General features: G+C 42.3%; 48 protein-coding genes, 1 tRNA gene and 5 pseudogenes (1 of these 54 cut by a window edge). 17 read left to right on the forward strand and 37 right to left on the reverse strand.

Translation table 11 applies throughout. From position 1 onward, the window contains the following. The 5 genes from tnpB (CZ367_RS05905) to CZ367_RS05925 form a co-directional block, all read right to left on the reverse strand. Window positions 1-284, reverse strand: a 284-nt coding sequence (gene tnpB / locus CZ367_RS05905) for an IS66 family insertion sequence element accessory protein TnpB (RefSeq protein WP_077197379.1), incomplete at its 3' end; no start/stop codon positions are given. Window positions 285-441: 157 nt separating this feature from the next. Continuing rightward, the gene (gene rny, locus CZ367_RS05910) at window positions 442-1,983 is read right to left on the reverse strand and encodes a ribonuclease Y (protein ID WP_077196028.1); all 1,542 of its coding nucleotides are present in this window, start codon (window positions 1,981-1,983) and stop codon (window positions 442-444) included. A 32-nt stretch (window positions 1,984-2,015) separates the two neighbouring features. Further along, on the reverse strand, window positions 2,016-2,309 hold the full coding sequence (locus tag CZ367_RS05915; RefSeq protein ID WP_077196029.1) for a cell division protein ZapA: 294 nt from the start codon (window positions 2,307-2,309) through the stop codon (window positions 2,016-2,018). A gap of 12 nt (window positions 2,310-2,321) precedes the next feature. Then, entirely contained in the window at window positions 2,322-2,615 is a 294-nt protein-coding gene (locus CZ367_RS05920; protein WP_077196030.1) for a hypothetical protein, read from the reverse strand. A 97-nt stretch (window positions 2,616-2,712) separates the two neighbouring features. Beyond that, window positions 2,713-3,345: a hypothetical protein gene (locus CZ367_RS05925; RefSeq protein WP_077196031.1), complete on the reverse strand. Its 633-nt coding sequence runs from the start codon at window positions 3,343-3,345 to the stop codon at window positions 2,713-2,715. A gap of 302 nt (window positions 3,346-3,647) precedes the next feature. Here CZ367_RS05925 and rfbA point away from each other — a divergent pair, with 302 nt between their 5' ends. The 3 genes from rfbA (at window position 3,648) to CZ367_RS05940 (ending at window position 7,563) form a co-directional block, all read left to right on the forward strand. Continuing rightward, entirely contained in the window at window positions 3,648-4,523 is an 876-nt protein-coding gene (gene rfbA, locus CZ367_RS05930) for a glucose-1-phosphate thymidylyltransferase RfbA (protein ID WP_077196032.1), read from the forward strand. A 25-nt stretch (window positions 4,524-4,548) separates the two neighbouring features. Beyond that, window positions 4,549-7,050, forward strand: a complete 2,502-nt coding sequence (locus tag CZ367_RS05935) for a GumC family protein (protein ID WP_077196033.1) — start codon at window positions 4,549-4,551, stop codon at window positions 7,048-7,050. Window positions 7,051-7,140: 90 nt separating this feature from the next. Further along, entirely contained in the window at window positions 7,141-7,563 is a 423-nt protein-coding gene (locus CZ367_RS05940) for a BT0820 family HAD-type phosphatase (protein ID WP_077196034.1), read from the forward strand. Window positions 7,564-7,878: 315 nt separating this feature from the next. On the opposite strand, the gene CZ367_RS05945 is transcribed toward CZ367_RS05940, so the two are convergent. The 12 genes from CZ367_RS05945 to CZ367_RS06005 all read right to left on the reverse strand — a co-directional run bounded on the left by CZ367_RS05945 (window position 7,879) and on the right by CZ367_RS06005 (window position 21,346). Next, complete coding sequence (locus CZ367_RS05945) at window positions 7,879-8,895, reverse strand: hypothetical protein (protein ID WP_077196035.1); 1,017 nt, start codon at window positions 8,893-8,895, stop codon at window positions 7,879-7,881. Between the two features lie 17 nt (window positions 8,896-8,912). After that, the gene (locus CZ367_RS05950; RefSeq protein WP_077196036.1) at window positions 8,913-10,028 is read right to left on the reverse strand and encodes a YncE family protein; all 1,116 of its coding nucleotides are present in this window, start codon (window positions 10,026-10,028) and stop codon (window positions 8,913-8,915) included. 8 nt (window positions 10,029-10,036) lie between these two features. Further along, complete coding sequence (locus tag CZ367_RS05955; protein ID WP_077196037.1) at window positions 10,037-12,073, reverse strand: TonB-dependent receptor plug domain-containing protein; 2,037 nt, start codon at window positions 12,071-12,073, stop codon at window positions 10,037-10,039. 101 nt (window positions 12,074-12,174) lie between these two features. After that, entirely contained in the window at window positions 12,175-12,756 is a 582-nt protein-coding gene (locus CZ367_RS05960; RefSeq protein ID WP_077196038.1) for a GNAT family N-acetyltransferase, read from the reverse strand. An 82-nt stretch (window positions 12,757-12,838) separates the two neighbouring features. Continuing rightward, window positions 12,839-14,326: a phosphohexomutase domain-containing protein gene (locus CZ367_RS05965; protein ID WP_077196039.1), complete on the reverse strand. Its 1,488-nt coding sequence runs from the start codon at window positions 14,324-14,326 to the stop codon at window positions 12,839-12,841. Window positions 14,327-14,412: 86 nt separating this feature from the next. Continuing rightward, window positions 14,413-15,159 carry a polyprenol monophosphomannose synthase gene (locus tag CZ367_RS05970; RefSeq protein ID WP_077196040.1) on the reverse strand — a complete coding sequence of 249 codons (747 nt, stop codon included), beginning with the start codon at window positions 15,157-15,159 and terminating at the stop codon, window positions 14,413-14,415. Between the two features lie 827 nt (window positions 15,160-15,986). Continuing rightward, a complete protein-coding gene (locus CZ367_RS05980; protein WP_144005943.1) occupies window positions 15,987-16,577 on the reverse strand; it encodes a hypothetical protein in 591 nt (196 codons plus the stop codon). 369 nt (window positions 16,578-16,946) lie between these two features. Then, window positions 16,947-18,140: a metallophosphoesterase gene (locus CZ367_RS05985; protein ID WP_077196043.1), complete on the reverse strand. Its 1,194-nt coding sequence runs from the start codon at window positions 18,138-18,140 to the stop codon at window positions 16,947-16,949. A 52-nt stretch (window positions 18,141-18,192) separates the two neighbouring features. Continuing rightward, complete coding sequence (locus CZ367_RS05990) at window positions 18,193-19,530, reverse strand: dihydroorotase (RefSeq protein ID WP_077196044.1); 1,338 nt, start codon at window positions 19,528-19,530, stop codon at window positions 18,193-18,195. A 102-nt stretch (window positions 19,531-19,632) separates the two neighbouring features. After that, window positions 19,633-20,487 carry a DUF4369 domain-containing protein gene (locus CZ367_RS05995; protein ID WP_077196045.1) on the reverse strand — a complete coding sequence of 285 codons (855 nt, stop codon included), beginning with the start codon at window positions 20,485-20,487 and terminating at the stop codon, window positions 19,633-19,635. A 105-nt stretch (window positions 20,488-20,592) separates the two neighbouring features. After that, window positions 20,593-21,018, reverse strand: coding sequence for a hypothetical protein (locus CZ367_RS06000; protein WP_077196046.1), 426 nt, complete (start codon window positions 21,016-21,018; stop codon window positions 20,593-20,595). Then, on the reverse strand, window positions 21,002-21,346 hold the full coding sequence (locus CZ367_RS06005) for an FtsB family cell division protein (protein ID WP_077196047.1): 345 nt from the start codon (window positions 21,344-21,346) through the stop codon (window positions 21,002-21,004). Before CZ367_RS06005 ends, CZ367_RS06000 begins: the two co-directional genes overlap by 17 nt. Before the next feature lie 220 nt (window positions 21,347-21,566). Here CZ367_RS06005 and CZ367_RS06010 point away from each other — a divergent pair, with 220 nt between their 5' ends. Continuing rightward, window positions 21,567-23,354 (forward strand): DNA polymerase III subunit gamma/tau, encoded by a 1,788-nt coding sequence (locus CZ367_RS06010; RefSeq protein WP_077196048.1) that lies wholly within the window; start codon window positions 21,567-21,569, stop codon window positions 23,352-23,354. Between the two features lie 48 nt (window positions 23,355-23,402). Continuing rightward, window positions 23,403-23,476, forward strand: a tRNA-Arg gene (locus tag CZ367_RS06015). A gap of 372 nt (window positions 23,477-23,848) precedes the next feature. Here CZ367_RS06015 and CZ367_RS06020 read toward each other — a convergent pair. Further along, window positions 23,849-25,768: a heavy metal translocating P-type ATPase gene (locus CZ367_RS06020; RefSeq protein ID WP_077196049.1), complete on the reverse strand. Its 1,920-nt coding sequence runs from the start codon at window positions 25,766-25,768 to the stop codon at window positions 23,849-23,851. A gap of 151 nt (window positions 25,769-25,919) precedes the next feature. Here CZ367_RS06020 and CZ367_RS06030 point away from each other — a divergent pair. From CZ367_RS06030 to CZ367_RS06040, 3 genes and pseudogenes are all read left to right on the forward strand, one after another. After that, window positions 25,920-27,181 (forward strand): annotated as a pseudogene (locus tag CZ367_RS06030) (IS1380 family transposase). A gap of 12 nt (window positions 27,182-27,193) precedes the next feature. Beyond that, a complete protein-coding gene (locus tag CZ367_RS06035; RefSeq protein WP_077196051.1) occupies window positions 27,194-28,423 on the forward strand; it encodes a site-specific integrase in 1,230 nt (409 codons plus the stop codon). Between the two features lie 28 nt (window positions 28,424-28,451). Further along, window positions 28,452-29,420, forward strand: a pseudogene (locus CZ367_RS06040) (phage integrase SAM-like domain-containing protein); the annotation flags it as partial. A gap of 290 nt (window positions 29,421-29,710) precedes the next feature. Here CZ367_RS06040 and CZ367_RS06045 read toward each other — a convergent pair. Beyond that, window positions 29,711-29,923 carry a heavy-metal-associated domain-containing protein gene (locus tag CZ367_RS06045; protein ID WP_077196052.1) on the reverse strand — a complete coding sequence of 71 codons (213 nt, stop codon included), beginning with the start codon at window positions 29,921-29,923 and terminating at the stop codon, window positions 29,711-29,713. A gap of 168 nt (window positions 29,924-30,091) precedes the next feature. Further along, window positions 30,092-31,456, reverse strand: coding sequence for an MATE family efflux transporter (locus tag CZ367_RS06050; RefSeq protein WP_077196053.1), 1,365 nt, complete (start codon window positions 31,454-31,456; stop codon window positions 30,092-30,094). Window positions 31,457-31,975: 519 nt separating this feature from the next. Here CZ367_RS06050 and CZ367_RS06055 point away from each other — a divergent pair. Both CZ367_RS06055 and CZ367_RS06060 read left to right on the forward strand, forming a co-directional pair. Beyond that, window positions 31,976-32,329 (forward strand): annotated as a pseudogene (locus CZ367_RS06055) (tyrosine-type recombinase/integrase); the annotation flags it as partial. Then, on the forward strand, window positions 32,326-32,748 hold the full coding sequence (locus CZ367_RS06060; RefSeq protein ID WP_019036709.1) for a hypothetical protein: 423 nt from the start codon (window positions 32,326-32,328) through the stop codon (window positions 32,746-32,748). The pseudogene CZ367_RS06055 and the gene CZ367_RS06060, both read left to right, overlap by 4 nt. Before the next feature lie 181 nt (window positions 32,749-32,929). Here the strand turns inward: CZ367_RS06060 and CZ367_RS06065 are convergent, their stop codons facing one another. From CZ367_RS06065 to CZ367_RS16215, 5 genes are all read right to left on the reverse strand, one after another. Then, the gene (locus CZ367_RS06065; RefSeq protein ID WP_077196054.1) at window positions 32,930-33,409 is read right to left on the reverse strand and encodes an HlyD family secretion protein; all 480 of its coding nucleotides are present in this window, start codon (window positions 33,407-33,409) and stop codon (window positions 32,930-32,932) included. A gap of 17 nt (window positions 33,410-33,426) precedes the next feature. Next, window positions 33,427-35,619 (reverse strand): peptidase domain-containing ABC transporter, encoded by a 2,193-nt coding sequence (locus CZ367_RS06070; RefSeq protein ID WP_077196055.1) that lies wholly within the window; start codon window positions 35,617-35,619, stop codon window positions 33,427-33,429. A gap of 24 nt (window positions 35,620-35,643) precedes the next feature. After that, the gene (locus tag CZ367_RS06075; RefSeq protein WP_237581557.1) at window positions 35,644-37,914 is read right to left on the reverse strand and encodes an outer membrane beta-barrel protein; all 2,271 of its coding nucleotides are present in this window, start codon (window positions 37,912-37,914) and stop codon (window positions 35,644-35,646) included. A gap of 208 nt (window positions 37,915-38,122) precedes the next feature. After that, a complete protein-coding gene (locus CZ367_RS15355; protein WP_154669293.1) occupies window positions 38,123-38,299 on the reverse strand; it encodes a hypothetical protein in 177 nt (58 codons plus the stop codon). Window positions 38,300-38,482: 183 nt separating this feature from the next. Beyond that, window positions 38,483-39,058 carry a hypothetical protein gene (locus tag CZ367_RS16215; protein ID WP_237581559.1) on the reverse strand — a complete coding sequence of 192 codons (576 nt, stop codon included), beginning with the start codon at window positions 39,056-39,058 and terminating at the stop codon, window positions 38,483-38,485. Window positions 39,059-39,112: 54 nt separating this feature from the next. On the opposite strand from CZ367_RS16215, the gene tnpB (CZ367_RS06085) reads away from it, so the two are divergent. The 3 genes from tnpB (CZ367_RS06085) (at window position 39,113) to CZ367_RS06095 (ending at window position 42,233) form a co-directional block, all read left to right on the forward strand. Beyond that, window positions 39,113-39,457 carry an IS66 family insertion sequence element accessory protein TnpB gene (tnpB, locus tag CZ367_RS06085; protein ID WP_077195909.1) on the forward strand — a complete coding sequence of 115 codons (345 nt, stop codon included), beginning with the start codon at window positions 39,113-39,115 and terminating at the stop codon, window positions 39,455-39,457. 84 nt (window positions 39,458-39,541) lie between these two features. Then, a complete protein-coding gene (tnpC, locus tag CZ367_RS06090; protein WP_237581561.1) occupies window positions 39,542-41,137 on the forward strand; it encodes an IS66 family transposase in 1,596 nt (531 codons plus the stop codon). Between the two features lie 340 nt (window positions 41,138-41,477). Then, window positions 41,478-42,233 (forward strand): helix-turn-helix domain-containing protein, encoded by a 756-nt coding sequence (locus CZ367_RS06095; RefSeq protein ID WP_077196059.1) that lies wholly within the window; start codon window positions 41,478-41,480, stop codon window positions 42,231-42,233. Window positions 42,234-42,243: 10 nt separating this feature from the next. On the opposite strand, the gene CZ367_RS06100 is transcribed toward CZ367_RS06095, so the two are convergent. The 3 genes from CZ367_RS06100 to CZ367_RS06110 form a co-directional block, all read right to left on the reverse strand. Next, entirely contained in the window at window positions 42,244-42,993 is a 750-nt protein-coding gene (locus tag CZ367_RS06100) for a ThiF family adenylyltransferase (protein ID WP_077196060.1), read from the reverse strand. Between the two features lie 127 nt (window positions 42,994-43,120). Next, window positions 43,121-43,411, reverse strand: coding sequence for a helix-turn-helix domain-containing protein (locus tag CZ367_RS06105; RefSeq protein WP_077196061.1), 291 nt, complete (start codon window positions 43,409-43,411; stop codon window positions 43,121-43,123). Window positions 43,412-43,418: 7 nt separating this feature from the next. After that, on the reverse strand, window positions 43,419-43,700 hold the full coding sequence (locus tag CZ367_RS06110) for a helix-turn-helix domain-containing protein (RefSeq protein ID WP_077197380.1): 282 nt from the start codon (window positions 43,698-43,700) through the stop codon (window positions 43,419-43,421). Window positions 43,701-43,788: 88 nt separating this feature from the next. On the opposite strand from CZ367_RS06110, the gene CZ367_RS15360 reads away from it, so the two are divergent. After that, window positions 43,789-43,956, forward strand: coding sequence for a hypothetical protein (locus tag CZ367_RS15360; protein WP_154669294.1), 168 nt, complete (start codon window positions 43,789-43,791; stop codon window positions 43,954-43,956). Window positions 43,957-44,330: 374 nt separating this feature from the next. Further along, window positions 44,331-45,605, forward strand: a pseudogene (locus CZ367_RS06115) (VapE domain-containing protein). Between the two features lie 133 nt (window positions 45,606-45,738). Here the strand turns inward: CZ367_RS06115 and CZ367_RS06120 are convergent. The 3 genes from CZ367_RS06120 to CZ367_RS06125 form a co-directional block, all read right to left on the reverse strand. Beyond that, the gene (locus tag CZ367_RS06120) at window positions 45,739-46,104 is read right to left on the reverse strand and encodes a hypothetical protein (RefSeq protein ID WP_077196062.1); all 366 of its coding nucleotides are present in this window, start codon (window positions 46,102-46,104) and stop codon (window positions 45,739-45,741) included. A gap of 34 nt (window positions 46,105-46,138) precedes the next feature. Next, complete coding sequence (locus CZ367_RS15835; RefSeq protein WP_202613115.1) at window positions 46,139-46,315, reverse strand: hypothetical protein; 177 nt, start codon at window positions 46,313-46,315, stop codon at window positions 46,139-46,141. A gap of 141 nt (window positions 46,316-46,456) precedes the next feature. After that, window positions 46,457-46,906: an HU family DNA-binding protein gene (locus CZ367_RS06125; protein WP_077196063.1), complete on the reverse strand. Its 450-nt coding sequence runs from the start codon at window positions 46,904-46,906 to the stop codon at window positions 46,457-46,459. A gap of 921 nt (window positions 46,907-47,827) precedes the next feature. Between CZ367_RS06125 and CZ367_RS06130 the strand changes: the two genes are divergently transcribed. Both CZ367_RS06130 and CZ367_RS06135 read left to right on the forward strand, forming a co-directional pair. Then, entirely contained in the window at window positions 47,828-48,259 is a 432-nt protein-coding gene (locus CZ367_RS06130) for a plasmid mobilization protein (protein ID WP_077196064.1), read from the forward strand. Next, a pseudogene (locus CZ367_RS06135) lies at window positions 48,243-48,953 on the forward strand (relaxase/mobilization nuclease domain-containing protein); the annotation flags it as partial. The gene CZ367_RS06130 and the pseudogene CZ367_RS06135, both read left to right, overlap by 17 nt. A gap of 137 nt (window positions 48,954-49,090) precedes the next feature. Here CZ367_RS06135 and CZ367_RS06140 read toward each other — a convergent pair. The 6 genes from CZ367_RS06140 to CZ367_RS06170 all read right to left on the reverse strand — a co-directional run. Then, window positions 49,091-51,325 (reverse strand): hypothetical protein, encoded by a 2,235-nt coding sequence (locus CZ367_RS06140; protein ID WP_077196065.1) that lies wholly within the window; start codon window positions 51,323-51,325, stop codon window positions 49,091-49,093. Between the two features lie 80 nt (window positions 51,326-51,405). Further along, window positions 51,406-51,684 (reverse strand): hypothetical protein, encoded by a 279-nt coding sequence (locus CZ367_RS15840; RefSeq protein WP_077196066.1) that lies wholly within the window; start codon window positions 51,682-51,684, stop codon window positions 51,406-51,408. 642 nt (window positions 51,685-52,326) lie between these two features. Beyond that, window positions 52,327-52,800 (reverse strand): Dps family protein, encoded by a 474-nt coding sequence (locus CZ367_RS06150; protein ID WP_077196067.1) that lies wholly within the window; start codon window positions 52,798-52,800, stop codon window positions 52,327-52,329. Window positions 52,801-53,092: 292 nt separating this feature from the next. After that, the gene (locus CZ367_RS06160; protein WP_077196069.1) at window positions 53,093-55,615 is read right to left on the reverse strand and encodes a hypothetical protein; all 2,523 of its coding nucleotides are present in this window, start codon (window positions 55,613-55,615) and stop codon (window positions 53,093-53,095) included. Further along, window positions 55,612-55,833 carry a hypothetical protein gene (locus tag CZ367_RS06165; protein ID WP_077196070.1) on the reverse strand — a complete coding sequence of 74 codons (222 nt, stop codon included), beginning with the start codon at window positions 55,831-55,833 and terminating at the stop codon, window positions 55,612-55,614. Before CZ367_RS06165 ends, CZ367_RS06160 begins: the two co-directional genes overlap by 4 nt. Window positions 55,834-56,064: 231 nt before the next feature. Next, window positions 56,065-57,671, reverse strand: partial view of a fimbrillin family protein gene (locus tag CZ367_RS06170; RefSeq protein ID WP_144005944.1) — the 3' portion only. The gene runs 40 nt beyond the window's last position; 1,607 of the gene's 1,647 nt are visible here — the last part of the coding sequence; its start codon lies off the right edge, out of view; the stop codon is at window positions 56,065-56,067.

Here is a 57,671-nt window from a genome sequence, read left to right on the forward strand (position 1 = left end):
ACCAATTCGTCCCAGCGAAGTTCATAAAATCCAGTTCTCGCCCGTATGATTTTAGGACTCAGGCAACCCTGTGCCATCTGTTTATGATACACGACAAAACCACAGCGTTCCCAGTGCAGCAATTTAATTCGGTTACGGGATCGATTGTAGAAAACGTAGACAACACCATCAGAAGGATTGAAGTCATTGCTGCGTACCAATTGGGACAGGCGAAGAATACCCTGACGCATGTCCACAGGAGTGCAACAAACCCGAAAAACATTTGTTTCGTTGAGTACAAACATAAGTTTTTCGGGCAAAGGTAGTAAAGCAAGAATGTTACACAAAGGCGGCTAATATTGGATGCTTACGATGCTTACGATAAAATAAGAGGATAGAAATAAAAAACGGCCAATAGAAGAGACTTCTATCAGCCGTTTGGTATAATGATAAATAAATATTTTACTTAGCGTAAGATACGCTTCGTGTTTCACGAATAACGGTAATCTTTACCTGTCCAGGGTAAGTCATCTCGTTTTGTATCTTCTCTGCAATCTCGGTACTGAGGTTTTCGGTCTGTGTATCGTCCATACGATCAGCACCCACAATTACACGAAGTTCGCGTCCTGCCTGAATAGCATAGGTCTTTGTTACACCAGGATAGCTCATTGCAATGGCTTCCAAATCGTTCAATCGCTTGATGTATGCTTCTACAATTTCACGGCGTGCACCTGGGCGAGCACCCGAAATAGCATCGCAAACCTGTACAATTGGTGCAATAAGGCTTGTCATTTCTACTTCATCGTGATGGGCTGCAATAGCGTTGCAAATTTCAGGTTTTTCCTTGAATTTTTCGGCTACACGACCACCATAGATAGCATGTGGAAGTTCGGTTTCTTCATCAGGCACCTTACCTATATCGTGCAACAAACCTGCACGCTTAGCCTTCTTAGGATTGAGTCCTAATTCGCTTGCCATAACACCACAAAGATTTGCAGTTTCGCGAGCGTGTTGGAGAAGATTTTGTCCGTATGATGAACGATACTTCATTTTACCTACAATGCGGATAAGTTCAGGATGGAGGCCGTGAATACCAAGGTCGATAGCGGTACGCTTTCCTGTTTCGATAATCTCATTATCCAATTGTTTTTTCACCTTAGCTACTACTTCTTCGATACGAGCTGGGTGGATACGACCATCGGCTACCAACTGATGGAGTGCCAAGCGACAAATCTCACGGCGCACAGGGTCGAAAGCTGAAATAACAATAGCTTCAGGGGTATCGTCTACAACAATTTCTACACCTGTAGCAGCCTCCAAAGCACGAATATTGCGACCTTCACGCCCAATAATTCGTCCCTTTACCTCATCGCTATCAATGTGGAAAACACTAACCGAGTTTTCAATAGCTGTTTCGGTTGCTACACGCTGAATAGTCTGTATAACTATCTTCTTTGCTTGCTGATTAGCATTGAGTTTTGCCTCGTCAACTATTTCGTTGATATATGATGCAGCATCAAGTCGGGCTTGGTCTTTAAGGCTTTCCACCAAGCGTTCTTTAGCTTCTTCTGCGCTCAAACCTGAAAGTTCTTCAAGCTTTGCACGTTCAAGTTCTTGCTGTTTTTCAAGTTCTTGTTCCTTTATTTGGAGCAATTTCTTGTCGTTATCAATACGTTGTTGCTGCTGGTCTACCTCTTGCTTGCGTCTGTTAATATCGTCTTGACGCTGATTGAGTGATATTTCACGTTGCTTGAGGCGATTTTCGTTTTGTTGGAATTTTTGGTTGCGCTGTTGTACCTCCTTTTCAAGTTCGCTTTTCTTGTTCAAGAACTTTTCTTTTACTTCCAATAGTTTTTTCTCTTTTAATACTTCAGCATCTTTCTTTGCTTGCTCTATCGTCTCTTCGTACTTGCCTTTTATAACGTAACGAAACATTGCAAAGCCGCCAACACATCCTAATACAAGACATGCCACGGCAATTATAATTGCTAATATTGGGCTCATTTCCTATTTATTAAATTATTGATTATCCTTGATTACTTTTTGAGTGCTTCTTCAATCTCTGAAGTGAGTTGACCAAGAATTTCGCTGAATGGGGCTGTGTCATTGCGTGCTCCTTCCATTTTATAATGGAGCGCAATGTCGAGCATTGACATATAAAGTATGTCCTTATCGCTTTTCTTACCTTTGAAAAGCTGTGAATAAGAATTTACTTTCTCTGTTATAAGTTTTGCTGCAGCTCTATAATACTCTTCGTCTTCACGTCGTATATTTACAGAAAGTTCTGTATCGTAGGCGTGCAACCTTATATGTAATTTATCGTCAGCCATTCTTTTTACGGTTTATTTCTCACTAATGAGGGTGATGCACTTGTTTACATCTCTGATGAGCTTTGCAATGCGCTTTTGTGCACTTTCCATATCGCCATCGCTTATCTCAATCATCTTAGCCATTTTTAATGAACTATATTCGCTTTGCGCTTGATTTAACTGTGATTTTAGTTGTGCAATCTCTTTATCACGTTGGTCCACCAATTCATACAACTCGTTATTCTCCTGTTTCAATTCTTGATACTGGAGAATCATTTGTCTTACACGTGTTGCAAATGTATTTAGTGTTTTCTCATTCGCATTCATATACTTACATCGTTTTGGCTACAAATTTACATTAAACTTTCAACTTATCAAAATTATTGATAGATTATTTTAATGTTTGGCTATATCCACAACTTTGTTATGAATTAGCTTGGTCGTCACCCTGACGAGGTTCTTTCTTTGCCAACATAACGACTTGATAAACAAAGTCGACACACCATTGGCGTGAAAATCCAAGACGTTGACTGAGTTGGCGAATAGACATTACCGACTTGATAACAGCAGGGTCGGAGAAGTCGTTTTTGGTGAAAATATCGTCAACGGTTTTTTCGGTCATCTTGTAAATTATCTTATTGAAGAAGCCTGGAACACGTAGTTTGAATTTCATCAAGTTGCCAATCAACATCATCAAATCTTGTGAAAATGCTTGGAATTGGTAAAGATAGCCTTGCACATCTTGCAATTTCTTGCAATTCTTCTTGATGCTGTTATCTATCTCATCGAAGAACAAGTCAGATGTTCCATATAGGTTTTTCATTGTTTTTCTTACACTGGTTTTCTCGCCTACTCCCAACTTGTTATTTACAGTAGGTACTTTGAAAGTTTGCTTATAAGTGCGCAAGTCGGGCAATGAAGCCAAATTAGTGATGCCCAACTTGGCAGCCAATGATGCTTGGAAATAAACTCTGACCAATGTCATATAGTCGTTCATTCCTCCAACTTTTTCTTGTTCGTCTTTATTGCTATTGAATATCTTTGAAAAGATTCCCATTATAAAACTTTAATATATGTGATTTTAAAATAGAGTAAATACTCTTTAAGGATTGCAAAGTTAAGAAAATAAAATAAGATTTATAGATTTATGGATATTTTTTTTCACACAAAGGCAAAATATCAATTTAATTGATTACCTTTGCCACATATAAAATAACTCAACGATATATGAGAACAATTGGCCAAGTTGTGCAGCACAAATGGTTTAAAAGAATAAGACTCGAAAAATAATAAAACTCATACTATCGAACAAGAGTTGAATTTAGGTTGCGTAAAATAAAAATAAAATAATTAGAAATTATGAAAGGTATTGTTCTCGCAGGAGGGTCTGGCACACGCCTTTACCCTATAACAAAAGGTATCAGTAAGCAGTTGATACCCATCTACGATAAACCTATGATTTATTATCCTGTGTCAGTATTGATGTTGGCAGGTATAAAGGAAATTTTGATTATATCAACACCTAACGACTTACCAGGCTTTAAACGATTGCTCGGAGATGGACACGAATTTGGGGTAACTTTTGAGTATGCGGAACAACCTTCACCTGATGGCTTGGCACAGGCCTTCATTATTGGTGAAAAATTTATCGGAAACGATAATGTTTGCTTGGTATTGGGCGACAATATCTTTTACGGAGCTGGCTTCTCAAGTCTGCTAAAAGAAAGTGTGAGAACAGCCGACGAAGAAGGAAAAGCAACTGTATTCGGTTATTTCGTAAACGACCCCGAACGATATGGCGTAGCAGAATTTGATAAGAATGGCAATTGTCTCAGTATAGAGGAAAAGCCTGAACACCCAAAGAGCAATTATGCTGTAGTGGGATTATATTTCTACCCTAATAGTGTTGTAGAAATAGCAAAGAATATTAAGCCCTCAGCTCGCGGAGAATTAGAAATAACAACCGTAAATCAAGAATATTTGGCAAAAGAACAACTAAAGGTACAAACCCTACAACGTGGGTTTGCGTGGTTGGATACTGGTACACACGATAGCTTATCAGAAGCAAGCACATTTATAGAATGTATTGAAAAGCGTCAAGGCTTAAAGGTTTCGTGCCTTGAAGAAATAGCATATAAAAAAGGTTGGATAACAAAGGAACAACTTATTAATACTGCACAACCAATGGCTAAAAACGCATATGGCAAATACTTGCTCAAACTTGCTAACGATTAAATCAAAGAATAATTAGGTTTTATATATGGAAGAAATTATAAACAAAGACGCTGAATACGGAAAAGAAGAAGGTAAGTCATTCATTGATTTCCAACTTATTTTTCGTACAGTGGTACTTAATTGGTATTGGTTCATTCTCTCAGCCATCATTTGTGGAGGTTTAGGTGCTATTTATTTACGTTATGTAACGCCAATTTATCAAACACAAGCCAAGTTATTAATTAAGGATGCCGATAATAATGGTCGTAGATCAAGTCTCCAAAATATGGCAAACTTGGGTATTATGTCTAATTCTGCAGGTATTGACAATGAGATGGAAATACTTTCATCACGTTCAATGTCACAAGATGTAGTGCGCGACTTAAAACTATATGTTAATTATTCTACCAAAGGAAGAGTAAAGAGCGTATTCTATTATGGCGACCAACCATTGAATGTAGATATTGATAAGGCTCACTTGGAAAAGCTTAATCAGCCCATCAAGCTTACCATCACACGTAATGATGATGGATATTCTGTAAACGGAACCTACTCTGTTTCAATCAATGAGCAGGACGCTGAAGGACCTTACTCATTAAATAGAAGATTTTCAACTCTACCTACAACTATTTCTACACGTGCAGGTATTATCACTATAGCCTCAAACAATGGAAAGATGTTGCGCAAGGGTGAAGAGTTGTATGTGAATATTCAGTCGCCAAAAATGGCTTGCAACAAATACGTTGGTGCATTGCAAGTAGCACAAAATTCAAAGTCTACAAGCATTGCCCTTCTAAAATTGACTGATGAAATTCCACAACGTGCCATCGACTACTTAAAACAATTGGCAGTGGTATATAATCGTCAAGCAAATGAAGACAAGAACACAATTGCGCTTAGAACTGACCAATTTATTAACAATAGATTGGGTAAAATCAATGCTGAGTTAGGTAAAACAGAAAGCCAAATTCAAAACTTCAAACAACAGAATGGTATGGTTGAGTTGCAAATGAATGCTACAAGCAGTTTTACTAATCAAACTCAATCAGAACAGAAACTTACAGATTTAGATACTCAAATAGAACTCTTCAATAGCATTGCATCGGAAGTAAAAGGCTCTTCAAGAGATTACACACAAGTAATTCCTTCAAATATAGGATTAACAGATGCAACTTCTTCAAGCCTCATCGATAAATATAACGAGTTGGTATTGGAACGCAACCGACTATTGCGTAGTGCTTCTGAAAACTCACCAGTTGTAGAACCATTGACAGACCAAATACGTAATCTCAATGTAAATATACGCCGTGCCATCGAAACAGCACGCAATAACTTGCAAATACAACGAGATGCTATCGCTGGACAATTTGGTAAATACAATTCACAGGTAGCAGAAACACCATTGCAAGAACGAATGTTAAACCAAATAGGACGCCAACAAGAAGTACGTTCGGGTCTTTATTTGATGTTATTACAGAAGCGTGAGGAGAATAATATCTCATTGGCGGCAACTGTAGACAAGGGTAAACTTATTGACGAACCTCAATTTGCAGGAAAAGTAAGTCCAAACTCTGAAATGATTATGCTCATTGCTATCGCTTTAGGCTTAGCACTTCCAGCATTGATACTATTCCTTATAGAGTTCTTCCGCTATAAGATAGAGGGTCACGATGATGTAGTTAAACTCACAGCTCTTCCTATTATTGCCGATGTACCAGTAGCAAGCAACTCGGCAAAGGGCAAGGCAGACATCGTTGTACACGAAAATCAAAACAACCAAATGGAAGAGGTGTTCCGCTCAATGCGAACCAACTTGCAATTCATTATGGAAGAAAACCAAAAGGTTATTATGTTTACATCGTCTACATCGGGCGAAGGTAAGACCTTTACAGCTGCAAACCTTGCGGTCAGCTTTGCGCTCTTAGGCAAGAAGGTTATCCTTGTTGGACTTGATATTCGTCGTCCTCGATTAGCCGAGCTATTCAGAATTAGCGATCACAAGCACGGTATAACCAACTTGTTGATGAAAAACAATCCAACTTCCGATGAACTTAGAGAGCAAATACTTCCATCTGGTGTGAACAAGAATTTGGACTTATTGATGGCTGGTCCTATACCTCCAAACCCAACAGAATTAATTGCTCGAGAGTCATTATGCGAAACCTTTAACCTTCTACGTTCAGAGTACGACTACGTACTTATCGACACAGCCCCTATCGGACTTGTTACCGATACGTTAGAAATAGGTAAGATAGCTGATGCAACGGTTTATATGTGTCGTGCAGACTATACTCCAAAGGCATCCTTCGGTATGATTAACGATTTCCATACAGGAAAGAAATTACCAAAGATGTCTATCGTTCTCAATGGTATAGATATGTCTAAGAAGAAGTATGGCTACTACTACGGCTATGGCAAGTATGGCAAATACGGCCGTTACGGCTATGGCAAGGGTGATAAATACGGTTCTTACAGCACATACGGCAAGTATGGTAATTATACCAATAGCCACTATGGCGATAAAAAAGACAATTCGATTAAACTATAAAAAATAGTAATTCAATCAAGGAATGGTGTTCTTTCATACATCATTCCTTGATTTTATTTTTTCTAACACTTGATTTTATTTCGATAATATATGGTAATAGCAGTAGATTTTGATGGAACAATTGTAGAGCACAAGTATCCTAAGATAGGTTCAGAAATACCTTTCGCCACCGAAACACTCAAGCAATTAATTAAAGATGGTCACCAACTTATTCTTTGGAGTGTACGTGAAGATGAATTATTACAAGAAGCTGTAGATTGGTGTCACGAACGTGGTGTGGATTTTTGGGCAGTAAACAAGGACTATCCAGAAGAAGAACATTCTAAAAACAATCATTACTCGCGCAAGTTGAAAGCCGATATGTTCATCGATGACCGCAATATTGGCGGTTTGGTAGATTGGGGTACAATGTACCAAATGATAAAAAATAAGGAGACTTGGGAAACCTTACGTTATGCAGAACATTCCTATTCGCATCCAGAACCTAAGAAGAAACATTGGTGGAACTTCTAAGCTTCGGAACAAAATTAAAAGAAACTTTTATAGAACATCTATTCACATTAAATCTTCATTGAAACAAAAAGAATAGACCTCACAAAAAAGACGTTCCATATATCAAACAGAGGAAGAGCAAAGACCTACATATACAATGTAAAAGTCTTTAATCTTCCTCTTTTAAGTTTATTTTTTTACATTTCTTGTTGAACTCAAAGTGTTCATTAAGAGGTGTTTAAGAACTTTCTCAACTATTTTTGAAACGTATGAAACGACTTATGATAAATGCACTCTTACTCTAATATCTAATCTGAGTTGAAGTATAGAAAGGCATTACTTCACAATAACCTTTTTGACCTTACCATTTTCAAATTTCACGATATTGATACCACGCTGCAACTCTTTAACTTCTTTACCATCAATAGTAAATATAGCCTTCACCATTGTTTCACTATTAGAGTTGAGTGGTGCATCAATATTTGTTGCAGCGGGGTGTAAATCTTCTGCGCCCGAAACCTCTGTAGACAATTCACCTACCCAATTTCGTCTTGGACACTTATCGTTCAACCCATTATATACACGTACAAAATCAATCTTGTCTAATTTTACAGCATTTCTATTTGCATCTACAGCATTATCAATGTCAAAATCAGGTTTGTCGCTATTAGAAATATTATCTACATAGCCATATCTAAACGAGTTTTGCACCCACCAACCATCTTTATTCGTATAGCTATTTTTGGGAAGTAATGTGCCTTTAAAGGTCAAATCTTCTTTAATCCACAATGGATAATACTCTTGTTCACGAGGATACTCCTCAAGTACTATTCGTTCCACTGTACCTGTTTTTCCTTTATTATCTGTCCAAGGAATATCGTTCATTGGGTTAGGTTTATAAGTAATCTCGTAATCGTAAATAACCTTTCCCACGCTATCAACATCGGCACTTCCCGACAATTCATACCATATATCATCAGGCTTTCCGTTGCCATTTTCATCTTTTGAAACCATCACAATACCTGCCTCTGACGACCCAGGATGTGCGTTTCCATAAATTCTTAAGTCAGGTTCGCCCGCTACATTAATAACAGAATGATCGAAGTGGAAGGTAATATAACCGCCATACGCACCCAAAGTTACGCTATATCCGTTACGTCTTCCAGCTATCGACTCTGAACATTTCTTTGCTGCAGTTTCTGCATTATCTGCTGCAGTAAGTTCAGGTAATACATTGACAAACTGCCCTGGAGCAGGTCTGTATTCATCTACCGCCTGTATAAATGGCGATTTTTGTGCAAATGTAGCCATAGCCATTGGCAACATTGCAGTAAGTAAGTAAAATCTTTTCATCGTTATTTCTTATTTTGTTATTTCATCAAAAAGCACGCGTGCCCTGGTATATCGCCTGTCAACGTATGCCACTTATAATTTCCATCTTTATCAAAGCAGTATATTTTACCACTTGACACATAGTTTGTAGCGTCCATCACATAGACGTCACCTGTTGCAGGGTGAATGATGATACCATAAGCTGTCTTGATAGGAACATCAGTAGGAAACTTCAAGAAGTCATCATTTACCATCTTCATTGTTCTTATATCAATCACCTTAAACTTTGTTTTAGCTCCTCTTCCCGAATAGCTAATGAGCGAATCGCCACGGAAGTCGAACCCATCAGTGCGACTATCTAACGAATCTACTACAACATCATTCTCAACGATAAATAATTTTGAGGGAATTCTTTTCATATCTCCACGCGACGAAACCCACAATCTTCCATATTTATCATTGCGTACACGGAACAGGTTGGGTGCAACTTTAATCGTATTCGTTACCTTAAACGTTTTCAAATCAATAACACTCACCCTGTTATCATAGCCAATTGCTTTCATTCCGTTATAACCACCGCTATTCGCAACATAGAGTTTTCCCTTGTTTACGACCAATTCGTCAGGTTGATAACCCACAATACATTTATCTACAACCTTCAATGAAGCGGTGTCAACCTTATAAACAGCACCCAATACACTTTCACTGTTAGGCAATCCCACATACGTACTCACGTATGCAAAGCCACCATCGAAAGCCAAATAACGACAGTTTGGAATATCTACGTGCCCTCTGCTCACAGCTGTTTTAGCATCAGCCACTTCCACCTTATGCGACATATTTATCACCATCCAAAGGCTGTTTCCATAAATCTGTACATCGTTTCCCACATCACCAAGTTCCTTTATCAAGTTAGGATTGCGAGAAGGATAAATATTGCGAGAATAAACTCCCGTACTCAAATCAAGATAGTCTAACGTTGCCTTGTTCGACCCCATATTGCCTTCATTCAGCACATAAAGTCCTAAATAGTTGCTCACCAACTTGTCGCCAACGTTGTTTTCAGTTGGATAAATTATAATGTCATTCTCCCTACAACTGCTTGCAACAAACGCCACAAACAATAAATAGATAATGTATTTTAGATGTTTCATCTTCTTATTTATAATTCAACTTGGAAACCCACTACCCCATTAATTCCTGGCATAGGATAATTGAGTATCACATCATACTTTTGGTCAAACACGTTGTTTACCTCCGCTGTTATACGCATACGTGTTGTACACACCTTGAAATCGTATTGCAAACTCAAGTCGCTTGTGTACCAAGGCTGCATATAGTTGTACGCAATGTTTTCTTGCTGATTGTAACGTTTGCCCGAATAGATAAAGCTGTAATTCAGCGTCCAATTCTTATAAGCCACATTTACGATTGCCGAACCGCTATGATAAGGAATATAAGGTATTTGGTCGTTATAGAACACATCTGCCTTGTCGGTTACGTCTCTTGCGTCTTGATAAGTATATTGCAATCGTCCTGTTACCAACAAGTTCTTCATAGGTTGCAGGCTCACCGACGTCATTACGTCCAATCCTGTAATATGCACCTTTCCAAGGTTCAGCATCGTCCATCTAAACTGTTGCCCCTTAGGATAAGCAATTATCTTATCGTGAATAGTGTTGTAATACCCATCAGCTTGGAAGTGGAAATTGCGCATCAACCCCTTGTTATAACGTTTATCAAAACGCACCCCAAAGTCGTATTGTAAAGCACTTTCTGGTTTAAGGTTTGCATTTCCTAAGTCGGTGTAATACAAATCGTTGAATGTAGGCATACGAAAACTTCGCTTAGCAAAGGCACGCAAACTAAAGGTAGCTGACGACCCATCATTATAAAGTTTGTCCACCAATGGGAAATCGATAAACAATGCAGGTGTAAACTTATTGATATTATTGGTACGCGTCACCTCCTCCAAAAACTCTGTTCGTGGGTGCAATCTATCGTGTACAAACGACCCTAAAACCGATACTTGTGCCTTCATCCATTTCAAGTCTAATGCGGTTGCAAGACTCACCAAGTGCGAGAAACGTGTAGGGAAAGCAAAGCGATAGGTATCGGCATTGAGCTTATTCCATCTAAAATCGTAACTCACCGATGCACTCCAATTGCGCATTATCTCGTACGCGTTAGCCGTAGAGAGATACAGTTCTTGCTGCCAATAACGATTGTCAATAGGCAGCATCATCGTGTCACGATTGACATAATGTGTACGATAAAACGCATATTTTGCCAACCATTGGGTAGAAAAGCGGTCGCTTATATCTTTCTGAAATCTACCTTGCACAAAGGTATTCATATCGCCTTGTCGCTCACCTCTGCGCCAAACATTATTCACAATAGCTCCAGGGATACCTCGCTGACTGTGATACAGATAGGCTTTAGCGTTCCAATAGCCACGTAGAATAATGCCATTGATATTCAAGTCTACCCTTTCTGCACGTACATCTCCGTTTTCACGTACTGCTGTGGTATCGTATGCCACTTCTCCGTTGGGTGTTACACGACGATAATTAAACTTATATTTACCGCTCGACGTTATGTATTCGGCATTCAACGAGCTTGACACAGCAGTCGAAATGCGCTGCTCCCAAAGTGTAGAGAAGCGGAAAAGGTCGCTCGACCCATACTTTGCTTTTAGTTTCAAATTATAGTTTTTTCCTTCAGTAAAGCGTGGTTGACGAGTACGAATGTACACACTACCAGCATTACCGAAGTCGGAAGCAGGTTGGAAAATAGCACTTTTCTGTCCGTTGTACATAGATATTTCGCCAATATTGTCCAACGAGTATTGTCCAAGGTCTATCTGTCCATTCTGTGCATTGCCCAATTCTATTCCGTCATAGAAGATGCCTATATGATGCGTACCCATACTTCGTATATCCACAGTCTTGATACCGCCCACACCTCCATAATCTTTCAATTGTACACCCGAAAAGAAGCGCAACGCATCAGCTACCGACTGACTATTCAAGCGTTCCAATTCTGCTCCTTTCAATTTTTGTGAAGGAACTATCTCTCTAAGGGGTAAACGTGCCGTAACCACTACTTCTTCAATGGTTGTGATAGAGTCTTTTTGAATTGTTTGCGCAAATGCAGCAAGCGAACAAGATAATAAAAAACCTATTGACAATAATTTCATAAATGGCTATGTCTTTAAAAAGAAAAGTCTATATAGACGCAACAAAGACACGACAATCAAAGCAATGAAATAAAAATCTAAAAACTTAATTCGTTTTCTTCCTACTTTTTTCGCAACGAGTACACTAAATGGCGCATAGGGTGTCCACCCCACTCGTTATCGTCCTTGTACTCAAAGCCTATTTGGGTATAAAGTTTTTCGGCTTTGGGATTGCCTTTGTCCACCAAAAGGGCTGTGGGCAAGCCCATAGCTTCTCCCTTTGCTATTGTGGCACGCAACAAGGCTGAAGCAATGCCCATTTTCCGATAATTCTTATCTACACAAAGCGAGTCGATGTATAACTCGCCTGCTTGCGTTTCGTCAGGAATTGTAGAATAATCTTTGCCAAATGCAGCCTTTGCACCCTCAATAAAAGCCTTACGAAGCGAACGAAGCTGACTTCCGTCATAGCTTACACACACGCCCACTACCCTACTCTCTCCATCTACTGCCACCAAGGTATTACGATAAGAGTATTGCGAATCGGTGCGCCTTACAAGGGTCTGCATCAAGGCGTAGAAGTCGTCTAAGGTATGATGTTCACCTGCAAACCACTGGCAGCAATCGTGGTCCATTGCCTCCATTATCATACGAGCAACGATGGGGGCTTGGTCTATTTGGGCTTGACAAATCTGTATCTTCATATTCGATTAAAATAAAAGCGTATCAAAAGGAGATAGAAACGCAACTTTATCACGTACCTATTTCCTTTCTATTCCTTGTTTTTTATTTCTTTTCTAATGCGGTAAAGGCTGCCAACAAGGCATTTACCTTCTTTTCTATGTTAGCCACACCACCCTTAACGTCCGACTCAATATTGAGCGGCAACACAGGGTCGTGAAGCGACTGACGAAGCAAGAACCACCCTTGTTCGTCCTCAGCCTTACAAGCTATGCGTACTCCCTCGTAGTTAGGCGTAACTATCTGCCAACCAGCCTGTTTTTCAGCCTCGCTCTTAATATGCTTTAGCACATCTTCGCCATAGGCTTTAAAGTCGTCTGCATTGATTTTGAAACGCACTTCCTTGCTTTCTTTAGGCTGACGAAGAGCAGCTATAAGGTCTTGCAACTCTTTTCCTTCCTTGCGAAGACAAGCTGCCTCAACAATGAGTTTAGCCACAAGGTAAGCACCATCGTCTAAGAAGAAGTTTTCGCGCAATGCAGCGTGTCCCGAAGTTTCAATAGCTAACCAAGATTCTTTACCTTCAGCATTGAGACGGAGCGACTCATTGATAACGTTCTTATAACCACGGCGGAAGCGATGATGCACACCTTTGCGGTCGGCAATGAATGTTGCCAAACCATCAGAAGTAACCGAGTCGGTAACGATAGTACTTTGAGGGTGCTCACGGAGAATAACGGCAGCTATCAAGGCTATCAATGCGTTACGATTGATAGGTGCACCTGTGCGGTCTACAATGGCAGAGCGGTCTACATCGGTATCAAAAATAATACCAAGGTCGGCTTTCTGCTCCACTACCGCCTTGCAGATAGATGCCATAGCCTGTTTGTCTTCAGGATTAGGCACGTGGTTAGGGAATTTTCCGTCAGGTTCAAGGAACTGACTACCCTTTGTATCTGCACCCAAACAATCGAGCACATTGTGAACAAAAAATCCACCTGCACCATTACCTGCATCAACAATGATTTTCATTCCCTTCAAAGGTTCATCGCCCACATTTACACCTTTTCTTATATAGTCTACAAGAATATTGCAGTAGGTTTGCATAAAGTCTACCTCTTTCACGGTGCCTTCAGCCTTATTCTCTACATTGTAGAATTGTGGTGCAAGCTCTAAGATGCGTGCTATATCAGCCTTTTCTAATCCACCCTTAGCCGTAAAGAACTTCAATCCATTACGATTCCAAGGCAAGTGGCTTGCTGTTACCATCACAGCACCATCTACTTTAAGCGTATCGTCAACAGTAGACATAAACATTGCAGGAGTGGACGCCATACCAAAAGTCAAAACTTCAGCACCTACACCAGCAGCACCTTCGGCAAAGGCTTTGCGCAATGCAGGGCTTGACAGGCGTGAGTCGCTTCCTACAGCTACACGTTGAGCAGTCTTGCCATTCTTTTCGCCAAGCCAAGCCACAAAGGCTTTAGCCAAAGCGATGGTTATTTCGTCTGTAAGATTTACGTTTTCACCCTCTATACCTTCAAGGGCAATGCCACGAATGTCTGAACCATTCTGCAATTTCTTCCAATCCATTCTGTTTCTTCTTTAGATGTTTTCCGTTGTAATATATTTAATATTTAGTTCTTTTATTTTTCGTTTATAGCCTCAGCACAATGGTTTTATGCCTTAGGTTTAGGATATTTGCGGAACCAACCATCTAAACGCAAACGCATCACTCCAAAGAATGCTTCAGAGAATATGCCACCGCTCATTTTGCTTGTTCCTTCTCTGCGATTGACAAAGATAACAGGCACTTCCTTTATCTTGAAACCTATCTTGTACGAGGTATATTTCATTTCTATTTGGAAAGCATATCCCTTAAACTTTATTTCGTCTAAAGATATGGTTTCTAACACCTTGCGGCGATAGCACACAAAGCCTGCTGTGGTGTCGTGAACGTGAAATCCTGTAACAAAGCGCACATACTTGCTGGCAAAATAGCTCATCAGCACACGCCCGATAGGCCAATTTACCACGTTCACCCCACTTACATAGCGTGAACCCACAGCCACATCGAAGCCTTCATCGTGGGTAGCTGCATAAAGGCGAGGCAAATCGTTGGGGTCATGACTAAAGTCGGCGTCCATCTCAAAAATATATTCATAGTCGTGCTCTAATGCCCATTGGAAACCACGAATATAAGCTGTGCCCAAGCCTAATTTCCCCGAACGCTCTATGATGAAAAGACGATCAGCAAATTCGGTCTTGATAAGGTTGTGCACTATCTGTGCTGTTCCGTCAGGACTACCATCGTCTATCACTAAGATATGGAAACACTTGTCCAAGCCAAAAACAGCTCGGATAATCTTCTCCATATTCTCTTTTTCGTTATAAGTGGGAATGATTACAATACTATCGCTTGCCATATATATATATGTTTTTTGCAAAATTAGTATTTTTATCCGAATACTACAAATCAAATAGGAAGTTTGTTTATACAAAAAGCAAATGCAAAAAAGAACACGCAAAACACAAAGGCTATACCATACAAAAGAATGGTAGAGAAAAAGAAGAAAAGGTACGTAAAAACCTAAACAGCCTACAGACGAAGAAAGGAAGAATAGAACAATAAGGCGCATTGTTGAACTACAGAAATTCCTGCTTGCAACGCACTGATTGTTAAGCATTTACAACACCTAAGCAAAACATATATGTTTGACACCCTAATACATATATGTTTTACACGGTCAAAGTTGAACTTTGGGAATGCCAAACATATATGTTTTGCAACTCAAAGATAGATGTCTTATTCGCAAAAGATAAAGAGAGGAAAAACAGAACAAGTACAATAGGGGCAAAAAGTAAGACTTGCACCACAATAAGATGTGATACAAGCCCAACATTGACTATAAAAAATTACACATTATGATTTCTAAAAACTACGTTACGTATTTGCGCTATTCTATTTTCAAAACAATTAAGGCTGGTTCTATAAATTACCACCGCATATCGTCATTAAATTTTTATGAAATACGTTTTGTTATCTTTTGGCTTCTTTTTATATAAAACAGGCTCAAAATCTAACAAAGCTAATTTATAGAACCAGCCTTAATATAAAATTATGTTTCAGTGGTTGTTATCTTGTAAAATAGAAAGTCAGAATAGAGTGCTGCTCAGCGAAAGAACTACCAGCCTACAACCTTGCAGCAGTCTCTTTCTGACGTTATCTATGCTACATCAAAACTATTTTGTCTTACTTGGCATTGGTTGCTTGTGGGAGTTCGGCTTTCTCTGCAAAAACTTTCCCTACCCCATCACGCTTTACAACAATATTGAGATTGTCGTTAGTGGCATCGTACACGTATGTAGTGATAAGTGTAGGATTTGACACATCGTCGCAACCGCTGAAGGTGAACACCTCGCCCGCTATTGCTATTGGGGTTTCGATGTCGCATCGGGTGGTTACTACCTCAAAATCGCTGCCTAATAATGCTTTTGCACGTTCAGCCAAAAGAGCGTTACTAAAGAGGGTTGCTTCGGTTGCAGTTTTGCCTACATTGGCAGAAAGAAGGTCGACAAGTGTGCCATCGGTCAAACCAGTTTCTGGTGTTGGTTCGGGCGTTGGCACTGGGTCTTCCACAACGGTGGTGTCGACGTTGGTATCTTGCCCCATCGGAATAGCCTCGACAAAGAGACCATCTGCTACGGGTTGTTGCTCATCTACAACTATGGTGTCGACAACGGTGGTGTCACGTGTAATTGTATCGGTTGGAGCTTGTCCAAAAACTTGACTGCTAAATGCAATCCCCATTAACGCTACTGTGAAAAATTTTGTAACTTTCATTTGGTTAATCTTTTAGTTGTTATTAATATTATTAGTTGTATTCGATGGCAAAGATATGTATTAGTTTTCTAAAATCACAATATTCGGTTAATTTTACATCTTTTTTAGTATCAGTTTTCATTTATATACCAAATACTTAAAGAACGCACAGATTACGATAAAATGTGTACACAAAACGACAAAAATAAAGCATATAGTTAACAAAACGAGGCTTTTTATTCACATTTCCGTACTTACAAAACAATAAGAAGGTAAAGCAGAAAAGGTATATAAATACTTATTAACCACACGAAAGGTATATTTATACAATGTGTACAGTTGTAAAGTTTTCTACAGCTTTATCGCTTAGCCCAATCATAACTTGAAGGGTTAATGTACGGCTTTGCGAAGTGTTATCACCGTAACCTCATTAGGCATATTGAGACGAAAAGGCACCAGTCCGCCTAAACCCGCTGTAATGTACAGATAACGTCCATTTTCTTGATACAATCCTAAATCTTCTTTCTGCCTAATTTGTGTAGGACGGAAGCCAAAAAATTGCATCTGTCCTCCGTGGGTATGACCGCTAAGGGTGAGTTGGGCGTGGGTATGGGGCAAAATGTTTCTACGCCAAGCCGATGGGTCGTGCTGAAGCATAATAACAAAGTCGGTGGACTTTACGCATTGCATTGTCTGCGCCATATCCACCTTTTTAGGAAAAGGAGGTCGACCATCGTTTTCACCGCCACATATTATAATAGGTGTGTTGTCGTTGGTCGGGTTGTGTTTGGGCAAAGGAAGAATAGTATTCTTGTTATCAAGCAAAGTCCAACCCAATTTGTTGCGAACAATGTTTTTAAAGCGTTGTTCCTGTTCGGCAGCCTCTTCAGATGATAGCTTCACATACTCTGCATAGTCGTGATTGCCCAATATGGTTATTGTACGAGGCATAGCTTTCTTGAGCAACGGAATAAAGTCGTTCACTTCCTCTGGACGCATATTCTGCAAATCGCCCGTAAAGATAATTTGGTCGGCTTCTTGTGCCCTAATGCTATCCATTTCGGCTTTTAAAATACGTTCTCTCCACCCCTTGAACGAGCCGAGATGAAGGTCGGACACGTGCACGATGCGATAGCCATCGTAAGCCAACGGAAGGTTGGGAAAGCTAAGGGTAATGTGTTTTACCTTAATTTCGCCTACTCCTATTGTTAGTCCATAGATATACAAGCCTACAGCAGTAATACTTAGCACAGCGGCAAGAGGATAGCCATAGTTGCGCTTGGTAGGAATGAGGTAGCGACGAACCGTCATTCCTGCGATGGTGCATAAAGAGAAAATTATTTTAGGACCAACAATGATGCCCAAAAGCACCAAATAGGTAGTGAGCCACTGCATTTCGTCGGGCGCAAAACTATCCAACGATGCTAAAATGCAAGTATAGCTTACCATTACAAGGGTAGGTATCCACCACAACAAACGTTTCCACCAAACAAGTGGGAAACGCTTGCGGAAAAGATGTGCATCAATAAACACATCGGATAACACGATGAGTAAAAGTAAGGGAATAACTATTCTTGCTATCATTCGTTTTGCTTTTTATCTATAAAAATAGGTGTTGTAAATTAAGCATACATACTTATCTAAAAGATAGTTTTTCGCCACGTGGGGTGGCATTGAATACGTCTTTATTGAGCAAATGAACCCCATTGCAGAAAGTGTGTTCCACTTTCCAATTGAAACAATGTCCCTGTAAAGGACTCCATTTACACTTGCTTTGTATGATGTCTTCGGTAACTTGCCAAGGCGAATTAGGTCGTACAATGGCTATATCTGCCTTGTAATTAGGACGAAGGAAACCTCTTTCGTTCACTTGAAAGCGATGAGCAGGGGCGTGTGCCATAAGCTCTACCATTCGTTCGATGGTGAGTACGCCTTTATCTACCAATTCGAGAATTGCCACCAATGAGAATTGTATCATTGGCATACCCGATGTGGCTTTGGCTGCACCGCCTTGTTTCTGTGCAAGAAGGTGAGGGGCGTGGTCGGTACCTATGGTTGAGATGCGACCATCGGCAAGAGCTTTGCGCAGTTCGGTGCGGTCAGCAAGGGTCTTAATTGAGGGATTGCACTTGATAAGTCCGCCCAATGTGGTGTAATCATCATTGGTAAAAAGGAGATGAGCAATAACGGCTTCAAGCGTTACATAATGTTTTGCGTTCGGAACATTTAATAGTTCCAACTCACGAGCTGTTGAGAGGTGAGCTATATGTAGCTGTGTTTTATGTTTCAAGGCTAAGTCTACCGCCAATGCCGATGAGCGATAGCACGCTTCTTCACTGCGTATTTTGTGATGAAGGGTTAGGTCTGGGTCGTCTCCATAGCGTTCTTTTGCCGCTTTCATATTAGCATTGATGATGTTAGAGTCCTCGCAATGAGTCATAATGGGTAAACCTACTGCGGCTGAAGTGGCAAAGATTTCGTCCAATACGCCTAATCTGTCCACAAGCATATTGCCTGTGGAAGATCCCATAAAAAGTTTTACACCTGGGACGGAATGAACATCTAAATGGCGTATAAGCTCGCAATTGGCATTTGTAGCACCAAAGAAAAAGCTGTAATTGATATGACTGCTTCGGCTTGCTCGTTGAAACTTATCGTTCAAAGCCTCAATCGAGGTGGTTTGTGGAGAGGTGTTGGGCATTTCAAAATAAGAGGTAACACCTCCGTACGCTGCAGCTCTCGTCTCGCTTTCTATGTCGGCTTTTTCTTCCATCCCTGGCTCGCGGAAATGCACGTGTGCATCTATCACCCCCGGAAGAACAAAACACCCCGTGGCATCTACGCATTCATCGTATGTGCCACGGGGTGTTGTGTGTTCCGAAATTTCTATAATTCTATCGTTTTCTATAACGATATTTCCTTTGAAGGTTCGCCCTTCATTAACAATAGTTCCGTTTGAAATGAGTTTCCTCATTGTATTTATTCGTTTAAAATTGTATGCTTATTGATCGAATGATCATTCGCGGGGGAGAAAGTTGGGATTATTTGCCTTCTTTCATCAACCTAAAATGTATCTTTATTCCGTTTTTGCGGTATCGCCAGCTAATTCAGCAGGTGTTGGAGGTGCTATATTAGGGTTTTGAGCACCTAAGGCTGCTGCACTCACGGTAGGTTCAGGGGTTGCCATACCATTCATTTCTTTCTGAACACGTTGAAAATCATCGTAAAAAGAGACTATGGCTGGGTTATTCTTGAACGTATCGGGAGCTTTTGTCATTATATATTCTACCCACGATGGCAACTGACTAATTGCGTTGATATATAAATGGTCGTTCATCCAAAGTGGATAGGCATCGGGGGTCATATCGTAAGTAACACGGGTAAAGAAGCCCCAAGGAGCAAGCGCATTATCAAAGTTATCGGTAACAAAGTTGGTAAACAGCTTGTCGCCATTAGCATATACACGCAATGCTTTCTTTATCAATCGGGTATTGGTGGCTTGTTCATCGTGTCCGTTCATTATAGCTACGCCTTCTTCGTGGTCAATCTCTGCATACTGATTGCGCAATTGCATAAACTTCTTCCAAAAAGTATTGAGCTTATCATTTAAGGGTGTGCCGCTTACACTTTGTGCTGCATCGTCTAACTTCAATACAATGTCGCCTTCTTCAAGTACAACAGGCATTTGAAGACTTACATCGTCCATAAACACTTGCACAACTTTTACGGAGTCGAGAGTTCCGCTAAAAGTAAACTGACCGTGAAGTACATCGCACGAATCGATGCTTACAAGTGAATTGTCTTTTGTGATTTTTAGGTATAGCTTACGACCATCAAGGCTCGAAACGTTTGACGTTCCTTGAATATGGTATGATTTAGCACAAGAAGTGAGTGCTAAGACTGAGATTAAAGCGTAAAGTATTTTATTCATAGAGATACTGCTTGTTCACACACAAATTTACAATGTATAGTTGAACTACCGAAAGTTTTTTAGGCTATTTATAACATTTCAGTTCTTTTTTAGCGTTTTTTCAGCTTATTGTTTTTGCTCTTTTTCAAGCTCGGAACTAATGCGATGAGTGGTATAAACCTCTAACACTGCTCCTATCAATAAGAGTATCACCCAGTTATGATAAAAGATGTTGACGTAAAGGCTGTATCCACCGATTGAGTTGGTAAAGAATGGAGCAATCAGACGATAAGCATCTTCTACCATAAATATGCCTGCAAGCACAAAGCAAGCATTGGCAAGGAACATAATACGGCGTAGACGGCGTATGGTAATGTTACGTCCTAAATACTCTTGACGTATCTGCATTGCCACAAAGAGTACAGCTCCGATGAGCATAACCCAACAAGTAAGCGGTTGGAGAATAAAGAAAGCATAGAGTCCTGCCCCTGCTGCCATCAACAAACCACCTATTATAAATAAAAGACTCTCTATCTTATTCAGCTGTTTCATAAATATTACTATTACCTTCGGTTTGTTCGTCGTCGCTTAAAACAAATATATCTTCGTCATCGGCTTTCATAAAATAACGTTCGCGAGCAATCTTTGCCATCGCAGAAGGATTACTTTTCAATTCTTTCAGTCGCTCTGTATCGTGAACATATTGCTTCTCATACTTCTCTATTTCTGCATTAAGGTCTTGTATTTGATAATAATACTCAATGCGCTTCATAAAGCTATTCTCATCTAAAAAACCAACCATAAGAATACCTAATACCCCAACAATGTGATACTTAAATCGGCTGAGAAAATAAAAAATGTGACCTGTAATTTTACTCACTTTGCTCTTTACTGTTAACAAATACTACCTAAGAAACCATTCTGCACGAAACGTAGAGAATTATCCTTTAACGACTTACTGCTACAAAAGTACACAAAAGATTTCAATAAGTCAGAATGACAAGGATAGTTTTTTAGGTTATTAACTATTAATTATAGCATCTCCACTCTTTCATCTCTCAACTTTTTAGTATCTTTGCAATCAACTATCAGATTATAAAATGGAAGAATACATTGTTTCAGCACGTAAATATCGCCCACTATCGTTCGACACCGTAGTGGGACAACAATCGCTTACGGTAACACTAAAGAATGCTGTAAAGAGTGGAAAATTGGCACACGCCTACCTTTTCTGTGGACCTCGTGGTGTAGGAAAGACCACCTGTGCACGTATTTTTGCTAAAACCATAAACTGCGAACACCCAACAGCAGAAGGCGAAGCGTGCAACGAATGTGAGAGCTGTAAGGCTTTTAACGAAAGCAGAAGTTATAATATTTTCGAGCTTGATGCAGCCAGCAACAACTCTGTGGAGAACATCAAATCGCTGATGGAACAAACTCGTATTCCACCACAAGTGGGATATTACAAGGTGTTTATCATTGATGAGGTTCACATGCTTTCAACTGCAGCGTTCAATGCTTTCTTGAAGACACTTGAAGAACCACCTGCACACGTTATTTTTATCCTTGCAACAACTGAAAAACATAAAATTCTTCCTACTATTCTCTCACGTTGTCAGATATACGACTTCGAGCGTATGACTGTGCCAAACATCATCAGCCACCTTAAAGCAGTAGCTGAGAAAGAAGGCATACAATACGAAGAACAGGCTTTGAGCATTATTGCAGAAAAGGCAGATGGTGGTATGCGTGACGCACTCTCTATCTTTGACCAAGCAGCGAGCTTCTCACAAGGCAATATCACCTATCAAAAAGTAATAGAAGACCTCAACGTACTGGATATGGACAACTACTTCCACATCGTTGACTTCGCATTAGAAAACAAGGTGAGCGAAATTATGGTATTGCTAAACAATATCATTAATAAGGGATTTGATGGTGGTAACCTCATCAACGGCTTAGCTTCGCACGTTCGCAATGTGCTTATGGCAAAGGACGCACAAACGTTACCACTCCTTGAAGTGAGCCAACAGCAACGCACACGCTATCAAGAACAGGCACAACGTTGCCCCACTCCTTTCCTTTATCAGGCTTTACAGATAATGAACCGCTGTGATGTGGAGTACAGACAAAGCTCTAACAAACGCTTATTGGTAGAAATAACACTTATACAAGTAGCCCAGATAACCCAAAAGGACGATGATGTGCCTGCATCGGGGCGTAGCCCTAAGCGTTTAAAAACCCTGTTCAGAAATCTTATCATTAAGGCTCAGCCCAAAACAGTTCAGCAGGTAACTGGGGCAAGCCATACCAAAGCTACACAAGAGATAGCTCAAACGGCTACAACCGCCACACACGTATCGGTTGAAACCACACCTACCACAACTCCTCAACCCACCAAAACACCCACAATGCCTAAGGTTAACTTGGGTGGATTGGGAATGTCATTCAATAATCTTCTCAATGCTGACAAGCCCAAAGAGAAGAAAGAAGAAACATTTGATATAACCAACAAAGAAGAAAATCAAACGTTTACACAACAAGACCTCATCATAGAATGGCGCAAGATGTGTACACGTATTGAAAAAAATAATGTTGGACTCGCCCAACGTATGCGCAACTTAAAACCTACTGTTACCGAATGTCCCCACATAGAGGTGGTAACAGGCAACAACATCTTGCTGCAAGAAATTATAGGCATAAAGGGGCGTATTCGTAAGACAATGGCTAACGAATTGCACAATGGAAACATCACCTTTGAGATACGATTAGCGAAGGCAGAAGAGATAAAGAAAATTCTCACACCACGTGAAGAATTGGAGAAACTAAAGCAAGAAAATGCTGCTGTGGTTTCGCTTATCGAAAAATTAGGATTGGATTTAGTATAGCAATAATTTTGTTATCTAAAAAGATTACATTAATTTTGCACAAACATTGGCTCCGTAGCTTAGCTGAATAGAGCGCAGGTTTCCGGTTCCTGAGGTCATGGGTTTGAATCCCATCGGAGTCACTTTCCCCCTTGCAAGGCGCAATAAAAGCACACAAGCAATAGGAGAAACAAGACAAAGCGTATATTACTTGAGGTTGTTGTACGGTAATATACAAGTTCTTTAAGCGCAACAAAAAAAACAACCATTTCATACTTTTTTTAATCCTAAATGGTTGTTTAACCCAAATCGGCCATTAGCCCGCAAAGGCTTTTTAAAGCGTTTAGATGTTATGCTTTTCTTCGTCTTTGCACCTTATTTTGGCTTTTTTCGTTTGTTTTTTCAGTTGTTTAGCTCGCTAAACGTCTTCAAAAACAACCAAAAATAGCTAAAAATAAGCTCGCAAATCTCGAAGAAGTCTAACGATCGATTGGAGTTTAAGAATAATCACACACTTATTTCATATACTTCAATCTCAAACTATTGAGCACTACACTCACACTTGAGAATGCCATCAGCGCACTTGCCCACGAAGGAGTAATCTGCCAATGAACTCCAAAGGCATAAAGCAAACCTGCTGCAAGAGGAATACACACAAGATTGTAAATGAACGCCCAAAAGAGGTTTTGCCATATCATACGCACCGTACGTCTACTTAATAGCAGTGCATTGGGAAGAGTTAGAAGGTCATCGCCCATCAATGTTACTTGTGCCACGTCCATTGCTACGTCCGTTCCCTTGCCTATGGCAATACTTACATCGGCTAATGCCAATGCTTGGGTATCGTTTATACCATCTCCAACCATTGCCACACGTTTTCCTTCGGCTTGCAAACGGCGCACAAGGTTCTCCTTATCTTGGGGCAAAACCTTACTTTGATAATGCTTTATACCTGCTTTTTTCGCCCAATAACGAGCGGCCTCCTCCTTATCGCCACTCATCATATACACCTCTACTCCACTATTTTGCAACATTTCCATTGCTTTGCGTGCATTAGGTTTCAATGTTTCTCGTGCCTCAAGCGATAGTTCGTCCGCCTTAGTAAAGTCGATATTACGATTAGGAATAGTTAGCGTACCCGTTTTATCGGTTACAAGCACGTCTATCTTGTGCAAACGCTCCAATGCGGTTGCGTCTTTTATCAATATTTGTTGTTCGGCAGCCTTGCCTATTCCTACCATCAGTGCCGTAGGGGTAGCCAATCCCATAGCACAAGGGCAAGCTATCACCAACACAGCTATGGCGGAAAGAATGGCTTGAGGCAAATATGCGCTCCCTCCAATGCTCCACCAAACGAAAAATGTTATAAGCGAAATTACCGAAACGATAGGCACAAACACCAAAGCTGCCTTGTCTACAATGCGCTGAACAGGTGCTTTAGACCCTTGGGCTTCTTGAACCATACGTATGATTTGGGCTAAAGCCGTATCTTCGCCTATCTGTCGAGCACGCATACGCAACTTCCCTTGATTGGGAATAGTACCTGCCAACACGTGGTCGCCTTGCTTTTTCTCCGCTGGGTTAGGTTCTCCCGTTATCATACTCTCGTCTATGTAAGCCGCATCAGCCTTCATAAAACTCTCAGCCCACACCACTTCGCCATCGACAGGTACTTTTTCGCCTGTCCGCACTTCTAAAAGGTCGCCCACTTCGATGGTCGAAATAGGTACTTCTTCTATATCTTCACCATTTACAATATGTGCAGTCTTGGGGGCCATTCCCATCATCTGTCGGATAGACGATGCTGTGCCGTCTTTTGCTTTTTCTTCCAACAATCGACCTGTCAGCACAAATGTAATAATCATAACCGAGGCATCGAAATACGTATGCCAGACTATGCCACGACTACCCCACACCATCTCGCCCCAAAAGGTATTGAACACGCTAAAAAGAAAGGCTATCATTGTAGATAATGCCACCAACGTATCCATATTGGCAGAGCCGTGAAGCAGTTGTTTCCACGCAGAAACATAAAACTGACGCCCACAACACAACATATTGGCAAGGGCTATAAGCATTGCTACCTGATTGCTATTGCTTGCATTTCCTACATCTATCCAATGCATAGAAGCAGCCATCACACCCAATGAGAAGACCCACGAGAGCAGCGTCTTACGCTTTAATAAGGTATAAGATCGCTTTTCTATTTCTTCTGCCGAACGTCCTTCTTCTATAACAAGGTCGAACCCAATGGTATTTATCTCTGTTTTCAACTCCTGAAGTGTTATTTCGTCAGGATTAAAATCCACCAAAGCCGAACGACTGGGCAATGAGACCGTTGCAGACGCAACACCTTTGAGGCTATTCAACTTCTTTTCTACAGTAGCAGAGCAGGCCGAACACGCCATACCGATGACAGGAATTGTTTTCTTCATATTTGCTTTTTTAGAAATACCTTAATTCCGCAGCATAAATTCTTGTAAGAACTCCAAGTGACTGAGAAACAAAGTTCTCAAAACACTTGGATATGTCAGAAATTTCACCTATCTTGGTGCTGCAAACATAACAAGTAAGCAAAAAACTGATATGGCAAAGGTAGCAATTAAAAACGAGAATATTACTTCTTTTGGTGGAATTTATCACATTATGGACGTTTTCTCAAAGTTGGGCTTTGAAAAACTTACCGAATCCGTATTGGGCAAACGTAGAAGTAGCGGCAAGGCATTCAGCCATGGAAGTATTTTCGGCTCTCTCTTCTTCAGCTACCTTTGTGGTGGAGAATGCCTTGAGGACATCAATGCACTTATAGGGCAGTTCAAGCAGAGACCTGATACGCTATTACCCGGTGCCGACACTGTGGGGCGCAGACTAAAGGAGCTTGCCGAGAAAAGTATTGTCTACAAGAGCGAAATCTCCGACAAGTCGTATAGTTTCAACACGCACAGAAGTTGAATACCTTACTTTTACGAATGATACGGAGGATGGGGCTTATAAAGGTGGGCAGTCATATTGACTTAGACTTTGATCACCAGTTTATTCCAGCCCACAAGTTCGATGCAAAGTATTCTTACAAGCAGGATTTTGGCTATTTCCCTGGTTGGGCTTCCATTGGGGGAATCATAGTCGGAGGTGAGAATCGTGACGGAAACACCAATGTGAGGTTCCATCAAGAAGACACGCTCCGTCGCATTATGGACCGTGTAACCTCAGAACTTGGTGTGGTAATAGAGCGTTTCCGTGCTGATTGCGGATCGTTCTCAAAGGAAATTATCCAAACCGTAGAGCAGCGCTGCAACACGTTCTATATACGTGCAGTCAACTGCGGCAGCCGACACGAGGACTTCCGCCAGCTGAAAGAATGGAAGAGTGTTGAGGTTGGTTATGAGAAATGCGATGTCACATCCATCAGCATAGACAACTTAATAGAAGGAAAGTCATACAGGCTTGTCGTACAGCGTAGTCCTTTGAAAGACAAGGATGGCAAGCAACAGACGGATATGTTCGGAGTAATATACACATACCGCTGTATCCTCACCAATAACTGGACATCTACCGAGAAAGACATCATTACATTTTATAATGAGCGTGGAGCAAGCGAAAAGAACTTCGACATACAGAACAATGACTTCGGATGGTCACATCTGCCCTTTTCCTTTATGGCTGAGAATATGGTTTTCATGATGGTTACCGCCATGCTGAAGAACTTCTATCTCTATCTCGTCCGTCATATCAGCGATAAGGTCAAGCCATTGAAAAAGACAAGCAGGCTGAAAGCCTTTATCCTGCATTTTGTCAGCGTGCCAGCAAAATGGGTGCGCACTGGAAGGCGGAACGTTCTGAACNTATAAAAATTAAAGCGTATGCAAACAGAAAAGATGAAGGTGTTGCTCTACCTCAAAAAGAGCGGTATGGACAAGTCGGGAAAGGCTCCAATCATGGGACGTATCACGCTTGGAAGGAGTATAGCGCAGTTCAGTTGCAAGCTGTCCTGCAATCCTGATTTGTGGAATCCCCGTGAAAGTAGAATGGACGGAAAGAGCCGTGAGGCGGTGGAATTGAACGGCAGGTTGGAAAGCCTGCTGCTATCCGTCCAAACAGCCTATCAATCTCTGCTATCCAAAGGTTGCCCATTTGATGCAACTGATATAAAAGAGGAATTTCAAGGAAGCGTTCAATCTAAGTGTATGCTTATTGAAAGGATGGATAGGCTCATCAAAGAGAAAGAAAACCATATCGGCATTGACATCAAGGAGGGAAGTATATTTGGCTACTATTCCACTCGTACCCATTTGCAGAACTTTATAAAAAGGAAGTATAATATTTCTGATTTGGCTTTTTCACAGCTTACTGAGCAGTTCATCTACGACTTCCAACAATACTTTATGGGGATTTGCGGGTTTCAGGAAAGTACGTTCTATAATGCTGCTACCCATCTGAAAACGGTATGCAGATTGGCTTATCGTGAAGGATTAGCCGATATTTTGTTGTTTGACAAAGTCAAGGTAAGCAAAGGCGACAAGAAACTACCCAAAGCTCTTGACAGGTGTTCGCTTGATAAACTAATGAACATACAGTTTGGAGAGTTGGAGGAGGAAATGGAAACTGCAAGGGACTTGTTTGTCTTTGCCTGCCATACAGGTGCAGCTTATTGCGATTTGATGGAGTTAAGCAGATTGCATCTTGTCCGTGATGATGAGGGAAGCCTTTGGCTGAAGTTCAACAGGCAGAAGACAGGCGTACTTTGCCGTATCAAGTTGTTGCCCGAAGCCATCAGGATAATAGAGAAGTACAAGAGCGATGAAAGGGAAAGGCTATTGCCACAGATGAAATATGCCACCTATCAATCGTATCTCAAAGCATTACGCCTAAGAGCAGGCATAGCTTTTCCCTTTACCACGCATACGGCAAGGCATACCTTTGCCACGCTCATTACCCTTGAACAGGGAGTGCCGATAGAAACGGTAAGCAAGATGTTGGGGCATAGTAACGTGAATATGACCGAGCGGTACGCAAAGGTTACGCCACAGAAGCTGTTTGTGGAGTTTGAGCGTTTCCTTTCTTTCACGGAGGATATGCAGATGAGCATTTAGCAATAGTAGCATTAAAACTAAAATCATTATGAGAAGTACATTCAAAACACTGTTTTATATCAACAGACAAAAGACTAAAGCAAACGGTCTGACCTCCATACTCTGCCGTATCACGATAGATGGCAAGAACTCTGTCATTACCACAAACGAAGAATGTAAGCCCACAGAGTGGAACACGAAACAGGGAGCAACAACGAATAAGAAAACCAATCTTCGACTGCAATCATTCAGGGAACTTGTAGAAAAGACCTATCAGGAACTGCTCCTAAAAGACGGAGTGGTAAGTGCTGAACTGCTTAAAAACAGATTGCAGGGCATTGCAACTTCTCCTACCACTTTGTTGGAGCTTAGCAATACAGAACTACAATCGGTAAAGGAAGGTGTGGGCAAATCAAAGGCAGAAGGTACATACACTAACCTTTTCTATGCAAATAGGATGTTATGCGAGTTTATCAAAGACTTAGAGAGTAAGGATATAGAAATCCGAAGTATAACGGAAGAACTGTTTGAGGAATACCGATTCTTTCTTAAAAAGAAAGGATTGAAAGGCTCTACCATCAACAATTATCTTTGTTGGCTGAGCCGTTTAATGTTCCGTGCGGTAAGCCAGCGCATCATTCGTTATAATCCATTTGAGCATGCAGAATATGAAAAGGTGGAAAAGGCTATCCGCTTTCTTAGTAAGAGTGATGTGAAAAACCTGATGGCAATGAAGATGTGTGATAGCGATGCCGAACTTGCAAGGCGGATGTTCATCTTCTCCTGCTTCACAGGTTTAGCCATTACGGATATGGAACATTTGACGTTTGGGTATATCAAGAGTGCAGCGGACGGACAGATGTATATAAGAAAGGAGCGTCAGAAGACCAAGATGGAGTTCATTGTGCCGTTACACCCCATTGCCAAGACGATTATCGAGCAGCAAAGGCAACTACAAGCGGTGAAAGAAGAAGGCAATAACACGGATATGGATAATCGTCTTATCTTTCAACCCTGTNCCTACTACGCTGAAGTCTTCATTGAATAAACAGTATTTCTTTGTGGTTATCATACTTCCCCATTGGTTTGGGTGGGGGGATTTTATGCTTAGAAAAGACCCAAAAAACTCCGAAGCACCTCATATCAACATATAGAGCCCCAAAAAGACATCTCAACATATAAAATTTTCTCACAAGAAAAAATACTGCGGAATTAAGGCAATAGAAAAAGCTATTGGAATTTTCAGCCTCGTATGACCCGTCCGACAAGTCCGACAAGTCTGAAAAACAATAAGATTTTCTAATAACATCAAATCATCATCTCAAACTTTCCCAACGCATCTACTGCTTTTTTAAGTTGCGCTGGCGAAACCAAGATCTCATCGTATGTTATGCTGACATTCTTTTCAGCCACATTGGCTTCAGCTATCTGAACCCCCGGTACTGCCTTTATAGCTGTTTCTACCTTAGCTTTGCAATGTTCACACTTCATACCATTAACACTGAATATCTGCTTTTCCATAATTGTTTTAATTTTATCCCAAATCGTTCATTAGAAAATTTTGCTTTCATTTTGTCTTAAAATAGAACGAAAAATGCATATTGTGTTAGCATACAGATGCTATAACGACAACTTGGTCTATTATAATCTAACTTTTTGCACGAAAAATCTCTAATGACCGATTTGAGTTTATTGATTGTTGTTTATTTCTAATTGTTCACTGTCAAATTCCTTGAACGTATATATCATAATAGGTATCGTGGCAAGAAACGACAATGTATCGCTCACCGCCTGACACATCTCCACACCAAGAAGTCCATAAAACTTTGGCAAAATGAATATCAACGGAATGAAAAACAAACCTTGACGAGCGGTAGCGAGGAAATTGGCGCGTAAAGGCTTTCTACACGTTTGAGCCAACATATTGCTTGCCACAATAAATGCGTTGAGGGGATAGGTGCAAAGTTGCCAACGCAAGGCAACAACGCCAATAGCAATAACTTGGGCATCATCACGGAACAGTCCAATAAGCGAACCGCTAAAAAACCACCCCACAACGGTACAAACCATCAAGAAGAGTGTACCCAACTTTACAGTAAACTTATAGCCGTCTTCTAATCTGTCGTAAAGTTTTGCACCATAGCAAAAGCCACAAAGGGGCTGAAAGCCTTGCCCTAAGCCTATCACCGTAGCCAAAACAAGCATCGAAATTCGTGATACAATGCTCATTGCCGCAATGACTGAATCGCCATACACACCTGCTGCAATATTGAGCGACATCGTTGCCAAACACATCAATCCTTGTCGAGACAATGAAGGGCTACCTCCATAGAATATTTCTTTAAATGCGAGCCACGAAGGAGCAAAGTTTCGGAGGTATATACCTATATTTTCGCCTTGTCGTGCCATAACGAATAGGATAAGAAAGGAGGCTATTTGCCCTACAATAGTGGCATAGGCAGCCCCCTCAATACCCATATCGAAGGTGAAAATAAGCAGTGGATCGAGCCCAACATTGAGCACCGCACCTACCACAATGCCATACATCGCATACGTGGCATTACCTTGCAAGCGCATCTGATTGTTTAACGTAAGCGAAGAAGTGAGAAAGGGCGCACCAAAGAGAATAATGCGTAGATATTTTTCGGTATAGGGCAGAATGGTAGGCGTACTGCCGAAGAGCAATGACAAGGGACGAAGCAGAAGCAAACCAACTACCAAAATGCCTACACCAAACAAGAACGAGAAGAAAAATCCCGTAGACGCCATGCGTGTGGCATTGGCTTTGCGTTGCGCTCCCAACTCTTTTGAAATGTAATTGCCCGAACCGTGACCAAAGAAAAAACCACACGCCTGAATGAAAAACATCAATGAGAAAACCACCCCCACAGCGGCAGTAGCTTGTGTATTGAGTTGACCTACAAAATAGGTGTCGGCAATGTTGTATAAACTTGTTACCAACATTGAAATAATAGTGGGTATGGCCATCGTCAACACCACTTTGTGGATAGGCCCTTCGGTAAGGAAGGTAAAATTACTTTTTCCTTTGTGCATAACAACGACAAAGGTACAAAAAAGCAGATTATCCAAAGAAAATGAAAACTTAATTAGCTATAAAAGTTCAAGCCATAAAGCACATTTAGAAAATAAAACCAGGAGAGGTAAAAAGAGCGTATAAGAAAGATTTGACCGCAAAAGAATATGGTCTATTTTTCCGATACAGCAGATAAAGAGAACAAAAGACGAGTGGTCTATATTTCATAGTTCATCTTTAGCTATCCAAAACATATATGTTTGAGAGGGCAAAACATCAACTCTTGGAGCGCAACTAATTAAAGAAAATGAAGATAAATCTAAGTTTGTGTAAACTGATTGATAATGAGCAGGATATGAAATGATTTGCATAAAACTGCTCTGTTCGTAAAAGGCAGGAAAGTGCGGATTTAAGCAGAAGTTCAGTTACTAAATCATTACCAAGATTGGGAATAGGTAACGAAATGCAGATATAGGTAACTGAAATTATTTGGTTCGTGTGTTTGTTGCTTTGGTCGGCAGTTTTCTGCATAAGTNCATCCCTGTTGCAGCAGAAGTGTGTTAGCAGCGAAGTTAAGCATCGTAGGCAAGGCTTGTGGTATCCAGCAACGTCTGTCCTATCACATGGCAAGACATACCTTCGGAACGATGTGTCTAAGTGCAGGTATTCCCATTGAGAGCATCGCCAAGATGATGGGACACGCATCAATTGCAAGTACGCAGATTTATGCGCAGGTAACCGACTGCAAGATATCCGAGGACATGGACAAACTCATCGCCAAACATCAGGAGAAGAACAAAGAAAACGATACAATGGAAACGGAAGCTATTACCATAGGGGCAATGACGATTGTCAACGCAAACAGAAACGAAAGCATAGAGGAAACGGCATGAATACAAAGAACAAACCACAGATAGAAGTAAAATTCCATCAATGCAAAGAGCGCAGTTATTATGAATGGGGCTGTAATATGCAAGTCGTTCGCAAAGAAAATGGAGAAATTGCCATGACGGAGGGCGAACTTGCGAGGTTCTTCGGTGTAACGTGGAGGAAGCTCAATAATAGACTTCAAGAGATAATCCGCAATCCCAACCTGCACCCTGATGAAAGGAGTGCAGGTGAGAGGGTAATAGTCAGAGATAAGGAGTTGACAGGTTATGCACCGCTTTACCCGCTCCCAATTATCATTGCCCTGTCTTTCCACTTGGATAGCACAGAAGCCCACTTCTTTAGAAAGTATATCATCCATGAGTTACAGCGACCGTCCGCAACCATAACATCGATATTCCTTTTTGGAGAAACGCAGCATTAAATTATATCTATCCTTTTTCTTTCACCGATACTATCCTACTACATAACTACAAAAGGAGTAAAGCGATGAAAGAAAAAGGATTAGCTTGTAGTAGTGTATATAATTGGCTTATACTACTTCGTAACTACGTTTTACCTTTTCCTTTCATCGCCTTATCCTACTTACGTGATTTAAGAGAGAACTATATTATGTTTGTTATTCGCCTGATAATCATTTGTAGTACGCTTTCATTGCTGACAAGTATGGTTGCTGTACCTGTCATTCCGCCTATGAGTTGATACTTGCAATCCGTTATCTTTACTTGCGCCGTGAACACACTGTCTTCTGCCAAATGGTGGGGAGTATGTGATGTGGCTACTATTGTGCTACCAGCTACTCCGTAGGTTTCGGCATTGTAACCCTCAAACTCTATATTGACCGTCATTCCGTTTTCTATCGTATTTACATATTTATAGGGAATTGACACCGTACCCTGATTGGCATTAGCCATTTGTACCTTTGCACTGATGGTCTCAGGATAAGGGATAAAATATGCACCTGCTAACAATCCCAAAATCACAATAGTAATAATTGTGATACCATAACGCACAATCTTTGATGGAATTTCGCCAATTATATGTCTTACCTTCTCGCTGCGAAGTTCTATCTTATTGTCTATCATAATATTCCTTCCTGCTGTTAGTTGCCCAATTCCAATTGATTCTTCACGAGGTTATAATATGCGCCTCTCTTTGCTGTGAGTGTTTCGTGGTTGCCTGTTTCCACTACTTTACCTTTATCTAATACCACAATCTGGTCGGCATTCTTCACCGTACTTAGTCGGTGTGCCACGATAACTACTGTCTTGCCTTTGTAGAACTCGTCCAGATGCTCCACAATCATGCGCTCGTTATTGGCATCGAGCGAGTTAGTGGCTTCATCAAGGAAAATATAGTCGGGGTTCTTGTACACGGCTCTTGCTATTAGGATGCGCTGCCTCTGTCCTTGACTCAAGCCGACGCCATCGCGCCCTATCTTGGTGTTGTATTTTAAGGGAAGTCCCATTACATAGTCATGAATACAAGCTATTTCCGCTGCCCTTTGCAATCGCTCCTTGTCAATCTCACCATCATCTACGGCAATATTCCTTGCAATGCTCTCGGAGAATATTACACCGTCTTGCATCACCACGCCACACTGTCTGCGCCACCATTTCTTGTTGAGTGTATTCACATCACTTCCGCCAATAGTTATTTGACCTCCCAATACGGGATAATAGCCCAACATCAGTTTAATAAGGGTTGTCTTTCCGCTGCCCGAAGCACCCACAATGGCAGTTACCTTACCTTTGGGGATAGTGAGGCTTACATCGTCAATGATCGTTTTCAATGCGTGTGGGTCGTATTTAAAGTTTATGTTTTCCATGTCTATACCCTTAGTTTCGTCAGTTACTGAAGTTTCTAATCCTTGCTTTCCGTTCTCATCGTTCATACGATGTATTTCGTTTATACGTTCAAGACTAATCCTCACGTCTTGCACAGAATAGAAGAAACTCATCAACTGCTCGACAGGTGAGTTGAGTTGCCCAATGATATACTGCACGGCAAGCATCATACCCAGTGTGAGCTGTCCGTGAATGACGGCTGTGGCTGCCACTACCGTGATGACAATGTTCTTTAGTTCGTTGATGAAGATGCTGCCCGCCTCCTGCGTTTGTTGGAGCTTTAGCGATTTCATCTGTACGTTGAATAAATCTGCCTGCACGTCCTCCCATTCCCAGCGTCTGCGCTGTTCACAGTCTTGCAGTTTTATTTCCTGCATGGAGGTGATAAACTCGTAGGTTTTATTGTTGTTGATGGCTTGTTGCTCAAAGAGTTCGTAGTCAAGTACTTTTCTGCGCCTGAGGAAGAGCGCAAGCCAACCGCCATAAATCAGACTGCCGAGCATAAAGATTGTAAAGACAAGCCAATTATAGGATAGCAGCACAATGCTGAACACGCTAAAGGTGAAGAGCGAGAACACGATGCTGAGCGTTTGCTGTGTCAGAAACGAGTTTACACGGCTGTGGTCTCCCATGCGCTGCATAAGGTCGCCCATTAGTTTCGTATCGAAGAATGACATGGGCAACTTTAAAAGCTTGATGAAGAAGTCGCTTACCAATGAAATGTTGATACGTAGCGAGATGTGGAGTAGCAGCCATCGGCGGATAAAGTCAATGGCAGTTCGGCTAATGGTAAGCATCAGCTGTCCCAAGAGTATCAGCCAAATAAAACCAATATTTTGGTTTTTAATGCCCACATCCACAATAGACTGCGTGAGGAAAGGCAGGATAAGCTGCAGCAGACTGCCCACGAGTAAGCCTAAGACTATCTGTCCGAAGTACTTGCGATATTGCTTGATATAGCCAAAGAGGAACTTAAACGACCGCTCTTCTGTTGGCTTATCGGCTGTCTGCTTTTCATAAAAGGCAGGTGTAGGTTCTAAAAACATGGCGATGCCCTTTTCCTCACCGCCCGATTGGGTGCTAATCCAGTGCTTCTTGAATTCTTCAATATTGTATGTTACAAGTCCTTTCCCTGGGTCGGCTATGTAGAAAATCTTGCCTTTCTTAACCTTATATAGCACCACAAAGTGGTTTTGATTCCAGTGGAGAATATATGAGCCATGATTTCTTACTAATCCTTCTATTGTTGTTTTAATACTTCTTGAAGATAATCCAATCTTATTCGCAGCATGACCTATTCCTAATAAAGATACACCTTCATTTGTTGCAAAACATAACTTTTCCAAGTAGGTTGTCGAATGTTCTTTTCCAAAGGATTTACATATCATCTGCAAACAAGCAATTCCACATAGCATTGAATCAGATTGATGAACTATTGGATATCTCATAAAATAACTATTATATTGATATTTTTACATTCTGTTCTTTTGAGCTTGTCCAGCCCCCGTTCCTTTGTATTTGCTGTTGCGTATGTTGAATTGATACTTCACAGATAGTTGCACATAACTGCAAGAGTAATTGTCGAACTCTGTCCAAGTCTTAGGACCAGAATAAAGTGTAAACTTGCTGTCATTGGTGCCAAAGATGTCGTATGCATATAAAGAAAGGGTTAGTCTGTCCTTGAGAAGTCGCTTATAAGCCGAAAAGTTGCAGGCAAAGCCTGCCTTACGGGTATAAATATTACTGTTACCGCCTGCTGTATTGGCTTGAAAACCGAGAGAAAACGTAGCCCATTTAGTATCGAAAGTATTGGTAATATTGAAATTAGCCATAGGTGCATTAAGATTATGCCCATCGCTAATTTCCATCTTGTACCATTGCTTAAAGAGTGAGGCGTTAAATGAAAGTTGATAGATGCCAATCTTAGGTTGTAGTGAAAGATTCAATAAAAGCTTGTTGTAGCTTGGCATATTGACAGGAGACAAAATTAAAGTGCGTGGGTCATTTTTGTAGGGTGATGACAGATAAACTATTTCGTTCATGATATGTTGCACCATGGAAGTAAATGTTATCCATTTCCATGACAATGTATAACTTAAGTCTTTGTAAAGCGTAGGACGCAAAAGCGGATTGCCCCCTTCGTAGGTAAAGCGATTGTCGTATTGCACACCAGAGCGTAAATTGCTGTAGTCAGGACGGCTTACATCTACACCATACGACAATTGCATCTGTGTTTTTCCCACAGGCATTGACAAAGCAAAGGAGGGAAATATGTCATTATATTTCTTGCTGACCTCATCTTGCAGTATATCGTGATCGTAGAACTTAAAGTTGAGATGTTCATAACGTAAGCCTGCCTGGACAGAAAGAGTTCCAAACTGTCGGGTATAATCGAGCATCATGGCTTGCATAAGCTCGTTAATGTGGTTGTTTACATTGTTTATTTTGTTTTCAGGAAGTACTGAATAGTGTTCTTTTCGGTTTGTCTTGCTTGCTTCTACACCCCACGACAAGTTTCCATTCCATATTGGATATGAGAGAACCAATTTTGATGCAATCAGCCAGTTGTATGTTTTTCGATGCGTATTTACATCTTCGGTGTGCTGAATAGCATCTGCTCCCATATACGACTCGTGCGTGTTCATTTTTTCTTTTTTAACATACCAAATGTAGTCAGTATTGAAATCGATGCCGAGTTGCCCCACTTTCCCATAATAATAAATGTTGCTGCCAAGTTTTTTTGACTGAGCAGGCGAATGGTATTCACTAAAGGTATTCTCGTCCAAGTTTCCATTCTGCAGAGTAGTTACATCGCTTGTTCCATCACCATTATTGCGTGCATAACAATCGTAGTAGACGCTGGCTCCAATAGAATTGCTGTCGTTCACCAAGTAGCTTGCCGATAGTTTGCCATAGGGATTCACATTTTCATAAGTCTGAACAAAATCAGTAGTTTGTAGCCACGAGTCGCCTGCAAGAGTGTGTTGGCGCATTTGTTTATCGTCAGGGCGTTTGCTGATATTGCCATAAAGATAAGCATTGAAATCCCAATGGGTGGATTGCTTATTGAATCCCAACACATCAATCCATGTCGTTTGATGCTTTTCGTTAAGTTGTGAGGTGAGCTGATTACTAATGCCGAATCCGTGATAGCGGTTACGACGAGTAGTAATCTTCAATACACAGGTAGTAGATGCTGGATATTTTGCACCAGGATTGCTAATAACTTCTACCTTTTTTATTTCTTCGGGCTTTAGTGTTTGTAACTCAACTGCACTCTGCATGGGTCGCCCATTGATATATATTAGTGGAGTGCCTCGACCTAAAATCGTGATACTTTCGTTCTGTACCGAAACCATTGGTATAAGATTGAGTGTGTGATAAACCGAACTTGTCTTCTCAAGAAGGGTGCCAGCTATGTTTGTCGTCATACCTTCGCCCTTTAGTATGGTTTTGGGAAGGGTACATTTCACTACCACCTCTTGCAACATTTTAGAGTCGGCTTCGAGGGTTAGGATGATGTTTTCTTGCCCAATATAGTTAGTATAGCTAGTTTTGTAACTCACATACGATACTCTGAGAATGCAGCCTTTTTCTAGTTTTTCAAGTTTAAAAGCTCCGTTAACATTGCTCACCGTACCACCTAGTAATGTGGAATCTTTACCAGAAAGCACCACAATATTTGCAAATGAAACAGGTCGTTGATTTTCATCCACGATTTTTCCTGTAAGTTCCTGCGCCATTGTTTGTAAAGTGACAAAAGCTAATATAGTTATAATTAGATTTTTCATTTTAAAGAGATTATTCTTAAATTGTTTGCTTTATTCATTAATCTAGTTTTGCCCTCACAATAAGAAACTGCATCATAAAAGGTTTGCCCTTCGAAAACTGGTCTGAGTCGACAATTTTTCATAATACAGTGCTGATTTAATCTACAATCCTTGCAATCTTTTAGATCACTAAGTAAGGTTTCCCCTCTATATGCGTTCCACTTAGGACTTTTCCAAATATCACAAATCCATGACCTGAAGCTGCTAACTCTTGAATTGTAGCATTAACACTTGCTTCTCCAGCTTTAACTAACTCAAGCTCCTTTTTATTGAGCTCTTCAAAAAAAGATTGTCTCATTCTTTTTAATTTTTAATTGCCATCTTATAGCTTCAGGCATTGCTCCTTTTGGCAGTTAGGTCTGTTTTATAATCTTGTCGACTTGATTATTTCTGTTGCAAATATATTTATATCTCCAAATTATATCGTTACACTTTTGTGTAATTCTGAATTTGTTGTCTGAAATATTACACAAAAGTGTAATCATGCAGCCTTGCAAAGTTCACCATATTTGGAAAAGAAGCCATTGATACCTCTTTTACTGGAACATACGGGGACGGTTTCTGATGTCAGGTAATCGATGGATTTTCCGATTTGGCGAGTGCCAAATCCTAAAACCTTCATTACTTTCAGTAGTTTGCTGTCAATCTCTGCAATCATATAGCTGTACTTGTCCTCAACTATCGGCTTTACTGCCAATGCCATTAATCGCTTGAACAATGTCAATGTAGATATTCCCGAATCCTTTGCAACGGCAAAGCGTCCGATATGCCAAAAACTATATTTACTTTCCTGATGAATAGCATTTAGTGGGTTTATCCCATATATTTTTTCGATAGGAAGAATCTTGTGTTTATCCCAATGAAAACTCCTGATGCAGCCAACTATATTCCCAAAGGCATCCCTTGCAATATAGATATGAGATTTGTTGTCATACAAATATTCCTCTTCCTCAAACACTGATTTGATGTCTTCATTTACTTCTTTCTCTGTAAATGAAGATAAGTGATGAGAGTAATTCTCCCTGACCACAAACTGTGCTATTTCGTAAGCATCCAATATTAGCCGCCTTTGTGTAACATTTTTGCTTTACTACCTTTGCCCGAAAAACTTATGTTTGTACTCAACGAAACAAATGTTTTTCGGGTTTGTTGCACTCCTGTGGATATGCGTCAGGGTATTCTTCGCCTGTCCCAATTGGTACGCAGCAATGACTTCAATCCTTCTGATGGTGTTGTCTACGTTTTCTACAATCGAGCCCGTAACCGAATTAAATTGCTGCACTGGGAACGCTGTGGTTTTGTCGTGTATCATAAACAGATGGCACAGGGTTGCCTGAGTCCTAAAATCATACGGGCGAGAACTGGATTTTATGAACTTCGCTGGGACGAATTGGTACTCTATATTGAAGGTATAAATCCTAATTGCTACCGAAGAAAAAGATACAATAAATCTTAGTATTTTCTTGTCAGTGTCAGATATTTTTCGTAACTTTACATCGTATAAAGAACTGATAATGTGATGGATATGCCTTATTGCACAATGACATCTGACTACCATTCTCTCACTCGGGAAGCTGTTGTTAAACTTCTTGAGCAAAGGGATGCTGAGCTTAAGAACAAGGATACTCAACTCAAGAACAAGGATGCTGAGCTTAAGATTAAGGATGCTGAGCTGGAACGAAAGTCCCGTCGTATTCTTGAACTTGAGCGCATGGTATTTGGCAGGCGCAGCGAGAAACGCCTGCCTGAGAGTGCAAGCGGCTGGGCGGGTACGCTTTTTGACGAGCAGTGGCCCAAAGAGGGTTCCTTGGCTCGGGTAGAAGCCCTTCCCATCATCAAGGAGATAAAACAGCAGGCCGGACAACGCAGGTCATCACGCCGTGTGAGCCGTCCTTCCAGAAAGGGTAGGGCCTACGCCTCCTATGTTCCCGAGAATATAGAGCGACAGGTGACGGAGATATATCCAGAGGGTTATGACGCTGAGCGCATGGTCATCATCGGACATGACAGAAGTGAGCATCTGTGTCTGCGTCCCTCATCCTTTTATGTCAGGGTAGAAGATCGTGTCATCTGCCGCCTGAAGGAAGCCCGGCCAACGGATGCGAAGGTCGACATCCTGGAAGCCCCCTTGAAAAAGCAAGCGGTGGATTGTTTTGCCGACGCTTCCCTGCTCGCCGAAATCATCACCGCCAAATTCGCCTATCACCAGCCCGAGTATAGGCAATGTGAAAGATGGAAGGAACTGGGCGTGAACCTCCCCACCTCAACCGTCAACAGCTGGGTTCACGATGTCGCCGATGCACTTTATCCACTTTACAAACTTCAAGTAAGACAGATCCTGCAAAGTCCTTACCTTCAGGTTGACGAGACCAGCGTACAGGTTGCCGACCGCAAGGGAAAGACGCGCAAGGGATACCTGTGGGGCGTGCGTGACGCCATACACTCCCAGGGTGTGTTCTTCCATTGGAAGGACGGGTCGCGGTCGGGCGCTGTGGCAGATGAGCTGTTCAAGGGCTACCAGGGTGCCATACAGTCTGATGGATATGAGGTCTACAGCAGGTTTGAGAACGTACAGGGCATCGTGCTGTTAGGATGTATGGCACACGTGAGACGTAAGTTCGAACATCTGGCGGCTGACGATAAGAACGCCGCCCATATCATCGAAACGATAGCCACGCTTTATGAGTTGGAGGAAAACCTCAAACACAAGAAAGCACCACCCGAGGAAGTGGAGACAGAACGAAAGGCTAAAGCTTATCCCATTCTTAAGTATTTGGAGACCTATATGTTGGATGTACACAAACAGTACACCCCAGGCGAAGCTATGGAGAAGGCACTGCGTTATGCCTTCGCCGTATGGATACGCATTGGCAGGTATGTGCAGGACGGACGCTTCAACATAGACAACAACCTTATGGAACAGGCCATCAGACCCATCACGCTTGGAAGAAAGAACTACCTGTTCTGTGGTAACAATGAGGGAGCGGAGAACAACGCCATCTTCTATACCTTTATGGCGTGTTGCAGGGAGGCAGACATAGAGCCATACAAATGGATGAAGGAAATCCTTTCAAAGCCCCTGCTCGACATGACGGAGGAGGAACTCACGAAAATGCTACCTTCAAACTTCAAATAACAAATAACCCTTATATGCTGCCAGACATATAAGGGTTATTTGTTGGTGTGAAAGGCGGCTAATATTGGATGCTTACGCTATTTCCAACAGACTCGTTTTGTCTGCCATGAAAATATCGTAGTCCTTAAATGTTGCAATCTGTTTTTCCATAATGCTTTTTGTTTCTTGATTTATACGGCAAAAATACCTCCTATGCAAATATCATCTATTACACTTTTGTGTAATTTGGCATTTCTCTCTTCGTTTTTTACACTTTTGTGTAATCTTTTTACGGTATTCCGCATTAAAAATGTACTTTTGCAGTAAAATATATCAGCGAACCTTAGCACGTTTAGCATATATGACAGACATAAAAGATTTCTTTATAGCATCGAACACCGTGCGCAACGCACCTGACTATGATTCCAATATACTCTCTACGTTGGTGCAAACCATAGAGGCTTTTGCTCGTGTCACCTATCAGAGTGTTTACTTGATAGACTATTACAGGCAGGAATTTCTTTATGTGTCGGACAATCCTTTGTTTCTTTGTGGGCATACGGCAAAGGAGGTGAAGGAATTAGGGTACAGTTTTTACTTGGAGCATGTACCGGAGAACGAACAAAAAATGCTTGTTGAACTTAATAACAGTGGTTTTAAGTTTTTTGATACTTTCGATATAGTTGATAAGTATAAATGCTCTATGTCATATCACTTTCATTTGAATAGTGGAACAAAGAGGACACTAATAAATCATCAACTTACCCCAATATTGTTGACCGATGAAGGTAAAATATGGATTGGTATGTGTGTTGTATCACTTTCTTCACATAAAACAGCGGGATATGTAGAGTTCCACAAAAGTGGATTAAGCAAATATTGGAAATATTCTTTTGAAGGACATAGATGGAAAGAGTGTGAGGGAGTTGTCCTAAAAGAAGAGGAACTTGAGGTACTTAGATTATCAGCAGCTGGATTTACTATGAATGAAATAGCCGAGAGAATGTATCGTTCTTTAGATTCTATTAAAACATATAAACGCCACGCCTTTGAGAGGTTGGGCGTGGCGAATATAACAGAAGCTATTTCAAGGGCTACCTTAAACAAACTTTTCTGAAAATAATATCTTACGGCAAAAGCGAAGAGAGATAGAATTTAGGAAAATAGTTTACAGGTTTTCCTGTAGCAAGATTGTACATTGCCGTTGTACACAAGCCTGCGGTAATCCACGAGGCTATGGACAATTGTGGAGGTGGCAGCATTTCGCTTTCCTTTTTATATTGGGTTACAATTTTGTCTAACCACTCTTTAGGTTGATTCCAAAAAGCCCCATGTCCGGTTACATATTCAGCCACCTTTAATTCAAATCCATTTGACTCTTCAGTCAGTTCAGATAAGGAATGCCCCAATGGGTCTACAATCGTAACAAAGCCAGCCCAACCAAAGTTGTATGGGTGCAGTACGGGAATTTTTCTTTCTTTGCAAATCCTATCAAAGACAAAAGGCGTATCGTCCTTAAAGTCCAATGCATTGATGGCTACATTATGCCCATTCAGCATCTCTTCGATGTTATCAGGGTTAAGGAACTCTGTATGGTAATCTATCTGCGCATCAGGATTGATACTTTGCAAACGCTCTGCCAAACACTCCGCCTTATATCTGCCAATATCTTTCTCCGTATAGTTTTGCCTGTTCAGGTTGCTTTCCTCAACCTTATCACCGTCAACAATGGTAATATGTTCAAAACCAAATCGCAAAGCACATTCAGCCACGATACTGCCTATACCTGCACCACCAAGGAATATCTTATAATCCTTGATGATGCTTTGTTCTCTTTCGCTCACATAGAGCCTGTTTCTACTGTATCTTTCTTCCATAACTGATAATTTATTTTTTTGCAAAATTAGAAGTGTATATCAAGAAATACATTACACAAAAGTGTAAAAAGAAGATGAAACAGATGCTTTTTTAGATTTTATAACAAATAGAGGTACGCTAAAATTGTTATGCGCTATAATTTTCCTCTAACAGCCTTTCCAAATTCGAAGCCTTGTATAGTATCTTCCCCGCAAACTGCGTATAAGGTATAATCCCCTTATCTCTATAATCTTGCAATGTTCGAGGACTGATATATAATCGTTCGCACACCTCCTTACCTGTGAGGAAATGCTCACCGCCAAACAATGGCTTGTGCGTCTCTGCCACTTCCCTTATTCTCCTACCCACATCGTGCAGTGCGGTAAGCACCACCTGCATCTCGTCCGAGCCAAAAGTCAAATCTCTTGCCGTTTCCATAACTTGTTTATTTTTTAGGTTTGTCAGTTTTTGTAAGGAGCAGCCTTTCCACATCCTCACGTTTATAATAACACTTGTGTCCGATTTGTGCGAATGGTAGCACGCCCATATCACGGTAGTGCTGCAAGGTGCGCTTGCTGATGTTAAGCAACCTGCACACATCACCATTGTGCAGCCAATCAGTGTGCTTACACTTCTCTCCAAATGCCTTGTGGCAGCAGTCGGCAAGACCTAATATCTCGTCCCTTAGTTTCTGCCAGTTCTGGTCTGTAATTATTAAATACCCCATACTTCTATTGTTTTGTTTGTTGTTACTGTTTTCTTGTGTTGCAGCGTTCTGCGCCCCAGCACGATGCAAAAGTAGGGATAGTTTCCTTATGCTCAAAGCACTAAGGAACAGCAGGGAAAACAAAGGAAATACGATGAAATTCCCTTCCTTATTCCTTGTCGTTATCAACGCTAATACGCCCACTATTCTTCTTTCACTGTCAATAGATATAGAGATACAACCTACCATTTGGCATAAGTATTCTGCCTTGTTCTAAGATTTCTGAGAACATAGAGATAAGCTCTTAATTTTTGCTTACATCTTTTTGTGGATTGCTTTTTGTTTAAATAGGTAGTTATTTTCGCCTTATCCGTTCTTTGTTATTCCTTTACTTATAGTTCACTACCCAAATGTGCAGAATACCGCATTTGAATGTGGTTTGTTACAAAGCCAATCAATTATTGGTATTTGTATCATTTCCTTTTATCCTTTGATTTCTCCATTTAATCCACTAAAAACTAAGATGTTTGATGATTTCCTACAAGGAATTTTATAGCAAGTCTATGCAACATTATGCAAGCACACCGAGAATGCTTGGCTATCAGAATTATCCTCCTTAACTTCACTTTCAGAAACCATTTTAGGATGATTATGAAGAAATGCGCAGACAATAGCAATATACGCACAGAAGATAAGCCGAAGCAGAGTAGGCAAACTTCCAAAAACAAGGAGATAGAAAGCTACCTCTCCACCCATTATGACTTCAGGTTTAACACCGTACTTGGCAGAACAGAGTTTTCTCCCAAGTATGCCAATGCGTATAGCAAGGTCAGCCGTTATGACATCAATACCTTTCGCAGGGAACTTGATAGCGAGGAAGGTATTATCACTTCCACTGACAATCTCTATTCCATCATCGAAAGCAGCTTTTCGCCACGCATCAATCCCATACAGGACTACTTCAAGGCTTTGCCAGAGGTTGATGCTTCAGAAGTGCTGCACAAGATAGAGGTAAACCAAAGCACAATAGCCAATCTTGCATCGTGCGTTACCGTCCGTAACTCCGAGAAGTGGCTGCCGTACCTTACCAAATGGCTTGTTGCAGTGGTTGCCAACGCTATGGACAACCGTGAATGCCGTAATCATACCTGCCTTGTACTGACAGGAGAACAAGGTAAGTTCAAGACCACCTTTCTTGATTTGCTTTGTCCGCCTGCGCTTAAAGGTTACAGCTACACAGGTAAGATATATCCGCAGGAGAAGGACACGCTTACCTATATCGGGCAGAACCTCATCGTAAACATCGACGACCAGCTCAAAGCCCTCAACAAGCGTGATGAGAATGAACTCAAGAACCTTATTACCTGTCCTATGGTTAAATACCGTATGCCTTACGACAAGTATGTGGAGGAACACTCGCACTTGGCGAGTTTCGTGGCATCGGTAAACGGCAATGATTTCTTGACCGACCCGACAGGAAGCAGACGTTTCCTGCCCTTTGAGGTACTTGCCATCGACATTGAACGAGCAAAGGAAATTTCTATGGATGCCGTCTATACCGAAGCGAAAGCCTTGTTAAACGCAGGCTTTCGATATTGGTTTAACGATGAAGAAATCACGGAACTCTACAAGGAGAGTGAGGACTTCCAAGTACAGACCGCAGAAATGTAACTACTATTACGCTGTTTTGAAAAGCCAACAGAGGACAATCCTCATTGTGCTTACATGACCACTACCGAAATACTCGCTTATTTAGGTGTTTATACGCATCAACCTTTGACACTCAAACGTATGGGCGAAGCACTCAAAAGAGCTGGCTTTGAAAAGGTAAGCAAGAGGCGTGAGGGTTGTAGTCCTGTCTATGTGTATAAGATTAGGAAAATCCACCCCTGCCCACTGGTAAATAGCTGTAGTAGTTTGATGTAGTAGCGTATGTAGTATAGTTGTTTACTACAACTCATACCTGAATGTCAATCACTTTTTCATCTTATCCGTTCTTGGTGTAAAGAAAGTTTTCATTGCTATTAATGTTGTATGCTCGGTTAATCTCAATCAGTTATTAAACTATCCAAATCGCCACCGTCTTTGCCTCCCAAATTACCTCCTTGCCGTTCACCACCACTTTATCATCATTGCCAGCACGCACGATGAAGATGCGTGCTTTTAGTTCAGAACCGTGCAGGATAGGCAAATTTTGCTTGTCGAGGGCAATGGCTCGCGTGCCGCTGCCCTCTTGTACGATATTCGGAGCCTGTACACTGGCGTTCAAATCCACGGCAATGGAGGTGGAAGCCTCCTCACCCAGCGTGGTGGTATTCAGCTTTTGCTTACTGCTTATGAATGTGTCGTCCACGCACGAGGTGGCAGACAGTGCCAATATGGCTGCCACTGCAAAAGCAGTGTATAGTTTGAATAAATGTTTCATACTTACAAATTTTATGTAGGATAATAAATAATGTTTAGTCATCGCCATCACCAGCTCCTGGCACAATTTTGGGGTCATCAACTTTAATATCTCCCCCAGGGCTTGCAGCCAGCAGCGCACACTCTGCCTGCATGGGTATCATCGTGATTTGTGGACGAACGTACTGTTTCTTTTCTCTCGTTGTCTCTTGGATGTTGATTACTTCTTTCATAATTCTTAATTTTTTATGTTGTTAATACTAATTGCTTAAAAACTCGTGTAGTGTTGCGGGTCAGCGTTGTACATGTCGTGGGGTAGCGTTGTACACGTCGACATGTAGCGTTGTACATGACGACATGTACGCAAGTCGGGGTTATGGGTGGTTGTCCTCTGGGGTGTTCTGCTTGTTTTTTGCTCGTGCAGTTTTCTCTGTTCGCTCGTAGCTTACGCCCGAGAGGGTGAAGTATCGGCGTGAGGGTTGCAGCCGTACGGCTGGTTTGGAAATGTGCTTTGTTGGGTTAAACTCTTCCTTGCCTTTTTCCACGAGGCTGCTGCTAAAGGTGGGGGTGAGTGTGCCTATGTCGCCAAAGTCTACGCTGTCGCCGTTCTCTACGTGTCGTTTTGCTATTTCGGCGGCGAGTCGCAGCACTGCTTCTACCTCTGCCCCTGTGAAGGTGGTGGCTCGTCCCACTTCTTCGCAGAACGAGCGGTGGTCTATTCGTTTTCTACCTGTTGGCACGGCTTGAATGACGGTCTTGCCTGCCAGTTTTCCTAATGTTGCCTTACGTTCTGAGAGAACGTATGTTAAGGGTCTGTTAGCCATAATTGAACTATTTTAAGGGTTTAACTAAATAAAAATGGCAATTGGAATGCACTTCACAGCGCATTCCAACCTGTTTCTTTTTACAGGGAAAAGAAAAAAGTATTTTGTTATAGTTGTTATCTCGGATTTGCATGACATCCTGTTTTAGGTAGGTTGGATTTCATCCTTCGTTTTCTTAGTCTCTACACTGTCGTATTGTTACTACGCTGCCACCATTTGCAGGGTTGTAACTTTACCTTTTGTCAGTGGTGTGGTGTGCCGAAAGACTATGGCACGCAAAGTCTACGATGCTCACGGAAAAGGTGACACTCCTACTACGTCTTTTCTTGCGAAGATAGAAGACGAGCAGAGTGTACTATACCAATGCTTAATAAAAAGTGTTAAATAATCGGGGGGGGGTAATAACAGATGTTAACAAATATATGACATACAGCATTTTTTCGCACTCTATTGCAGAGGCGGAAGAATGTGCTAGCAGGCAGCAGCGGCTGTTTGTCGGATATTTATTCATATACCGTAGAATTAGTATTGCCTTCGTTTTGCTCCGTGATTGTTCAATTTGAGAGTAATGTAGTTTTATTTTAGAAGGCAGTGCGCAAATGTAGTCATTTTTCTCAAAACTCCAAGCAATTTCAAGAAAAATAATGAAAAAATATCGCGCAAACGTTTGCAGTTGGGGGATATGAATGCTTTCAGGAACGGAATGCACGGCATTCACTTTTCGGCAGCAAAACGCCTTGTGCGTCAACGTTTCGTTAGCTGATACCAGCAAGACGTCAGTTTGTACCCACAAACTGCGCTTGCTCCCCTCGCCAAACAGTCGGGGAGATTAGACCGTAATCACTCCGTTCTCATCGGTCATCATTCAGAAATTAAGCAGCAACGAATCATCCATAATGATTAACTTTCAGAGAAACTTATATGAAGAAATACAGAAGAAAAGCTACCCAATGGCAGCAGAAGGACAATGAAGAAAAACAGATGAACAAGACGGAGTTCATCAAGGTAAGGTGTACTTTGGAGGAGAAGCAGCGCATCAAGGCAAAGGCGGAGAGTACGGGTCGGAAGTTCTCCGAGTACTGCCGTGAGATGCTAATGGGAGGTGAAGTGATTGCCGTTCCCAAGATGACCGACAATGAAAAGGAAGCCATTGCCGTACTCCACCGAACGGGAATGTACTACGCACAGGTTTCCAACCTCATCAGGATAAAGGACGAGTCATGGGTGCCGATAACCAAGAACCTTTCCATATGTGCCAAGGAAGCATTTAAGCGTTTTTTCGACCCTCACTTCCGCATTGATGACGATATATATAAGGTCTTAAATCTGCCGAGATATGATAGGAAAGTGTAAGGCGATAGCGCACGGAAGCACTGCATTGGACTATATCTTCAGAGAGGGTAAGCTGGGTAATCGGCTTGCCTTCCATAACCTTTGTAGCAGAGAATCAAAAGCTATTTACGAGGAAATGAAGTTGGTCAGCGATTACAATACCAGATGCAGAAACAAATTCCTGCGCATCGAAATCGGTATTGCACCACAGGACGAGAAGAAACTATCAGTTTCTGAACTTGCCCAAATAGCCCATCTGTTTGCCAAGAAAATGGGACTTGACAACCATCAGTGGGTGGCAGTAACGCACAAGGATACAGACAACAGGCATATCCACATTATCGCCAACCGCATCAGCCTATACGGAGAAGTTTATGAAACCACCTTTGTAAGCAACAAGGCTGCAAGGGTGGCGGAGGAAATCAGCAGGGAGAAAGGCTTAACCATTGCAGAGGAAGTCAAAATCAAAAGGAAACATCAGAAAGCAAAAGCCAATCCCACAAGAGAGGAAACAAAGAGAGAACTACAAAGAATATGCTATACCCTACTTGAAAAGTACAAAAGTACAGGTATCACAGGACATTCCATGTTCCTCTATGAGTTGAACAAGCACGGAGTAACCATAGATCGTATGAAGAACAAGCAGAGCAAGGTCTATGGCTTGAAGTTCTCATACGGAGAATATGCGTTCAAGGCATCGGAAGTAGGCAGAGAGTNCTAAGGGTCTGTTAGCCATAATTGAACTGTTTTAAGGGTTTAACTAAATAAAAATGGCAATTGGAATGCGCTTCACAGCGCATTCCAACCTCTTTCTTTTTACTGTGAAAAGAAAAAAGTACTTTGTTATAGTTGTTATCTCGGATTTGCATGCCATCCTGTTTTAGGTAGGTTCCACTGCTTGCCAGTTCCCTTGCCACTTCCTTCTTCGAAATATTCGTCTCCCCATTTGCCACGCTCGGTACACATCTGTCGGTTGGTGAATGGGTGGATGAAGCCTTTCCTGATGTTGTTCTTACGTTGGATAGTTCCACCTTTCCAGTTGGAGAAAAGTCGTCCGAAATGACCTGTATTTCCGCTTCCACCTGCTTGGTAGGTGTTGGCTGCAAGCAGCATCATTCCGTTGTGCCAGTTGTGTCGTTTCAGTAGTAGTCCTTTGGTTTCTTCGCCTTGTAATGGCAGTTTCACTTGCACGTTGTACTTGCTGTCCTCGCCGTTCCACCATGCGTCGCTTATGATGTCGGAGAGCTTTAGTGGGGCATTGCCTATCCAACGGCTGGTTACGATGAGTTGGTTCTCGTTGGTCCATTCGCAATCGGGCCAGTTCTTGGTCTCCCACTTATAGGCGCAACAGAGCCTGTCGCCGTATTTTGTAGAGCGGAAGAAGCGTATGCCATAGATTTTCTTGCCGTCTTCAGTGGTGTAGAAGTTGCTCCAAAAGCCCTGCAAATTGAGGTATTTCATCTGTTCTGCGGCAAGGTCACCTCCGTTGCCGGGGAAGAGGTCGCGTATATACATAAATCCATTCGAGTCCTCAAGGTCAGCATAGAGCGTCATCCACTCCTGCCACAGCTTGTCTTTGTCATTGAATGTCTTATTGCGTCCCGTAAGCTCAATGTCTTTACTTTGATCCCAATCGCCGTTGGCGGCAGGGAATGGGAAAAGCGTGGTGAGCTCGGTGAGCGAGGGGGTGTGCCACACATTCTCCTCTGGCATTACGAGCCAGTGCTGCATTGCCTCACTCCATTCGTACCACACTTCGCCATTTCTCTTACGCCAATCGGGCGAGGCGTCGGGCCACTTGTCACCTGGGATAACTAAGTCGTTGTCCCACCATTTCTTGGGGGCGGCGATGTTGTGCTTGGCTGCACGGGAGAGGAAATTGAGGAAGTTGAATGCCGGGTATGGCTCGGAGTCGTGTACGTTGGCAGTGAGGGTGCGAAGCTTGCCGCCATCGTCCTTGAAGTTGTGCTTGCTGATGAAGGGACCTTGTGCTTTGGGGCTCTTGGCTTGTTTGAGGATGTAACCACCCGTCCATGAGCCCATCATGGTCTCTGCGCCTGCCTTGTCGGTGGGCATACCCCACATGTACCATACATCGTACTTGGCTCCGCCCTCGGTGAGGTGTATAGCCTCGTCGGCTTTGCCGTTGAGGTGGAGTATGTAGTTGTCGTTGTTGTTGAAGTTGCGGACAGTGACCGGACAGGTGCTTTCCCACCATGTGCTGATGTCTCCAGCCTTGAGCCTGCCGTCGGCTCCTATAGGGCAGAACACGCCCATTGGGTGAAGAGCGTTGGTTTTAAGGTAGTAGTCGTTCGACTTAGACACGTTGTCGTCGCGTTTCACCTTTATTTTGACGAGTGTGCCGGGCATTTTGAAACTGAATCGAGCAACCGGCACGCCTCCTGACACGATAATGTCCTTGCGCTCTGACACAAAAGCCAGTGGCTCATTGTTGTCAGCCATCCTCGTGTTGCTGCCCTGCGGAGTATTTGGGCTGTCATCTTTTATCATCTGTGGCTGGAAGTTCACGCTGTGGCGCATCTTTCCATTGATACCTCCTGCCACCTCCTTGTCCGTTCCGCCAGCGACGGCACACACTTTCCAGCCTGCGCCCGAGAGCGTGGTTACAGGTGCGCCATGCACCCACTGTACGTGGAAGGTGTGCGGTTTGCCCTCGCCGTTGGGGTCTTTGAGCAGAAGGTAGTTGTTCTTGCTGCGCTTGGTCTTCCATTTGTAGGTGAACTTGCCGAGCTGCTGTGTGCGCTCGTTGATGATGTAGCAGGTGGCGGTGAAGTCTTGGTCGGCTTCCACCTTGCCGAAAGCGTCAAGCACGATGCTACGGGTGAGGGCTCCACGAGTCTTGGCGTTGCTTGCCAGTTCTTTTACAATTTTCTGTGTCCCGCCGTCCATATCGGGGGTGCTGATGTACATGCGTAGGGTTGTGGTGGGGTATTTGGTTTGCGTCTGCTCGGTGCCGGGCTGTATTTCTTCAATGTCGTTGGCACACGATCCAAACGTGAGAGCCATAAGTGCGAGCGAAGCGCAGAGCATGACAACCTTGCGTAGGTGTGATATCATTTTTTGCATAAATGCTTGTTTTTCTCTTTTTACTTTTACTTTTCTTCTCTTCTTATTAGTGTGGGTTGCCCTGTAGAGCGGCGTGGGTGTCAGTCGTTCCAGCTGGCGTTCATATTGATGTCTTCCTCAGAGAATTCAAAGCTCTTGGCATCCAATATTTCTCCACCATCGGGAGGTTCCTGTATGGAAGCCTGTATTATCCAGCCGTTCAGGATGTCCCCTCCCTCCAGTTTTATCACCTCGCACTTGGGAGCAACGTAGGGTTTCTTCTGCCTTACTGGAGCTTCGGGAATATCTTCGTCTATTTCTTTATTTATTGTAAAAAGTTTGTCGTTATATTTAGTAATCTTTTCGGTCTTTTCTTCCATAAACGTATATGCTTTTCGGTTAAATAGTTCTTTTATTTTCTTAGTCTCTACACTGTCGTATTGTTACTACGCTGCCACCATTTGCAGGGTTGTAACTTTACCTTTTGTCAGTGGTGTGGTGTGCCGAAAGACTATGGCACGCAAAGTCTACGATGCTCACGGAAAAGGCGACACTCCTACTACGTCTTTTCTTGCGAAGAGAGAAGACGAGCAGAGCGCACTATACCGATACTCAATAAAAAGTGTTAAATAATCGGGGGGGGGTAATAAAAGATGTTAATAAATATATGACATACAGCATTTTTTCGCACTCTATTGCAGAGGCGGAAGAATGTGCTGGCAGGCAGCAGCGGCTGTTTGTCGGATATTTATTCATATACCGTGGAATTAGTTATAGCCTTCGTTTTGCTCCGTGATTGTTCAATTTGAGAGTAATGTAGTTTTATTTTAGAAGGCAGTGCGCAAATGTAGTTATTTTTCTCAAAACTCCAAGCAATTTCAAGAAAAATAATGAAAAAATATCGTGCAAACGTTTGACAATCATCAAAAATGATGACCGAGGGGGACGCATAATGAAAGCAGGGACACACCTGTTTGTGGTGTGTCCCTGCCAGCGGTTATCCTTGAAAATGAAAGAGGGGGTTATGCCAAGTAGGCGTTCACCATCCACACGGCTTTTTCTTGTCCTACGAGGAAATCGTCCATCATGGCTACTGTCACCTCGTCGTCGGCTTCGCTGGCTGCGGCGATGATGGCGCGCTCGCTGGCAATGAATACTTTCATGGTGTCGAGAATAAGCTGCATTGCCTCGGTTTCGCTGTCGATGTCGTTCACCTCCTTAAGGGTGGCGTTTTTGAGCAGTTCGCTGAAGCGGTTCTCTGGCTTGCTGTCGAGTTGCAACAGGCGTTCTGCCACTTCGTCTATCTTGCCAGCCACGTCGTTGTACTGGTTCTCAAACTCTGCATGCAACTGGAAGAAAGCCTTGCCCTTGATGTTCCAGTGCAAGCCACGCAGGTTCATATAGTACACGTGGAGGTCTGCCAAAAGCTGGTTAAGACCGTTAATCACACCACTTATCTTCTTCTCTTCTAATCCTAATACTTCCAAATTTTTCATTTTGCTTTTATTTTAAATTATTTAATATGTTGTGTCCCCTGTCGCCAATGGCGATGCGAGACGTTGTCTTGTGCGTTGGCTTGGGTGGCTTGTAGTTGCCACCAAGGTAACCAAACCCTCTAAAGACATTGCAAAAATACAAAAAAAACAAGAGAAACTATCATTTTGGACAATAAAATTCTTTATAATCATCAAAAATGATGACCGTGGGGTCGCATAATGAAAGCAGGGACACACCTGTTAGTGGTGTGTCCCTGTGCCTGTGGTTATCCTCGAAAAAGGAGGAGGGCTATCAGTACTTCGGTGTCCAAGTCCAGTTGGTTACGTTCTTGTCTGCCTTTCGGCTGATGAGCAACGTTTCGTCCTTGTCGTGCTGTTTTCTGCGTGGTGCTTCATCTCCGAACTCGTCCACATCTCTGCTGACGATCAGGCGGACGGGCAGGTAGTATTTAAAAACGTCGTTGTGTCCACGGTCGAAACCGTCCTTATTGAAACGACGGAAGCAGAAAGTATTGTTCGAGTTATAGCTGTCTTCTCCAGAGACAGCTTTCCACCTCGTTCTTGACCAATAGTTGATGTACCAAGTCCAATTCGCAATCCCTCTCCCTGTGAATGGGTATCCAGCACATGGCAGCACTCGATAGCAGTCGGTCTGGAAGAGTGGGTTTTTGGGCGAGCTTTCTCCCCACCATTTCTCGTCCGTGAGGTCTCTTAGGGTGACGTTGGCATTGCCTATCCATCGGCTCTGCACAACAAGGCGCATACAATTCGTATCATCGTTGCTCTCTGGAGAGCCACCTACGTTGACCAGTCGCCAGCGGTAGGCGCAGCGGTATCTCTGCCCCAGCGTGTATTGCTCACCCTTATACTTTGCTTCCTTGTGCGAGCCGTCAAAGCGGATGGCGAATGCCTCAAGTTTGCTTCTGTCTTGCATGTGGTAGGAGTAGAAAGCAGGGTAATCTGCCCAGTGCAATTCTTCTTGTATAGAGGCTTTATTGCTATTGTGAGTCTCTCCTCCAGTTATTATGGGGCGCATATCGTCTTCAGCGGGATTGTACATCTCGAACCACGGTCTGGCTCCCGGCGTGATGTAGTTCCAGCCCAGGAGATCTGATACAAGTTCTTTGTTGTATATTGTCTTAAGGATGTTCGGAAGAACGCATCCCCATTCTTCCGAGTTAGGAACATGGTAGTTGTCGGGCAGACACTTTTTTGAGCCCACTACGAAATTATACTTGAAATCAGCCTTCTTGATCGACCAGTTGGAAACATTTCCGTCGTTCCTCTCATTGCTGTGTTGGGTATTCGTGTCGTGCCATCCTTTCTCGTTGGTCTTGCTATTGGTGACGGCGAGTCGCTCCAGCGGATTGGGCCATGCGTATTTGAGCTTGCCACCTTTCTCCACTGTGCTGAATCGGGGGCGGCACACGCCTACCTCGGCGGTGAAGCCCTTGCCACCCTTCTGGGCGAAGTCGATGAGCTTGTACTCGTTGGAGTTGGTTTCTGGATCCACTTTCTTGGCGTAGAGCCACTCGTCGGCGTAGGGGTATTTTGCGTTATTAGGCTGCTTTTGCCCGAGCATAAAGCTGCCTCTCTCGGCTGTGAGTTGCGTTGTACCGTTGTAGTTGGGCAGTGGGATAGGCATGCCCCAAACGTAGAACTCATCGTAGTCGTTGTCAGCTTTAGAGCCACGCATCTTTTCAGCATCGTAGGTGTAGCGATACTCGTAGATGGGGGTGCCGTATTCGGTGTCATCCTCCTCGCTGGGCTTCTCGTCTGTGACGTTGTTAAAGTGCAAGCGTCTTTCCGTCTCATATTGCCAATAGAAGTTACGGTCTATGTTCTGCTCCCATGGGCGTATCTCGCAGTCTAGTCCCATTCGATGCTCCAAGTTAAGCCTGTCCCCTACGGTGAACATGCTCAGCGGCATCATCATGAACCCTCCGTTGGCTGTAAGCTGCGAGCTGGCAAAGGTGTACTTGTGCGCCTCTGGCTTGACCAGCTCCGTGTCGCGCTTTACCCTGAAACGAAGAAGTGTGCCCAGCGCCTTGAACGCCCAGCTGCGCAGGTTTATCACGTTTGTTTGCTTTACCTCCAGTTTTGTCCAGCCCGTGCTGAAAGCTGCCGTTACACGGAGTTTGCCATTCTCGTCGCGTGTGTTGTGGTCTTTAGAGGGGTTGAACTTGACGTAGAAGTTGTAGAGTTGTTTGGCAAGCAGTCTTTTTGCAGCGTCATTCTTGTTATCTTCTGACATTTTTTTGAAATACTCATCGTACTCTCCTCCGATGATTCCGCAGATGTACCAATTCTCTCCAGGCTTGATAGGTACGCTGTTGTTGAGCCATGTGAGCGTGAGCAAATCATCGTTGGAGCGAAGGCTGACCCCTCCGCTGGCGATTTGCTGTATATTGTCCCATTTCACCTCGCCTGCTCCCATGATGACCTTTTCGGGGTCCATGGCTTTCTTACCGTTAATCATCTTTGTGGAATTCTCGTCTGCCTTTACCACGAAGATTCTCGCCGTGAGGTCGGAGCCTTCGGCAAGCGGCATATAGCGGTTTACCGATACGGCGCGTGTGGCTGGCGCATTGGGGTCCATGGCGCGTGTGATGTTAGGCAGTTGCATGCCTGCACCGGCAGAGAAAGTTACGGTGGTGGTGGCGAGTTTCGCATCGGCTGGATTGACCTTCTCGCCGCCGCCGTTGTTGTTCACGAGGTTGTCGTCTGCACACGATGCGAGCCCAGCGCACGTCAGGACTACGAGTGCTGCAAGAGCGTATGCCTTGCGCTTGATGATGAATGTGAATGGTGTCATAGCTGTTCCTCCTTTCCTGTTTGTGTGTTGCCTGTACCCATGTCGAAATCCTTTGGAAAGGCTGCTTCTTCGTCGAACCAGTTTTCCTTACTTAGAGATCCGCCATCTTCAAATCCTCCCATTGAGCCAGAGATAGTCAACAAATTGTGGGCTTCCATTTGGATTACCTCGCATTTGGGTGCGAGATAGGGCTTTTTTACTTGTTTTTCTTTTCCCATTTTTTTGTAATAATAATATTCTGTGTATAAAATATGTTGTCTGTTTGTGTGTCACTTTCGTGAGTGTCGTCGGTGAGTTTCGTACATGTCGACAGTGAGCTTCGCGAGTAAAGCTATTGTATTTCTTCTGTACAGCAACCGATGTTGTGGTTTGGCACTTATAAAAAAGTGGGAGGAGGCATTGACACCTTTCAGAGTACCCATGCACTCCTCCTCGTCGAATGATGAAATTTATTTCTCGCTTTTTAGTTTTAAGTTCCTTAGATTATCCTCAGGTATAAATTTGACATCAACGTCAGTATATGGGAATGGAAGTAAAAAAGCTAATGTCACCTTAAACTCTTTGTCGTTCCCAGCTTGTTGAAACGTCATATCAACCGTGACCATCTTTTTTGGACATGTTTGGGGGTCAATCGTAAAAGTGAAGTCTCCTGAAGATCTACGAGGGTCAATTTTCTCTTTGAAGTCATACATCAGCCAGCTTGGCTTGGTAGTTGCACTTCCAGTGGTTTTGTCATCGCATGTCCATTCATATTTAGTAATTTCCCATGTTTGTTTTGCTGGAAAGATGTCTATCAGTTTCTTAACATCCCAGTAATAAATGCCAGTGGCATAGCTAAAGAACCCTTTCACCTCAAAAACACCAGGCGTACCTTTCGTTATTTTGTAATATTTTTGCACACCTTCATCGTTTCTATTTTTAGAGCCGACCTTACTCAACTTACCATCTGCACCTTTTTTATAATAACCTATACTACTAACCCTTATGTCATTTGATACATATCTTGTTTCGAATGAGCCTGCTCCGAAACGATATATGGCTTTGGCATCGTCATTGTACAGATTGTCCTCTATGATGTAGTTGACTGGCTGGTTGACTTTCCACTCCTTGCCAGCAAGGTTAAGGGTAACGATTTTTCTTTTCTTTCTGGTATCTGTTATACCCGGATAGTATTTTTCAACGTCGTCCTCCTCGTTGGGCTTGGTGTCTGTCTCCAAATAAATGATCGCCTTGGCGTTAGGACCAAGCTTCTGTGGTACCATGAGGAATGAGAAGTTGTCGTACTTACCATCGCTATCTTTAATTCCTGTGACTTGCGTCATGTTTTGCACAGTAGTCCTTATGCCAGCACCGTCCACCTTCAAGAAATAGTCCTTTTCTTGCTCTATAACATTCCAATCAAAGGTGTTGGTTGCCAAGTTGGCTTTGCATTCACTCTTACCAGCCACGCCGCTCAGCTTGATGCCTACGATTTTTAGTCCCGTAGTGCGCTTGTCGCCAAGCGTGAAGTTTACGGCGGTAAGCGCATGATGCAACTTAATATTCACTGGGGCACGGTCGCCATCAACAAGTTCTACCTTAATGTCGCTCTTACCTAACATCAAGTCCTTCTCCTTGCGCACATCTGTTTCGGGCGTAAAAGTTACCTTGTAGGTGTCCTTTCCCGTTTTTACGATAGAGTTGTCGCCCTCAAGGAATGGGTATGTACCCACCATCTGTACATACTTCTTTGCGTTACTCCATACAGCAGCATTTTTTGCCACCACCTTTCCGCTCTTGGTAGTATGTCCATTGTCGATGAAGTTTGGATCGTTACCCATTTTCTCAAATCCCTCATCGGTAGTATAGCCCTGCACACCGAACTGGTCATCGTTGGGTATGAACTTTATGGCATCGTACATCGTGCCACGTGTGCCATGCGTGCCATGCTCGTTTGCGCTGAAATTGAGCGACACCTCACCACCGAGGGTTGTTTTCTTCTCTATATTGCTCTCCATATCCTGCGAGCAAGACATGGTCAGACATGCCATCATCCCTATGAGGAGAAAAGGTATGT

The sequence above is a fragment of the Prevotella ihumii genome (genome assembly GCF_900155655.1).
GTDB lineage: Bacteria > Bacteroidota > Bacteroidia > Bacteroidales > Bacteroidaceae > Prevotella > Prevotella ihumii.

What these genes read in the sequence shown, in the direction of transcription:
- CZ367_RS05980 (WP_144005943.1), bottom strand. Translation starts at nt 16,577, where the DNA reads ATGAAAGTTACAAAATTTTTCACAGTAGCGTTAATGGGGATTGCATTT.
- CZ367_RS06130 (WP_077196064.1), top strand. Translation starts at nt 47,828, where the DNA reads ATGAAGAAATACAGAAGAAAAGCTACCCAATGGCAGCAGAAGGACAAT.
- CZ367_RS15355 (WP_154669293.1), bottom strand. Translation starts at nt 38,299, where the DNA reads ATGAGACAATCTTTTTTTGAAGAGCTCAATAAAAAGGAGCTTGAGTTA.
- CZ367_RS05970 (WP_077196040.1), bottom strand. Translation starts at nt 15,159, where the DNA reads ATGGCAAGCGATAGTATTGTAATCATTCCCACTTATAACGAAAAAGAG.
- CZ367_RS06140 (WP_077196065.1), bottom strand. Translation starts at nt 51,325, where the DNA reads ATGCAAAAAATGATATCACACCTACGCAAGGTTGTCATGCTCTGCGCT.
- rfbA (WP_077196032.1), top strand. Translation starts at nt 3,648, where the DNA reads ATGAAAGGTATTGTTCTCGCAGGAGGGTCTGGCACACGCCTTTACCCT.
- CZ367_RS15835 (WP_202613115.1), bottom strand. Translation starts at nt 46,315, where the DNA reads ATGAAAGAAGTAATCAACATCCAAGAGACAACGAGAGAAAAGAAACAG.
- CZ367_RS06150 (WP_077196067.1), bottom strand. Translation starts at nt 52,800, where the DNA reads ATGAAAAATTTGGAAGTATTAGGATTAGAAGAGAAGAAGATAAGTGGT.
- CZ367_RS05960 (WP_077196038.1), bottom strand. Translation starts at nt 12,756, where the DNA reads ATGAAGATACAGATTTGTCAAGCCCAAATAGACCAAGCCCCCATCGTT.
- CZ367_RS05920 (WP_077196030.1), bottom strand. Translation starts at nt 2,615, where the DNA reads ATGAATGCGAATGAGAAAACACTAAATACATTTGCAACACGTGTAAGA.
- CZ367_RS06110 (WP_077197380.1), bottom strand. Translation starts at nt 43,700, where the DNA reads ATGGGGTATTTAATAATTACAGACCAGAACTGGCAGAAACTAAGGGAC.
- tnpB (WP_077195909.1), top strand. Translation starts at nt 39,113, where the DNA reads ATGTTTGTACTCAACGAAACAAATGTTTTTCGGGTTTGTTGCACTCCT.
- CZ367_RS06100 (WP_077196060.1), bottom strand. Translation starts at nt 42,993, where the DNA reads ATGGAAGAAAGATACAGTAGAAACAGGCTCTATGTGAGCGAAAGAGAA.
- CZ367_RS06075 (WP_237581557.1), bottom strand. Translation starts at nt 37,914, where the DNA reads ATGGCGCAGGAACTTACAGGAAAAATCGTGGATGAAAATCAACGACCT.
- CZ367_RS06105 (WP_077196061.1), bottom strand. Translation starts at nt 43,411, where the DNA reads ATGGAAACGGCAAGAGATTTGACTTTTGGCTCGGACGAGATGCAGGTG.
- CZ367_RS06000 (WP_077196046.1), bottom strand. Translation starts at nt 21,018, where the DNA reads ATGAAACAGCTGAATAAGATAGAGAGTCTTTTATTTATAATAGGTGGT.
- CZ367_RS06070 (WP_077196055.1), bottom strand. Translation starts at nt 35,619, where the DNA reads ATGAGATATCCAATAGTTCATCAATCTGATTCAATGCTATGTGGAATT.
- CZ367_RS05955 (WP_077196037.1), bottom strand. Translation starts at nt 12,073, where the DNA reads ATGAAATTATTGTCAATAGGTTTTTTATTATCTTGTTCGCTTGCTGCA.
- CZ367_RS05915 (WP_077196029.1), bottom strand. Translation starts at nt 2,309, where the DNA reads ATGGCTGACGATAAATTACATATAAGGTTGCACGCCTACGATACAGAA.
- CZ367_RS05990 (WP_077196044.1), bottom strand. Translation starts at nt 19,530, where the DNA reads ATGAGGAAACTCATTTCAAACGGAACTATTGTTAATGAAGGGCGAACC.
- CZ367_RS06095 (WP_077196059.1), top strand. Translation starts at nt 41,478, where the DNA reads ATGACAGACATAAAAGATTTCTTTATAGCATCGAACACCGTGCGCAAC.
- CZ367_RS06160 (WP_077196069.1), bottom strand. Translation starts at nt 55,615, where the DNA reads ATGACACCATTCACATTCATCATCAAGCGCAAGGCATACGCTCTTGCA.
- CZ367_RS05995 (WP_077196045.1), bottom strand. Translation starts at nt 20,487, where the DNA reads ATGAATAAAATACTTTACGCTTTAATCTCAGTCTTAGCACTCACTTCT.
- CZ367_RS05935 (WP_077196033.1), top strand. Translation starts at nt 4,549, where the DNA reads ATGGAAGAAATTATAAACAAAGACGCTGAATACGGAAAAGAAGAAGGT.
- CZ367_RS06120 (WP_077196062.1), bottom strand. Translation starts at nt 46,104, where the DNA reads ATGAAACATTTATTCAAACTATACACTGCTTTTGCAGTGGCAGCCATA.
- tnpC (WP_237581561.1), top strand. Translation starts at nt 39,542, where the DNA reads ATGACATCTGACTACCATTCTCTCACTCGGGAAGCTGTTGTTAAACTT.
- CZ367_RS06065 (WP_077196054.1), bottom strand. Translation starts at nt 33,409, where the DNA reads ATGATAGACAATAAGATAGAACTTCGCAGCGAGAAGGTAAGACATATA.
- CZ367_RS06035 (WP_077196051.1), top strand. Translation starts at nt 27,194, where the DNA reads ATGCAAACAGAAAAGATGAAGGTGTTGCTCTACCTCAAAAAGAGCGGT.
- CZ367_RS06125 (WP_077196063.1), bottom strand. Translation starts at nt 46,906, where the DNA reads ATGGCTAACAGACCCTTAACATACGTTCTCTCAGAACGTAAGGCAACA.
- CZ367_RS05925 (WP_077196031.1), bottom strand. Translation starts at nt 3,345, where the DNA reads ATGGGAATCTTTTCAAAGATATTCAATAGCAATAAAGACGAACAAGAA.
- CZ367_RS06020 (WP_077196049.1), bottom strand. Translation starts at nt 25,768, where the DNA reads ATGAAGAAAACAATTCCTGTCATCGGTATGGCGTGTTCGGCCTGCTCT.
- rny (WP_077196028.1), bottom strand. Translation starts at nt 1,983, where the DNA reads ATGAGCCCAATATTAGCAATTATAATTGCCGTGGCATGTCTTGTATTA.
- CZ367_RS06060 (WP_019036709.1), top strand. Translation starts at nt 32,326, where the DNA reads ATGAATACAAAGAACAAACCACAGATAGAAGTAAAATTCCATCAATGC.
- CZ367_RS05945 (WP_077196035.1), bottom strand. Translation starts at nt 8,895, where the DNA reads ATGAAAAGATTTTACTTACTTACTGCAATGTTGCCAATGGCTATGGCT.
- CZ367_RS05950 (WP_077196036.1), bottom strand. Translation starts at nt 10,028, where the DNA reads ATGAAACATCTAAAATACATTATCTATTTATTGTTTGTGGCGTTTGTT.
- CZ367_RS05940 (WP_077196034.1), top strand. Translation starts at nt 7,141, where the DNA reads ATGGTAATAGCAGTAGATTTTGATGGAACAATTGTAGAGCACAAGTAT.
- CZ367_RS06045 (WP_077196052.1), bottom strand. Translation starts at nt 29,923, where the DNA reads ATGGAAAAGCAGATATTCAGTGTTAATGGTATGAAGTGTGAACATTGC.
- CZ367_RS06165 (WP_077196070.1), bottom strand. Translation starts at nt 55,833, where the DNA reads ATGGGAAAAGAAAAACAAGTAAAAAAGCCCTATCTCGCACCCAAATGC.
- CZ367_RS06010 (WP_077196048.1), top strand. Translation starts at nt 21,567, where the DNA reads ATGGAAGAATACATTGTTTCAGCACGTAAATATCGCCCACTATCGTTC.
- CZ367_RS05965 (WP_077196039.1), bottom strand. Translation starts at nt 14,326, where the DNA reads ATGGATTGGAAGAAATTGCAGAATGGTTCAGACATTCGTGGCATTGCC.
- CZ367_RS15360 (WP_154669294.1), top strand. Translation starts at nt 43,789, where the DNA reads ATGCTCAAAGCACTAAGGAACAGCAGGGAAAACAAAGGAAATACGATG.
- CZ367_RS05985 (WP_077196043.1), bottom strand. Translation starts at nt 18,140, where the DNA reads ATGATAGCAAGAATAGTTATTCCCTTACTTTTACTCATCGTGTTATCC.
- CZ367_RS15840 (WP_077196066.1), bottom strand. Translation starts at nt 51,684, where the DNA reads ATGGAAGAAAAGACCGAAAAGATTACTAAATATAACGACAAACTTTTT.
- CZ367_RS06050 (WP_077196053.1), bottom strand. Translation starts at nt 31,456, where the DNA reads ATGCACAAAGGAAAAAGTAATTTTACCTTCCTTACCGAAGGGCCTATC.